This window comes from Pseudomonas sp. efr-133-TYG-5 (assembly GCF_030209175.1).
GTDB lineage: Bacteria > Pseudomonadota > Gammaproteobacteria > Pseudomonadales > Pseudomonadaceae > Aquipseudomonas.
Genome location: NZ_JARVSM010000001.1, coordinates 2621960 through 2679630, shown reverse-complemented (window position 1 = coordinate 2679630; position 57671 = coordinate 2621960). Strand labels below are relative to the sequence as shown.

At 59.5% G+C, this 57671-nt stretch carries 46 protein-coding genes and 3 pseudogenes (2 of these 49 running past the window's edge); 25 read left to right on the top strand and 24 right to left on the bottom strand.

What is annotated here, in order from left to right:
- The 5 genes from recB to yfiB form a co-directional block, all read left to right on the top strand.
- Positions 1–274: the 3' portion of an exodeoxyribonuclease V subunit beta gene (gene recB, locus QRN70_RS12180; RefSeq protein ID WP_285417956.1), read on the top strand. Its footprint begins 3416 nt before the window's first position; the window shows 274 of its 3690 coding nt (coding positions 3417–3690); its start codon lies beyond the left edge, outside the window; its stop codon occupies positions 272–274.
- The gene (recD, locus tag QRN70_RS12175; protein ID WP_285417954.1) at positions 271–2379 is read left to right on the top strand and encodes an exodeoxyribonuclease V subunit alpha; all 2109 of its coding nucleotides are present in this window, start codon (positions 271–273) and stop codon (positions 2377–2379) included. Before recB ends, recD begins: the two co-directional genes overlap by 4 nt.
- Positions 2380–2499: 120 nt before the next feature.
- On the top strand, positions 2500–3075 hold the full coding sequence (gene yfiR / locus QRN70_RS12170; RefSeq protein WP_285417953.1) for a regulatory sequestration protein YfiR: 576 nt from the start codon (positions 2500–2502) through the stop codon (positions 3073–3075).
- Positions 3072–4340 carry a diguanylate cyclase DgcN/YfiN gene (gene dgcN, locus QRN70_RS12165; protein WP_285417951.1) on the top strand — a complete coding sequence of 423 codons (1269 nt, stop codon included), beginning with the start codon at positions 3072–3074 and terminating at the stop codon, positions 4338–4340. The genes yfiR and dgcN overlap by 4 nt, the downstream gene beginning before the upstream one ends.
- A gap of 5 nt (positions 4341–4345) precedes the next feature.
- A complete protein-coding gene (gene yfiB, locus QRN70_RS12160) occupies positions 4346–4840 on the top strand; it encodes an outer membrane lipoprotein YfiB (RefSeq protein WP_502941564.1) in 495 nt (164 codons plus the stop codon).
- A gap of 281 nt (positions 4841–5121) precedes the next feature.
- On the opposite strand, the gene QRN70_RS12155 is transcribed toward yfiB, so the two are convergent.
- The 4 genes and pseudogenes from QRN70_RS12155 to QRN70_RS12140 form a co-directional block, all read right to left on the bottom strand.
- The gene (locus QRN70_RS12155; RefSeq protein WP_285417949.1) at positions 5122–5532 is read right to left on the bottom strand and encodes a hypothetical protein; all 411 of its coding nucleotides are present in this window, start codon (positions 5530–5532) and stop codon (positions 5122–5124) included.
- Positions 5533–5649: 117 nt separating this feature from the next.
- Positions 5650–5889 carry a pyocin S6 family toxin immunity protein gene (locus QRN70_RS12150; RefSeq protein WP_285417948.1) on the bottom strand — a complete coding sequence of 80 codons (240 nt, stop codon included), beginning with the start codon at positions 5887–5889 and terminating at the stop codon, positions 5650–5652.
- A 12-nt stretch (positions 5890–5901) separates the two neighbouring features.
- Positions 5902–7015, bottom strand: a pseudogene (locus QRN70_RS12145) (colicin E3/pyocin S6 family cytotoxin).
- A gap of 361 nt (positions 7016–7376) precedes the next feature.
- Positions 7377–8324, bottom strand: coding sequence for a LysR family transcriptional regulator (locus QRN70_RS12140; RefSeq protein ID WP_285417946.1), 948 nt, complete (start codon positions 8322–8324; stop codon positions 7377–7379).
- A gap of 149 nt (positions 8325–8473) precedes the next feature.
- Here QRN70_RS12140 and QRN70_RS12135 point away from each other — a divergent pair, with 149 nt between their 5' ends.
- Both QRN70_RS12135 and mmsB read left to right on the top strand, forming a co-directional pair.
- On the top strand, positions 8474–10000 hold the full coding sequence (locus QRN70_RS12135; RefSeq protein WP_285417944.1) for a CoA-acylating methylmalonate-semialdehyde dehydrogenase: 1527 nt from the start codon (positions 8474–8476) through the stop codon (positions 9998–10000).
- 9 nt (positions 10001–10009) lie between these two features.
- On the top strand, positions 10010–10897 hold the full coding sequence (gene mmsB / locus QRN70_RS12130) for a 3-hydroxyisobutyrate dehydrogenase (protein ID WP_285417942.1): 888 nt from the start codon (positions 10010–10012) through the stop codon (positions 10895–10897).
- 91 nt (positions 10898–10988) lie between these two features.
- Here mmsB and QRN70_RS12125 read toward each other — a convergent pair whose 3' ends face one another.
- The 4 genes from QRN70_RS12125 to QRN70_RS12110 all read right to left on the bottom strand — a co-directional run bounded on the left by QRN70_RS12125 (position 10989) and on the right by QRN70_RS12110 (position 13369).
- The gene (locus tag QRN70_RS12125; RefSeq protein WP_003221437.1) at positions 10989–11339 is read right to left on the bottom strand and encodes a cupin domain-containing protein; all 351 of its coding nucleotides are present in this window, start codon (positions 11337–11339) and stop codon (positions 10989–10991) included.
- A 108-nt stretch (positions 11340–11447) separates the two neighbouring features.
- On the bottom strand, positions 11448–11819 hold the full coding sequence (locus QRN70_RS12120) for a MerR family transcriptional regulator (RefSeq protein ID WP_285417940.1): 372 nt from the start codon (positions 11817–11819) through the stop codon (positions 11448–11450).
- Between the two features lie 47 nt (positions 11820–11866).
- Entirely contained in the window at positions 11867–12442 is a 576-nt protein-coding gene (locus QRN70_RS12115; protein ID WP_285417939.1) for an NAD(P)H-dependent oxidoreductase, read from the bottom strand.
- A gap of 45 nt (positions 12443–12487) precedes the next feature.
- The gene (locus QRN70_RS12110) at positions 12488–13369 is read right to left on the bottom strand and encodes a LysR substrate-binding domain-containing protein (protein ID WP_285417938.1); all 882 of its coding nucleotides are present in this window, start codon (positions 13367–13369) and stop codon (positions 12488–12490) included.
- Between the two features lie 141 nt (positions 13370–13510).
- On the opposite strand from QRN70_RS12110, the gene QRN70_RS12105 reads away from it, so the two are divergent.
- Positions 13511–14275, top strand: a complete 765-nt coding sequence (locus tag QRN70_RS12105; protein WP_285417937.1) for a sulfite exporter TauE/SafE family protein — start codon at positions 13511–13513, stop codon at positions 14273–14275.
- Here the strand turns inward: QRN70_RS12105 and QRN70_RS12100 are convergent.
- The gene (locus QRN70_RS12100) at positions 14265–14579 is read right to left on the bottom strand and encodes a putative quinol monooxygenase (protein ID WP_285417936.1); all 315 of its coding nucleotides are present in this window, start codon (positions 14577–14579) and stop codon (positions 14265–14267) included. The two genes, QRN70_RS12105 and QRN70_RS12100, sit on opposite strands and share 11 nt — an antisense overlap.
- 184 nt (positions 14580–14763) lie before the next feature.
- Here QRN70_RS12100 and mdaB point away from each other — a divergent pair, with 184 nt between their 5' ends.
- The 11 genes from mdaB to QRN70_RS12045 all read left to right on the top strand — a co-directional run bounded on the left by mdaB (position 14764) and on the right by QRN70_RS12045 (position 25182).
- Complete coding sequence (gene mdaB / locus QRN70_RS12095; protein WP_285417935.1) at positions 14764–15354, top strand: NADPH:quinone oxidoreductase MdaB; 591 nt, start codon at positions 14764–14766, stop codon at positions 15352–15354.
- Positions 15355–15433: 79 nt separating this feature from the next.
- Complete coding sequence (locus QRN70_RS12090; RefSeq protein WP_285417934.1) at positions 15434–16345, top strand: LysR family transcriptional regulator; 912 nt, start codon at positions 15434–15436, stop codon at positions 16343–16345.
- Positions 16346–16448: 103 nt separating this feature from the next.
- On the top strand, positions 16449–17342 hold the full coding sequence (locus QRN70_RS12085) for an NAD-dependent epimerase/dehydratase family protein (RefSeq protein WP_285417932.1): 894 nt from the start codon (positions 16449–16451) through the stop codon (positions 17340–17342).
- Positions 17343–17811: 469 nt separating this feature from the next.
- Positions 17812–19533: a carbamoyltransferase family protein gene (locus tag QRN70_RS12080; protein WP_285417930.1), complete on the top strand. Its 1722-nt coding sequence runs from the start codon at positions 17812–17814 to the stop codon at positions 19531–19533.
- Between the two features lie 62 nt (positions 19534–19595).
- Positions 19596–20771: an MFS transporter gene (locus tag QRN70_RS12075; RefSeq protein ID WP_285417929.1), complete on the top strand. Its 1176-nt coding sequence runs from the start codon at positions 19596–19598 to the stop codon at positions 20769–20771.
- 1 nt (position 20772) lies between these two features.
- The gene (locus QRN70_RS12070) at positions 20773–21447 is read left to right on the top strand and encodes an HAD family hydrolase (protein ID WP_285417927.1); all 675 of its coding nucleotides are present in this window, start codon (positions 20773–20775) and stop codon (positions 21445–21447) included.
- Positions 21444–22082, top strand: a complete 639-nt coding sequence (locus tag QRN70_RS12065) for a YdcF family protein (protein ID WP_285417925.1) — start codon at positions 21444–21446, stop codon at positions 22080–22082. The genes QRN70_RS12070 and QRN70_RS12065 overlap by 4 nt, the downstream gene beginning before the upstream one ends.
- A gap of 26 nt (positions 22083–22108) precedes the next feature.
- A complete protein-coding gene (locus tag QRN70_RS12060; protein WP_285417923.1) occupies positions 22109–23566 on the top strand; it encodes an N-acyl-D-amino-acid deacylase family protein in 1458 nt (485 codons plus the stop codon).
- Positions 23567–23686: 120 nt separating this feature from the next.
- On the top strand, positions 23687–24055 hold the full coding sequence (locus tag QRN70_RS12055; RefSeq protein WP_285417921.1) for a glyoxalase superfamily protein: 369 nt from the start codon (positions 23687–23689) through the stop codon (positions 24053–24055).
- A 465-nt stretch (positions 24056–24520) separates the two neighbouring features.
- Positions 24521–24766: a FitA-like ribbon-helix-helix domain-containing protein gene (locus QRN70_RS12050; protein ID WP_285417920.1), complete on the top strand. Its 246-nt coding sequence runs from the start codon at positions 24521–24523 to the stop codon at positions 24764–24766.
- Positions 24763–25182: a type II toxin-antitoxin system VapC family toxin gene (locus tag QRN70_RS12045; RefSeq protein ID WP_285417918.1), complete on the top strand. Its 420-nt coding sequence runs from the start codon at positions 24763–24765 to the stop codon at positions 25180–25182. Before QRN70_RS12050 ends, QRN70_RS12045 begins: the two co-directional genes overlap by 4 nt.
- A gap of 307 nt (positions 25183–25489) precedes the next feature.
- Here QRN70_RS12045 and QRN70_RS27775 read toward each other — a convergent pair whose 3' ends face one another.
- Entirely contained in the window at positions 25490–26353 is an 864-nt protein-coding gene (locus tag QRN70_RS27775; RefSeq protein ID WP_420793312.1) for a methyl-accepting chemotaxis protein, read from the bottom strand.
- Positions 26348–27274 (bottom strand): annotated as a pseudogene (locus QRN70_RS27770) (methyl-accepting chemotaxis protein); the annotation flags it as partial. The pseudogene QRN70_RS27770 and the gene QRN70_RS27775, both read right to left, overlap by 6 nt.
- Before the next feature lie 399 nt (positions 27275–27673).
- On the opposite strand from QRN70_RS27770, the gene pmrG reads away from it, so the two are divergent.
- Positions 27674–28345: a lipopolysaccharide core heptose(II)-phosphate phosphatase PmrG gene (pmrG, locus tag QRN70_RS12035; RefSeq protein WP_285417915.1), complete on the top strand. Its 672-nt coding sequence runs from the start codon at positions 27674–27676 to the stop codon at positions 28343–28345.
- A gap of 26 nt (positions 28346–28371) precedes the next feature.
- A complete protein-coding gene (locus QRN70_RS12030; protein ID WP_285417913.1) occupies positions 28372–29196 on the top strand; it encodes a phosphatase PAP2 family protein in 825 nt (274 codons plus the stop codon).
- 64 nt (positions 29197–29260) lie between these two features.
- On the opposite strand, the gene QRN70_RS12025 is transcribed toward QRN70_RS12030, so the two are convergent.
- Complete coding sequence (locus QRN70_RS12025) at positions 29261–30694, bottom strand: ArnT family glycosyltransferase (RefSeq protein WP_285417912.1); 1434 nt, start codon at positions 30692–30694, stop codon at positions 29261–29263.
- Positions 30695–30763: 69 nt separating this feature from the next.
- Positions 30764–31351, bottom strand: a complete 588-nt coding sequence (rimJ, locus tag QRN70_RS12020) for a ribosomal protein S5-alanine N-acetyltransferase (RefSeq protein ID WP_285417910.1) — start codon at positions 31349–31351, stop codon at positions 30764–30766.
- A gap of 344 nt (positions 31352–31695) precedes the next feature.
- On the opposite strand from rimJ, the gene QRN70_RS12015 reads away from it, so the two are divergent.
- Entirely contained in the window at positions 31696–32325 is a 630-nt protein-coding gene (locus QRN70_RS12015) for a hypothetical protein (RefSeq protein ID WP_285417909.1), read from the top strand.
- 86 nt (positions 32326–32411) lie between these two features.
- Here the strand turns inward: QRN70_RS12015 and QRN70_RS12010 are convergent, their stop codons facing one another.
- Entirely contained in the window at positions 32412–32795 is a 384-nt protein-coding gene (locus QRN70_RS12010; RefSeq protein WP_285417907.1) for a DUF6124 family protein, read from the bottom strand.
- 844 nt (positions 32796–33639) lie between these two features.
- Here QRN70_RS12010 and QRN70_RS12005 point away from each other — a divergent pair.
- Both QRN70_RS12005 and QRN70_RS12000 read left to right on the top strand, forming a co-directional pair.
- Positions 33640–36936, top strand: a complete 3297-nt coding sequence (locus QRN70_RS12005; protein ID WP_285417905.1) for an STY4851/ECs_5259 family protein — start codon at positions 33640–33642, stop codon at positions 36934–36936.
- A gap of 9 nt (positions 36937–36945) precedes the next feature.
- Complete coding sequence (locus QRN70_RS12000) at positions 36946–43251, top strand: DEAD/DEAH box helicase (protein ID WP_285417903.1); 6306 nt, start codon at positions 36946–36948, stop codon at positions 43249–43251.
- 460 nt (positions 43252–43711) lie between these two features.
- On the opposite strand, the gene QRN70_RS11995 is transcribed toward QRN70_RS12000, so the two are convergent.
- The 10 genes and pseudogenes from QRN70_RS11995 to QRN70_RS11950 form a co-directional block, all read right to left on the bottom strand.
- Positions 43712–44320: a restriction endonuclease gene (locus tag QRN70_RS11995; protein WP_285417901.1), complete on the bottom strand. Its 609-nt coding sequence runs from the start codon at positions 44318–44320 to the stop codon at positions 43712–43714.
- 128 nt (positions 44321–44448) lie between these two features.
- Positions 44449–44646, bottom strand: coding sequence for a hypothetical protein (locus QRN70_RS11990; protein WP_285417899.1), 198 nt, complete (start codon positions 44644–44646; stop codon positions 44449–44451).
- Between the two features lie 26 nt (positions 44647–44672).
- Entirely contained in the window at positions 44673–45971 is a 1299-nt protein-coding gene (locus QRN70_RS11985) for a restriction endonuclease subunit S (RefSeq protein ID WP_285417897.1), read from the bottom strand.
- Complete coding sequence (locus tag QRN70_RS11980; RefSeq protein WP_285417896.1) at positions 45968–47509, bottom strand: class I SAM-dependent DNA methyltransferase; 1542 nt, start codon at positions 47507–47509, stop codon at positions 45968–45970. Before QRN70_RS11980 ends, QRN70_RS11985 begins: the two co-directional genes overlap by 4 nt.
- Before the next feature lie 75 nt (positions 47510–47584).
- Positions 47585–49087, bottom strand: a complete 1503-nt coding sequence (locus QRN70_RS11975; protein ID WP_285417895.1) for an RNA/DNA-binding domain-containing protein — start codon at positions 49085–49087, stop codon at positions 47585–47587.
- Positions 49088–49182: 95 nt separating this feature from the next.
- Positions 49183–52647: a type I restriction-modification system endonuclease gene (hsdR, locus tag QRN70_RS11970; protein WP_285417893.1), complete on the bottom strand. Its 3465-nt coding sequence runs from the start codon at positions 52645–52647 to the stop codon at positions 49183–49185.
- A gap of 188 nt (positions 52648–52835) precedes the next feature.
- Positions 52836–53068 (bottom strand): annotated as a pseudogene (locus QRN70_RS11965) (IS4 family transposase); the annotation flags it as partial.
- A 148-nt stretch (positions 53069–53216) separates the two neighbouring features.
- Positions 53217–53522, bottom strand: a complete 306-nt coding sequence (locus tag QRN70_RS11960; RefSeq protein WP_055135522.1) for a hypothetical protein — start codon at positions 53520–53522, stop codon at positions 53217–53219.
- A gap of 245 nt (positions 53523–53767) precedes the next feature.
- On the bottom strand, positions 53768–55132 hold the full coding sequence (gene mobH / locus QRN70_RS11955) for a MobH family relaxase (protein ID WP_285417891.1): 1365 nt from the start codon (positions 55130–55132) through the stop codon (positions 53768–53770).
- Positions 55133–55548: 416 nt separating this feature from the next.
- The gene (locus QRN70_RS11950; RefSeq protein WP_285417890.1) at positions 55549–56412 is read right to left on the bottom strand and encodes an integrase domain-containing protein; all 864 of its coding nucleotides are present in this window, start codon (positions 56410–56412) and stop codon (positions 55549–55551) included.
- 1111 nt (positions 56413–57523) lie between these two features.
- On the opposite strand from QRN70_RS11950, the gene QRN70_RS11945 reads away from it, so the two are divergent.
- Positions 57524–57671: the start of an Nmad2 family putative nucleotide modification protein gene (locus tag QRN70_RS11945; protein ID WP_285417889.1), read on the top strand. It continues 578 nt past the right edge of the window; the window shows 148 of its 726 coding nt (coding positions 1–148); it begins with the start codon at positions 57524–57526; the stop codon falls past the right edge of the window.

Below are 57671 nucleotides of genomic sequence, written 5' to 3'. Positions count from 1 at the left end.
GGAGCAGTCGATTCTCGACAACCGCTATGACCTGCAATACGTGCTGTACCTGCTGGCACTGCATCGCCAGCTCAAGGCGCGGCTGGCCGATTACGATTACGACCGGCATATCGGCGGTGCGCTGTATCTGTTTCTGCGTGGAACACGGGCAGCCAGCGGGGGCGTGTATTTCGTGCGTCCGCCGCGCGAGCTGATCGAGCGCCTGGATCGAATGTTCCAGGGCAAACCGGAGCCGAAAGCCGAACCCGCGTGGGAACAGGGAGTATTGCTATGAGCCGCACGTTCGCCGATCTGCTGCCAACGCCATTGGCGGCCGACAGTCTGGCCAACCTGATGCCCCTGACCCACGCCGGTGATCTGCTGCTGTTGCTCGGCCGTTGGGTCGAACGTGGCTGGCTGCGTTCGCTCGACAAGGCGTTCGTGGCTTTTATCCATGACCTTGCGCCTGACGCCGATCCATTGGTTTTGCTGGCCGCCGCGTTGACCAGCCATCAGCTCGGTCATGGGCATGTCTGCCTGGATCTGTTCGAGACCCTGAAGGCACCGGATTTCGCCCTGTCGTTGCCGCCCGAAGGTGACCTGCAAGGTGGCGTGCTGTTGCTGCCGTCGCAGTTGCTCGAGACCCTCGACGGCGCCCACTGGTGCAAAGTGCTGGCAGCCAGTCCGTTGGTGGCTTTGGCGGCGGATGCGAGCGAGGCCGCTGCGCAGCGTCCGCTGGTGTTATCCGGCAAGCGCCTCTATCTACGCCGTTACTGGACGTACGAGCGGCGCATCGACAGCGCCTTGCGCCAACGGCTCGCGCAACAGGAGCCGACCCCGGGCGATCTGCCGCAACGTCTGGACGAATTGTTCGGCCCGGCCAGGAGCGCGGGGCCGATCGACTGGCAGAAACTCGCCTGTGCCCTGGCCACGCGCGGCGCATTCAGCATCGTCACTGGTGGTCCCGGGACCGGCAAAACCACCACGGTCGTGCGTCTGTTGGCTCTGCTCCAGGCGCCTGCGGTCGCGGCGGGTCAGCCGCTGCGTATTCGTCTCGCGGCACCCACGGGGAAGGCGGCGGCACGCTTGACCGAGTCGATCAGCCAGCAGGTGCAATCGCTGAAGGTGCCCGAGTCCGTGCGCGAGAAGATTCCCTGCGACGTGACCACGGTGCACCGCTTGCTCGGCAGCCGCCCGGGTACCCGACATTTTCGACATCACGCCGGTAATCGCTTGCCGCTGGATGTCTTGGTGATCGACGAAGCGTCGATGATCGACCTGGAGATGATGGCCAATCTGCTCGATGCCTTGCCGGCCCATGCGCGTCTGGTGTTGCTCGGTGACAAGGATCAGCTGGCTTCGGTGGAGGCCGGGGCAGTGCTGGGCGATTTGTGCCGGGATGCCGAGGCCGGCTGGTACAGCCCGCAGACTCGCCAGTGGCTGGAGTCGGTGAGTGGTGAGTCAATGTCGGACAGCGGTTTGCGCGAGGGCACCGACGGTTCGCATCCACTGGCTCAGCAAGTGGTGATGTTGCGCCATTCGCGACGCTTCGGTGAGGGCAGTGGTATCGGTCAGCTGGCGCGGCGGGTCAATCAGCAACGGCCGGACGAAGCTCGTCAGCTGCTGCTCGCCCGTAGTCATGACGATGTGTTCTCGCTGCCGCTCAAGGGGGAACAGGATCGGGCGCTGGAGCGTCTGCTGCTCGACGGGCACGGCGAGGGGCCGCAGGGCTACCGGCATTACCTGAGCGTGTTGCGCAACCAGCGTCCGGCGCCTGCGGCGTCGTTCGATGATGGTGCCTGGGTTGACTGGGCGCGCGCGGTTCTGCAGGCGTTCGATGACTTCCAGTTGCTCTGCGCAGTACGCAAGGGACCGTGGGGAGTGGAAGGCCTGAACCAGCGCATTACCGCGGCCCTGCTCAAGGCGCGCCTGATCGACAGTGACCAGCAATGGTACGAAGGTCGGCCGGTGTTGATGACCCGCAACGATTACGGCCTGGGCTTGATGAACGGCGATATCGGTATTGCCCTCAAGCTGCCGGAGCGCGATGGGCCGGATGCCGGCAAAGCGGTGTTGCGTGTGGCCTTTCCGCGCAATGACGGCCAGGGCGGGGTGCGCTTCGTGCTGCCGAGTCGGCTCAATGATGTCGAAACCGTTTACGCAATGACTGTGCACAAATCCCAAGGCTCGGAATTTGCCCACACGGCGTTGATCCTGCCGGACGCATTGAACCCGGTGTTGACCAAGGAGCTGATCTACACCGGCATCACCCGGGCCAAGCACTGGTTTACCTTGATCGAGCCGCGAGCCGGGGTCTTCGAGGAAGCGGTGCTGCGCAAGGTCAAGCGCCTGAGTGGCCTGATGCTGGAACTGGAGGAGGGCGCCGCGCCTCAGGGGTGAAAGGCCCATGGCGGTTCAAGCGCGTAACTGACCAAACCGTCAGAAGCACTGTATCGCTGGCGTATCAGCGCTGTGCTATCGTTGCGGCATCATTTCGTTACGATCCAAGAGAATCCCTGCATGAAGGTGGCTGTCTGGGCGACAGAGCGCGTAGTTGGCTGCAAGCGAGTGCTGCTTGTCGGTCTGCTCTGTTTACTGTCGGGTATGGTGTTCGCGCAAACGCAAACGCCGCCGAGCATGGCCGAGCAACGGGCCAGGTCGGTGACCCAGGTGGTGCTTGGCATTCTCAGTTATGCGCGCTGGCCGGTGGAACCGGCGCAACTGCGCCTGTGCATCGTCGGCCCCACCGAATACACCGATGACCTGGTCAAGGGCACGACCCAGGCCACTGGCCGCCCGGTCATCGTACGCCGCCTGCTGGCCGACAACCCGGCCATCGTCAGCGAGTGCGACGCGGTGTACATCGGCAAGCTCACCGCTGAGGAACGCAGTCGACTGTTTGCTTCCCTGATCGGCCATCCGGTGTTGAGCATCAGCGAGGGTGGCGATCAGTGCACGGTCGGCAGTCTGTTCTGTCTGCGGGTCGGCGATGAGCAGGTGTCGTTCGAGGTCAACCTCGACTCCGTCGCCCGCAGCGGCGTGCGCATCCATCCGAGCGTGTTGCAGTTGTCACGCCGCAAACCGGCGGCGCCATGAAACTGTTCAAAACGGATGCCCGCCCGACTCTCGGCTCGGTGATCGGTCGCGGTCATCTGATCGTCGCGCTGGTGGCGGTAGCGATGGCCAGTGTGTCCCTGACCTTGCTCGGTGTGCTGGCCTTACGGGTCTACGCCGACCATAACCTGCAACTGATCGCGCGTTCGATCAGTTACACCGTGGAAGCCGCCGTGGTGTTCAACGACAAGGCCGCCGCCACCGAATCGCTGGCCTTGATCGCCTCGACCGAAGAGGTCGCGGACGTGCAGGTGCTGGACGCCCAAGACCAGCTGATTGCGCATTGGCAGCGCCCGGAAAACGGTTTTATCTCCGAACTGGAAATGCAGATTGCCCGGGCGATTCTGGAAAAACCGGTGAACCTGCCGATCGTCCATCAGGAACGGGAAATCGGCCGGATTCTGCTGACCGGCCATGGCGGCAGTCTGATGCGTTTTCTGCTCAGCGGTCTGGCGGGAATCATTCTGTGTACCGCCATCAGCGCCTGGGTCGCGCTGTATCTGGCCCGCCGACAATTGCACGGGATCATCGGCCCGTTGCACAGCCTTGCCGCCGTGGCGCACGCCGCGCGCAGTGAGCGGGCGCTGGATCGCCGCGTGCCTCGGGCGAGAATTGCCGAACTGGATAATCTCGGCAGCGACTTCAATGCCCTGCTCGACGAGCTCGAATCCTGGCAAACCCACCTGCAGAGTGAAAACGAAACCCTCGCTCACCAGGCCAGCCACGACAGCCTCACTGGCCTGCCCAATCGGGCCTTTTTCGAGGGCCGGTTGATTCGCGCCTTGCGCAGCGCCAACAAGCTCGATGAGCGGGTGGCGGTGCTGTTTCTCGACAGCGACCGCTTCAAGGGTATCAACGACAATTTCGGCCATGCCGCCGGCGACGCGGTGTTGGTCGCCGTGGCCAATCGGGTGCGTGCGCAGTTGCGTGAAGAGGATCTGGTGGCGCGCTTGGGCGGCGACGAATTCGCCGTGTTGCTGACACCGCTGCACAAGATCGAAGACGCCGAGCGCATCGCCGACAAGATTCTCACCAGCATGGACACGCCCATTGCGCTGCCTGGCGACACCAGTGTGGTGACCTCGCTCAGTATCGGCATCGCGGTTTTCCCCGATCATGGCAGCACCCCTGGCGCCTTGCTCAATGCCGCGGATGCGGCGATGTACCAGGCCAAGCGCCTGTCGCGCGGCGCCCAATTCACGGCCGGGTCGGAGCACCCGGTCGCCCATGTTCAAACCAGGAGCTAACGTCCGTGTTGTGTTTTTCTTCCCGACTGTTTTCCACCGTGCTGATGATTGCCGTACTGGCCCTGAGCGGCTGCCAGACCGCGCCGCAGAAAGGCCTGACGCCGGCTCAGATCGCCGTATTGAAACAACAGGGTTTCGAGCTGACCGATGAAGGCTGGGCGTTCGGCCTGTCGGGAAAAGTGCTGTTTGGCAGTGATGTCGAAACCCTCAATTCGCAAAGTACGCAAATCGTCGAGCGTATCGGCAAGGCCTTGTTGAGTGTCGGCATCGAGCGGGTGCGGGTCGATGGCCACACCGACGCCTCGGGCAAGGAAAGCTACAACCAGCAGCTGTCACTGCGCCGGGCGCAAAGCGTGCGCAAGGTGCTGACCTCCGTCGGCATGAAGGATGAAAATATCCAGCTGCAAGGCCTCGGTAGCAGCGAACCGGTGGCCTCGAACGACACGGCGGCTGGCCGCACGGAAAATCGTCGTGTCGCGATTGTGGTCAGCGCCGACTAATCGTCGTTCTCGACAAGGAGCTAACCTTAACAGCCCTGACCGGTTACAGCGCAACGTTACGCTTGCTGGCCCAGCGTCGTCGCATTGAACTGGAGGGATCTGGCTCTAAGCGGGTGTCGATTCAGGATACGGTCATCCATTTGGTTGAGCGCGAATAGGACAATCGCCAATTCGCCTTAAGAGTTGTCAATCGGGGGAAGACCTTAGCTAACCTGGCAAAAGATGGAGCTGCAGCGTCTCTTTCGGACAGCTCACAGATACGAAAAGAAGCATCAGATACGCTAACTTGGACCAGGTTCAGAAACGCTATTGGTCTCCTTTCGCGCGTTCACTACGGCCAGGACGGCCAGCCAGGCGAAAGAAAGCAACCAGACGTAGTAGCCATAGGTATAACCAATAACGGTAAATCTGCCGTCCTCGTCGTACCAACTCACGAACTGTAATTGCACCGACAGTCCCGCCAGCAAGGCGAGTACTGCATAGATGAAGCTTCGCTTGGCGTTTCGAGTCCGGTAAGCGGCTATAAACAAGGGATTCGCTAACCAAGCAGCGTAACCGTAGACCATGGCCAGTAACCCTGTGATGAATGCAAACCATCCCGGTAACATGTCTTCGGTGAGCGTTCCATGCAGCCAGTTATCATCTTTTTGGTGAACCGCTGGTAGGGCAAGGCTGAGCAAGTATAGGGCCATGCCGAGATCGCGAAGTTCGAGACGTCGCTTGGGCCACCTCATTGTCGTGATGCTCTGGCGTCGTTTGCCGTAATTTTTTTGTTAGTCATGACACTGCTTCAGACGAATCGAAAAGTTTCAGCTTCGTACACCGATAAAAAGATCTAATTCAGTGGGCAATTGCTCATTTATTGCTGTGGAAATTTGTTGAACTTGCCCAGACGTCAGTAAAAGCTCGCCATCACATTCAGCAGCAAGACTTTGCCATCCGAGAATATCCATTACCGCTTGTTCAAACTCAGGCGGAACGGTTAGAGAGTACTTCAACGAGTCGTCTTCGTTATCTTCGTCCAAAAATCCGCTAATCCATAGATGCATGGCTTTTTCTCTCTATTTAGGGGTGGTTCTTCCTGGTTTTGCTGCCTTGGTTTGCTCGCCTGTTTCCGCGTCGAACTCCCCCAAGTGCCTGCCCTGCTTGTCGTACATTTCAACTGCTCCGTGCTGACTGTCCCATTCGTAGATACGGCCCTTACTATCCTTCCAGCGCGCGCGTTTTTTACCACCGCCTTGAACAGCGCTTTTGCTTCTCGTGCTTACTGCATCAGGAAATGCCGTCAGTCCTTTAGGCGCCGGGTAATAACTATGGTCACCTGATACGCTGAGCGAAATGTAAATCGGCTGAATATCGGTGTTAGGAAATGTGATGATTGCATCTTGGTAGTCTGGCGGATACACCGGATTGACCAGTATCTTATTGGCCGGTTCGGTGGGCGGATACACCCACACAGACGGTAGTTTCGGGGCGCCTTCCAATGCAGGAATTCCCAGTACCCCATCAGGGTTTGCCGCTGGTGTCCAGGTGAGGCCAATCCCGTTGCCGATGTCAGCAACAAATTTATCGCCGTCTTTCTTACCTTCGATGACCGGGACATTCTCCCAATCCGATTTACCGCCCGTGTAGAAGCCGTAGGCGTTAACGGAGCCATCCGGCAGAGTCTTCACGTTGACGCGTACACGGGTGCGGCCAGATTCAAGCGTTGCGTATTGATCGTTCTTGTAGAAGGCGCTGTCCGGTGAAATGCTGGTGTTCCAGCATCCCAACCGTACCTGTTACAAAGCCAGCGGCAACAACGCCTGATCCTTTCAGCAGACCCAGTGATAGCGACCCGCCAAGACGTTTAGCAATTGCACTGGCAGTAGCAGACCCGCCCACCAGTTGGAGTGGGGTGCCTTGGGCTGTAATCGCTGTCCCGGTTCCAAGCACAGCCCACAGTCCGTAGTCGGCCAGTTTCTCAACAGGCACAAATCCGGACGGGTTCTTGTGGTCGATCACACCGTCAGGGAGGTTGCAGCTCTTGGCAAACACACAGCCCATTGTGTAGGGCTTGCCTTCTGGTTTTGGTGCTAGGTCTTTGTATTCTGCCCAGCGCTGAGCATGGGTATCGACAGGTTCTACGCCGCTGTTGCGGTAGCCCTTCGGTGGATTGGGTACATAGCCAGACATGCAGCTTCCTTTCGTCCTTGAAGAATTCCAGCCTGTAGCTGGGGCAGCATCGACCTGACCGGGAAGCTCAAGCAATGGCTGTAGGACGCCCCCCCAAAAAGCCTTGCTGAGTGTTCCCTGTCTTCCGTGTCATTTGCTGGGCGCGAAGGATAGCGTGTTGGGAAGCGCTCTTGAATGATGGCAGCTTGCCGTAGCAGTCTTCGACAATGTAGCCGCCATGACAGCGTTAAATTCAAAATAAAAGTAAGGACTTCGATGCGCTCTCAAAGGTTACGAGTCGCGTACCAAACCCTGTTACAAAACGCTTGAAAAAGGCCTGCTGACCTCGTTACGAAGCGGCCACATAGTTCCTTGAAACTTGTCAGTCGGCAAACCGCATCTCCCGACTCTGCCCCATCAACAGCCCCTGATTGCGCTCGGTCACCTCCCTGATGTAATCCCACAACAGAGTGATCCGCTTCAACTTGCGCAGATCCTCCCGGCAGTACATCCAGAACTGCCGGGTGATGTCGATTTCTTCGGGCAGCACCGGCAGCAGGCGTGGGTCCTGGGCGGCGAGGAAGCATGGCAGGATCGCCAGGGAACGTCCTTGCTGCGCCGCGACGAACTGGGCGATCACGCTGGTACTGCGCAGGTGGGCGCTGGCGCCGGGCAGCACGTTCGCCAGGTAGAGCAGCTCCGAGCTGAACGCCAGGTCATCCACGTAACTGATGAATCGATGTTTGCCGAGGTCGGCGGGGCGGCGGATCGGTGGGTGTTTGTCGAGGTAGTCCTGGGTCGCGTACAGCTGCAAGCGGTAGTCACACAGTTTGCAGCAGACGTACGGCCCGTGCTCCGGGCGCTCGAGGGCGATGACGATATCGGCCTCGCGTTTGGACAGGCTGATGAAGTGCGGCAGCGGCAGGATGTCCACCGAGATCGCCGGGTAGGCGTCGACGAAATGGCTCAGCTGCGGGGTGATGAAGAAGCTGCCGAAACCTTCGGTGCAACCCATGCGCACATGCCCGGACAGCGCCACACCGGATCCCGATACCTGCTCGCAGGCCATGTGCAGCGTACTCTCGATCGACTCGGCATAGCCCAGCAGACGCTGGCCCTCGGCGGTCAGGACGAAGCCGCTGGTGCGCGACTTCTCGAACAGCAAGGTGCCCAGTGCCGCCTCCAGCGAACTGATCCGCCGCGACACGGTGGTGTAGTCCACCGCCAGGCGTTTGGCGGCGGTGCTGGCCTTGCGGGTGCGGGCGACTTCGAGGAAGAACTTGAGGTCGTCCCAGTTCAGCGAACCTAAAGAGGTGATGTTTTTTTGCATGATGGACTGGCTTATATGTGCGTTCTTATTAGAAGTTTGCACATCTATACTCCAAAAACAGTCCGACAACCAATTCGCGACACACGCCTCATCTCAAGGCGAACCTTTCGCCTTGGCTCCTACGATAAAAACAAGTTTTGGAGACCAGCATGAACGCATCGCTTACGCCCAACGAAACCACGATCCACAAGGTCAAGCTGCTGATCGACGGTGAATGGGTCGAGTCGCAATCCAGCGAATGGCACGACATCGTCAACCCGGCAACCCAAGAGGTGCTGGCCAAGGTGCCGTTCGCCACTGCCGCGGAAGTCGATGCTGCCGTCAGCGCCGCCCAGCGCGCGTTCCAGACCTGGAAACTGACCCCGATCGGCGCCCGCATGCGCATCATGCTCAAGCTGCAAGCGTTGATTCGCGAGCACTCCAAGCGCATCGCCGTGGTCCTCAGCGCCGAGCAGGGCAAAACCATTGCCGACGCCGAGGGTGATATTTTCCGTGGCCTGGAAGTGGTCGAACACGCCTGTTCCATCGGCACCCTGCAAATGGGCGAGTTTGCCGAGAACGTCGCCGGTGGCGTCGATACCTATACCCTGCGCCAGCCGATCGGCGTCTGCGCCGGCATCACTCCGTTCAATTTCCCGGCGATGATTCCGTTGTGGATGTTCCCGATGGCCATCGCCTGCGGTAACACCTTCGTGCTGAAACCTTCGGAGCAGGATCCGCTGTCCACCATGCTGCTGGTGGAGCTGGCCATCGAGGCTGGCGTTCCGGCCGGCGTGCTCAACGTCGTGCATGGCGGCAAGGATGTGGTCGATGGCCTGTGCACCCACAAGGACATCAAAGCGGTGTCGTTCGTCGGGTCGACGGCGGTCGGTACGCACGTCTATGACCTGGCCGGCAAACACGGCAAGCGCGTGCAATCGATGATGGGCGCGAAGAACCACGCCGTGGTGCTGCCGGATGCCAATCGCGAGCAAGCGCTGAATGCCTTGGTCGGCGCCGGTTTCGGTGCGGCCGGGCAACGTTGCATGGCCACTTCGGTGGTGGTGCTGGTCGGTGCGGCGAAGCAGTGGTTGCCGGATCTGAAAGCGCTGGCGCAGAAACTCAAGGTCAACGCCGGCAGCGAGCCGGGCACCGATGTCGGCCCGGTGATTTCGAAGAAAGCCAAGGCGCGGATTCTCGAGCTGATCGAGAGCGGCATCAAGGAAGGCGCGAAACTCGAGCTGGACGGCCGCAACATCAGCGTGCCGGGCTATGAAAAAGGCAACTTCGTCGGCCCGACCCTGTTCTCCGGGGTGACCACCGACATGCAGATCTACACCCAGGAAATCTTCGGCCCGGTGCTGGTGGTGCTGGAAGTCGACACCCTCGACCAGGCCATCGCGCTGGTCAACGCCAACCCGTTCGGCAACGGCACTGGCCTGTTCACCCAGAGCGGTGCGGCGGCGCGCAAATTCCAGACGGAAATCGATGTGGGCCAGGTCGGCATCAACATTCCGATTCCGGTGCCGGTACCATTCTTCAGCTTCACCGGTTCGCGGGGCTCGAAACTCGGCGACCTCGGCCCGTACGGCAAGCAAGTGGTGCAGTTCTACACCCAGACCAAAACGGTCACGGCGCGCTGGTTCGATGACGACAGCGTCAATGACGGCGTGAACACCACCATCAACCTGCGCTGAGGATCGGCCATGAAAATCGCATTTATCGGACTCGGCAACATGGGCGCACCGATGGCGCGCAACCTGATCAAGGCCGGTCATTCGCTTAACCTGGTGGACCTGAACAAAACCGTGCTGGCGGAACTCGAGCAACTGGGCGGCACCATTCGCGCTTCGGCCCGGGAAGCGGCCGAGGATGCCGAGCTGGTGATCACCATGCTCCCGGCGGCCGTGCATGTACGCAGCGTCTGGCTCGGTGAGGACGGCGTGCTGGCCGGCATTCGTCAAGGCGTGCCGGCGGTGGATTGCAGCACCATCGATCCGCAGACCGCCCGCGATGTGGCCGCCGCAGCGGCCAAACAAGGCGTGGCCATGGCCGATGCGCCGGTCTCCGGCGGTACGGGCGGCGCAACGGCCGGGACGCTGACCTTCATGGTCGGCGCCACGCCTGAGCTGTTCGCCACCCTGCAACCGGTGCTGGCGCAGATGGGCCGCAACATCGTCCATTGCGGTGAAGTCGGCACCGGACAGATCGCCAAGATCTGCAACAACCTGCTGCTGGCCATCTCGATGGTCGGCGTCAGCGAAGCCATGGCCCTCGGCGATGCGCTGGGCATCGACACCACGGTGCTGGCCGGGATCATCAACAGCTCGACCGGGCGTTGCTGGAGTTCGGAGATGTACAACCCGTGGCCGGGCATCGTCGAAACGGCCCCGGCCTCGCGCGGCTACACCGGCGGTTTTGGTGCCGAGCTGATGCTCAAGGACCTGGGCCTGGCCACTGAGGCGGCTCGTCAGGCGCACCAGCCGGTGATGCTCGGCGCGGTGGCGCAGCAGTTGTATCAGGCCATGAGCCAGCGCGGAGACGGCGGCAAGGACTTTTCGGCGATCATCAACAGCTATCGCAAACCGCAGTAAGACCGCTTCACCGGCACCCCAGTGGGGCGCCAGACAGCCTGCAGCAGTATTGCCGGGAAATCACGTCGGGTGGTTTCCCGGCTTTTTTGTATCAGGCGAAGACGAAATATTTGCGCACGGTCTCGACCACTTCCCAGGTGCCTTTCATCCCCGGCTCGACCACGAAGATGTCGCCGGCGCGCAGGTGGATCGGCGCCATGCCATCCGGGGTGATGATGCAGTAGCCTTCCTGGAAGTGGCAGTACTCCCACTTCACGTAGTCGACGCGCCACTTGCCCGGCGTGCAGATCCAGGTGCCCATGATCTTGCTGCCGTCTTCGCTGGTGTAGGCGTTGAGGTTGACGGTGTGCGGGTCGCCTTCGAGTTTTTCCCATTTGCAGGCATCGAGTACCGGCAGCGGGTGGGTATCGCGCAGAACAGTGATAGGGGCGGTCGCGGTCATGAGGACTCCGGGCAGTGAAGGTTGGGAATGAAGTCGCACCCTATAGCGCCCGTTGGCCCTCCGGTTGTCTGTGCTCGACATCGAGCTGTCCAGAAACGCGCCTGACTCCTACAACCGTTGCAGCGGACATTCACTGCGGGCCTGCGCCAGGCTGGCTTCGAAGACTTGCAGCTGCTGATATTGCTGCTCGAGTTCGGCCCTCTGCGCGCGGTTCTCGCGTTTTTTTCGGTCGATGGCCTGTTGCGCCTGGGCCCAGGGCATCGTCTCGCCGTGATGCTCGGCGAAGATCGCCTGCAATTCCTTGAGGCGGAAACCCAGGGCCTTGGCGCACTTGATGAAGATCAGCAGTTCGACACTCTGCTCATCGTAGAGCCGATAATTGCCCTGGCGCCGGGGCTGCGGCAACAGGCCGATCGACTCGTAGTGGCGGATGCTTTTGATAGTGGTGCCGGAGCGTTGCGCGGCCTGGCCGATGTACATAAAAGTCCTTTTTCAAGTTGAAACTGCGCGGCGCATTATCGGAGGACTCAGCGCCTGGCGATAGCCTGGGCCTGGTGCAACCACGCTTGCCGCTGCCGGGCGCTGGAGCCCAGTACCGGGCCGAATGTCAGCGTGCGCCGCGGAGTGATTCCACAGAATTGCAGGGTGGTCTTGCGCACTTCATGCAGCCCGGGCATGTGATGGAACCAGCGGTAATACCAGACCGGGGTGTCCAGGGTGACCAGCAGATGTGCGGTGCGGCCCTTGAGCAATTTGTCGGGGAAGGCCTTGCCGGGTCGATACTTGAAGGCGAAACCCGGCAGAAACACCCGGTCGAAGAAACCCTTGAGCAGCGCCGGAATGCCACCCCACCAGATCGGATAGACCAGCGTCAGGTGTTCGGCCCAGAGAATGTCGGCCTGCGCGTCACTCAAGTCGGCTTCCAGCGCCTGCTCCTGCTGGTAACCCTGGCGCAGCACCGGGTCGAACGCCATTTCGCCGAGGCGCAGCTGGCGCACTTCGTGGCCGGCAGCCAGCGCCGCTTGCGTGTAATCGGCGGCGAGCGCGGCACAGAAGCTGGTCGGCGAAGGATGGCCGAGAATCAGCAGAATGCGTTTGCCCATGGTCACGTTCCCTGTCGCTAAAAAGCCAAGGATGAAGTCTGCCCCTTAGGGGAGAGTCAAGGCGTGCAGCAGCGCCTGGGCATAGTTCGGCAGGTGCGTGAAGTCCCTGGCGCACAACCGCAATGTGCGGCGCGCCCAGGGTTCATTGAGGGGCACGCTGATGAAGGCGCCTGATGTCGTGCGCTCGACGGCGGCCAGCGGCACGATGGCCAGGCCGGCACCGCGAGCGACCATGCGCATCACCCCGTCGAAACCATCGGCGCGGATGCGCACCTGCATGCGCGAGCCGCTGTGCAGAGCCTGTTCCTCGAGATAGATGGCCAGCGCGCTGGCCGCCCCCAGCGCGACGAAATCATGCTGCAGGGCGTCGCTGAAACCGAGCTCGGCGGCGTCGGCCAAGGGGTGGTCGAGCGGCAGAATCAGCACCAGGGGGTCGTCGCGAAACGCTCGGGTCTGCAGGCCGCTGGTGTCGACCGCATCGGAGACGATGCCGAGATCCGCGGCGCCCTGGCGCAAAGCGTGGGTGATGCGCGCGCTGGGCAGCTCCTGCAGGTCGATATCGAGGTTGGGATGGTGGCGCAGAAAATCGGCGAGCACTTCCGGCAGGTATTCGCTGATCGCCGTGGTGTTGCATAGCAGCCGCACCTGACCTTTGACGCCATGGGCGTAATCCGCCAGATCCTGCTGCATGCGCTCGGCCTGCTGCAGAAGAATGCGCGCGTGTTGCGCCAGGGCCTTGCCCGCCGGTGTCGGCGTAACACCACGGCGGCCGCGGTGCAGAAATTCGGTGCCCAGCGAGGTTTCCATGGCGCGGATGCGCGCGCTCGCGGCGGCCAGCGAGAGGTGGCTGCGCGCGGCGCCGGCGGTGATGTTGCCGCTGTCGAGCACGTGCAGGTAGAGGCGCAGGTCGGTGAGGTCGAAATGCATGATTGGCGCGAGCTCCGCAGGAGGGCAGGGCTGGCGCTGGCGCCAGTTGCCTCGATGATTGATCCAGCCTCTTGTGTTGGCAGAGGCTGCCTCAATATATGGCAGCTTTTCAAGCTGCCAGCCACGGCCCACAGTGGCGCCATGAACATATTCGTCGACTTTTATCAGAACCTCGGCCTAGCCTTGACCATACTGGTCATCGCGACTTTCGCCATCGCTGGCACCGTCAAGGGCGTCATCGGCCTTGGCCTGCCGACAGTCGCCATGGGCCTGCTCGGTCTGGCTATGGCCCCGGCACAGGCTGCGGCGTTGCTGATTATCCCGGCGACGCTGACCAACCTCTGGCAACTGGCGTTCGGCGGCCATCTGCGGGCGCTGGTCAAACGGCTGTGGCCGATGCTGCTGGCGATTTTTCTGGGCAGCGGGATCGGCACGTCATGGATCGGCATGGCTGGCGGGCACTGGGTGGTGCGCGGACTCGGCGCGGCGCTGTTGCTCTATGCGCTGAGCGGACTGTGGCTGCCGCCGCTGCGAGTCAGCCACCGCCACGAAGCATGGCTGGGGCCGCTGTGCGGGGCGATCACGGGCATCATCACCGCGGCCACCGGCGTGTTCGTGATTCCGGCAGTGCCTTACCTGCAGGCGCTGGGCTTGCGACGCGATGAACTGGTGCAGGCGTTGGGCCTGGCGTTCACGGTGTCGACCCTGGCGCTGGCGGCCGGGCTGCTGTGGCGCGGGGCGTTGGGCGGCGGTGAATTGAGCGCGTCGCTGCTGGCGCTGATCCCGGCGCTGCTCGGCATGTGGCTCGGGCAATGGCTGCGGCTGCGGATCAGCGCCGTGCTGTTCAAGCGTGTGTTCTTCATCGGCCTGGGCGCGCTCGGTGCCCATCTGTTGATCAGCGGTTAGCCGATGAGGCACTGAGCATTTCAATCGGGCGGATCTCGAAATCGCGCTCCAGATAATCCATGCGCCGGGCGAAGAACTCGCGCATGTGCGGCAGGTTGGAATGCACGTCGAGATGCGCCTGGGACTGCCAGATCTCGTAGAAGATGAACAAGGTCGGATCAGCCTTGTCGCGCAGCATGTGGTACTCGATGCAACCCGGCTCGGCACGGCTCGGTTCGACGTAGGCACGGAACAACGCTTCGAAGGCCTCGGCGGTTTCCGGGCGGGTCTTGGCGTGCAGGATGAAACCGTGGCGTTCACTCATCGAAAACAACTCCTCAAGTTCGAATGGCCGCCAATCCTAAGGCAACAATCCAGCGCTGATTCGTGCGTTTTGCTCAAATGTATTTTGCGCAAGCACGGCTTATTCCGCGCGAACTCCATCGCTAATCTGCCGCCATTCCTTTTCCCTACTCCATCCAGCCACATGGCTGTGCCGAGGCGTTTTCATGAAAAAAGTCCTGTTGCTCAATGGCGGTAAACAATTCGCTCACTCCGACGGTCGCTACAACACCACCTTGCACGAAGCTGCCCTCAGCGTGCTCGATCGCGGCGGCATCGACGTCAAGACCACCTTCATCGACGCGGGCTACGACGTCGCCGAAGAGGTGGCAAAATTCCTCTGGGCCGACGTGATCATCTATCAGATGCCCGGCTGGTGGATGGGCGCGCCGTGGACGGTGAAAAAGTACCTCGACGAAGTCTTCACCGCCGGCCACGGCAGCCTTTACGCCAGCGATGGCCGGACCCGTTCCGATGCCTCGCAGAAGTACGGCAGCGGCGGTCTGATCCAGGGCAAGCAGTACATGCTGTCGTTGACCTGGAACGCGCCGCAGCAGGCTTTTGACGATCCGAGCGATTTCTTCGAGGCCAAGGGCGTGGACGCGGTGTACTTCCCGTTTCACAAGGCCAACGAATTCCTCGGCATGACTGCACTGCCAACGTTTCTCTGTGTCGACGTGATGAAGCGGCCGAACATCGACAACGACGTGGTGCGCTATGAGCAGCACCTCAAAGAGGTGTTCGGCCTCAAGGCCTGACGGGTTTCGGGCTACTATCGCTGGCACCAGCCCAGGATCGCCGCCGGCGGCGATCCTGGCGATCTCGACGAGGACACCCGTGAAAGCCAGATCCGATGAGTTGCAGATTTTCGTCTGCGTGATCGAATGCGGTTCGATTTCCGCCGCCGCCGAGCAGGTCGGGCAGACGCCGTCGGCGGTCAGTCGCACGCTGTCGCGACTGGAGGCCAAGCTCGACACCACCCTGATCAACCGCACCACGCGGCGCATGGATCTGACCGAGGAGGGCAAATACTTCTTCGAGCAGGCCAAGCTGATTCTCGATCAGATGGATCAACTGGAAGAACGCCTGTCCTCGCGGCAGCAGAACCCGTCCGGGCGCTTGCGTATCAACGCCGCGTCGCCGTTCATGCTGCACGCCGTGGTGCCGTACATCGACGAATTCCGCCGGCTCTATCCGGACATTCAGCTCGAACTCAACAGCAATGACCTGATCATTGACCTGCTGGAACAAAGCACTGACGTCGCCATCCGCATCGGCACCCTCGCCGACTCGACCCTGCACGCGCGTTCGCTCGGCTGCAGCCCGTTGCTGATCGTCGCCAGCCCGGCCTATCTGCAGCAGCACGGCGAACCGCTGCAGGTCGCCGATCTCAGCGCCCACACCCTGCTGGGTTTCACCCAGAACGAAGGCCTCAACCAGTGGCCGCTGCGCCATGTGCACGGCGATCGCTGGTCGATCACTCCGGCGATCAGCGCTTCCAGCGGCGAGACCGTACGTCATCTGGCACTGGAGGGGCAGGGCATCGCGTGCCTGTCGCACTTCATGACCATCGACGATATCCGCGCCGGCCGGCTCAAGGTGTTGCTGGCGCAGTTCAACAGCGGTTATCGCCAGCCGATCAACGCCGTGTACTACCGCAACTCGCAACTGGCGTTGCGTATCCAGTGCTTCCTCGACTTTATCCAGAGCAAACTGGCGGCGTACGCCAGCGCCGATTTCAAAGGCTGACTCGTGATCCCTGCGCAACAGTGATTTGGCTGCGGGCAGGTTTTTCCGCCGCCAGCGCAGGTCGATACTCGTTGCATCACTTATTCACGCAGGGAGTTTGGCCATGAACGTATTCGTCACCGGCGCCGCCGGTTTTATCGGCGGTTCCATCGCCACCGGTCTGGTGCAGGCCGGGCACGCTGTCACGGGGCTGGTGCGCAGCGCCGCCCAGGCCGAGGAACTGCAAGCCCTGGGCATCACTCCGGTCATCGGCACCCTCGACGACCCGGCATTGCTGGCCGAGCAGGCCCGGGCCGCCGACGCGGTGATCAACGCCGCCAGCAGCGACCATCGCGGCGCCGTCGAAGCCTTGCTCGGGGCCTTGCGTGGCTCGCACAAAGTGTTCCTGCACACCAGCGGTTCGAGCATCGTCGGCGATGCGTCCGGAGGCAAATCCAGCGACGTCATCTACTTCGAAGACAACCTGCCGGAGCCGACCGTCGACAAGGCGGCGCGCGTGGCCATCGACCAGCTGATCCTCGCCGCCGCGCAGGATGGCGTGAACTCGGCGGTGATCTGCAACACGCTGATCTACGGCCACAGCCTCGGTGTGCATCGCGACAGCGTGCAATTGCCGCGACTGTTGCGACAGGCACGTAAAAGCGGCGTGGTGCGCCACGTCGGCAGCGGGCAGAACATCTGGTCCAACGTGCACATCGAAGACGTCGTCGCCCTGTACCTGCTGGCGCTGACCCGCAACGTGCCAGGCACGTTCTACTTCGTTGAAAGCGGCGAGGCGGCGTTCATCGACATGACCACCGCCATGGCCGAGGCCCTGCAACTGGGCGCGCCCCAGGACTGGCCGCTGAAAGACGCCGAAGCCGAATGGGGCTACGAAATGGCCAACTACGGCCTCGGCTCCAACAGTCGCGTGCGCGGCAGGCACGCCCGCCAACTGCTGGGCTGGACACCGAAGCGCACCTCGGTCGTGGAGTGGATCCGTCACGAGATGTTGTGAGTCCCGCGCTCTATACATTGCTGAACCTGCAGACGCTGGCATGCCAGCCTGCAGGTTTTTTTTTGCCCGTGCCGCCCCCGGAACGACGGCGGATGACGGTGGTATTTAATTTTTAGCAAGGACGGCGTGGGGTGCCTGGAAAATTACCGACTAGGCTGTCAACCGGTTAAACGAAGGTGGCGCTGATGACGTACCGATTGGGTATCGCCGTCAACGGTCAGCAGGCATGAGGCCAGCTCGACACGCCACTGCCCCTGGAGTTTCTGGCAAAAGGATTTTGCGATGGCAACACACCCCGATGCCTTCTGGTAAAGGCGTATCCCCGGCGGACACACAGCGTTCCGCTTTCTCCCGATACATGACGCTCGGCCATTGACGGCCGGCCTCTGTCGTTGACTCAAGCTGGCGCACGGCACGCAGTGAGCGTGGGCGCAGCCATCACTTCAATTGGCATGAACAAGGAATAGTTATGATCATTCTGGGTGTTACGAACAATGATTTGGCCGGCGCCTGCCTGGTCCGTGATGGCGAGATCCTCTGCGCAGTCAGCGAGGAACGCTTCACTCGCATAAAGGATCACAAGGTCTGGCCCGCCAGGTCGATCGAGTTTGTTCTGAGCCAGGCTGGCGTTTCACTCGAGGATGTCGACTATGTCGCCTACGGCTGGAACGCCGGCTTCAACGCCGATAAACATCTCGAGCTGTACTTCGACCGCATCGTCGAGGAGGTCAGGGGCAATCCCCAGGGCCTGGCGCAGTTCCGCCAACGCGTCACCGATGAAATCAACAACGACAAAGGCAAGCGCGCCGAGTTTGACCAGTACATTGCGGCCAATGGCCTGACCGGCAAGGCGTATTACATCGATCACCATGAGTGCCATGCGCTGGGTGCGTATGTCTGCTCGCCTTTTGACGAAGCGCTGACCCTGACTTGCGACGGCCGCGGTGATTTCCAGTCCCTCACCGTGACCTGGTACAGCCCGACCGAAACCACCGTGCTGCAACGCGAAACCAGCATCGACAGCCTCGGCTATTTCTACGGGCGGATTACCCACCTGCTCGGTTACAAGCCCAACCGGCATGAGGGCAAGGTCACCGGTCTGGCGGCGTTCGGCGACCCGCAAAAGCTGCTCGGGGTGATGCAGCAGATGATCCGTTTCGAAGACGGCCGGATCAAAGCATCCTGCGGCGACATGTTCCTGCCGTCCTACAACACCTACAGTGAATCGCTGACCAGCCGCTTCGCCCGGGAAACGCCGGAGGACATCGCCGCCGCTGTGCAGCGCCACAGTGAAGACCTGCTGGTGGCGATCGTCAGCCATCACCTGGCGCAGCGCGGCAGCAGCAACCTGTGCCTGGCCGGCGGGGTGTTCGGCAACGTCAAGCTCAACCAGCGTCTGCGCGAGATTCCCGCGGTGAAGAACGTTTATGTGCTGCCCTGCATGGGCGATGGCGGGCTGGCCCTGGCCGCAGCGGTCGGGGCGGCCTATCTGCAGAACGGTAGCCGTTTCCGTAACCCCTCGATGATGCTCGGGCCGCAGGCGCGCAGCGTTTCGCAGAACATCAACCTGATCAACCGTGACTACCCGGAGCTGGGTTATCACACGCCATCGAACATCATTGAGGTGCTCACCGATGCGCTGCTGGCGAATCAGGTGCTGGGCATGTTCAAGGGCAAGATGGAATTCGGCCCGCGTTCGCTGTGCAACCGCAGCATCGTCTATCACGCGCAGGATGCCGAGGTGAATGACTGGCTGAACAAACGCATGCACCGCACCGAGTTCATGCCCTTCGGTCCGGTCACCGCGATCGAGCAGGCAGAGGCCTGTTACGTCGGTTGGGACGCGTCCCAAGTGGCCGCCGACACCATGACCATGACCTACGACTGCCACCCGCAATTTCGCGAAGCCAGTCCCGCCGTGGTGCACATCGACGGCACCGCACGGCCGCAGATCATCCGCCCGCAGCGCGACCCATTCATGCATCGCCTGCTGACGGCCTGGCATCAGCGGACCGGGCAGGCCGCCTTGATCAACACCTCGTTCAACCGCCACGAAGAACCGATCGTGTGCTCGTCCCAGGACGCCCTGGATGCGCTGAAAGAAGGGATGGTCGACCTGGTGATCATGAGTGAAGCGCTGATCGTCTGGCGCAAGGGCAAAAACCCGTTCACCCAGCAACGCTTCGAATAAACGAGGGCCGTCAGGGTTCCTTTGGAGCCCTGACGCTGGAGTATCCGCCGTATGGTTGACGCATGTATCTAATCTTTTTCGGGTTCTTTGCGGCTGAAGGAATCATCTATCCCTTCTGGCCGACCTGGCTGGATTCGCTGGGTTTCAGCGCCAGTCAGATCGGTTTGCTGATTGCTGCGGCGTACTGGCCGCAGGTGTTCAGCGGCGTGCTGATCACTTATGTGGCCGACTGGCGCGTGGACCAGTTGCGGCTTGCCGCCGCTCTGGGCTTCAGCGCGGCGTTGTGTACGTTGCTGTTCTGTTTCATCCCGACGCACCTGTGGCTGTTCGTTGGCCTCAGTGTGTTGTTCGGCGGGCTGTGGATGGTGGTGTTGCCCTTGTCCGAGGCCTACCTGCTCAAGCGCGATAAACAGGCCTTGCAGAACTATGGCTGGGTGCGGGCGGTGGGGTCTTCGGCGTTTATCCTGACCTCGACACTCGGCGGCCTGCTGTTCGCCCGGTACGGTCAGTCCTGGGTGCCGCTGGTCATCGCCGCGAGCATGCTGCTCACCGGCGTGGCGTGTCTGCGCCTCAAGCGTCAGGTGTCGCGGGCGCAGCTGCAGCCGCGCGGCCGAACGGGCAAGCGACCCGACGGCAAAGCGCTGTTTGCCCACAAGAGCCTGCTGCTCGCGATTGCGGCGGCCAGTTGCATTCAACTGAGTCACACCCTGTACTTTTCCACCGCGTCGATTGGTTGGGGCGTGAAAGGTTATTCCGCGTCCGCCATCGGCATGTTCTGGGCAGTGGCGGTGCTGGCGGAAATCACCTGGTTCGCGCTGTCGAACAAAGTCCTGGCGTATGCCGCGCCGCTGTCGATCGTGATGTTTTCCAGCGTCTGCGCAGCCGTACGCTGGGCGCTGTTTTCCAACAGCGACGCGCTGACGCTGATCCTGCTCGGGCAGTGCCTGCACGCCCTGAGTTTCGCCGCCTATCACGCGGCGATCATGCGCTTTATTCGCGACCACGCGCCGCAGGACATTCAGGTCTTTACTCAAGGCGTCTACTACTCCCTGGCGGTGGCCCTGCCGATGGGCCTGGCCACACCCTTTGCCGGTTACCTGTACGAAACGCAGCCACAGTGGTCCTACTACGTGATGGCCCTGTTTGCCTTGAGCGGAACAGGGCTGGCCTTCCTTGCTCATCAGAAGATGCGAAGCTCAACCCATGGCACAAAAAACGTTTACAGCCGTCTGCTTTGATATGGATGGCGTGCTCATCCAGTCGCGCGAGGTGATCGAATCGGCCTGGACCCGCGTGGCGCGCAAGTACGGGATCAGCGTCGATCAGGCGTTCATCGACGAACATATTCACGGCCGTCCGGGCGGCCATACCTTGCAGCTGCTGTTCGCACGGTTCGACCCGCAGCAGCGCGTGGCGATCAAGGGCGAAGTCGACGCCATCGAGCAGGTGGCGGACTGCGCGCTGGTGCCCGGCGTCGCGGAATTGATCACGCGGCTCAAGGAGCGCGCCGTGCCCCTGGCGCTGGTCACCAGCAGCTGGCGAGCGCGGGTCGAGCACGTTCTGCGGCAACACGCGCTGACGGCGGTGTTCGACAGCATCATCTGCCGCGACGATGTGCGCCGCGGCAAACCGGCGCCGGATCCCTATCGGCTGGCCGCGGCACACCTGGGGCGGCAAAGTGATGAATGCCTGGTTTTCGAAGACTCCGTCAGCGGTGTGCAATCGGCGATCGGCAGTGGTGCCCTGTGCATCGGCATCGGTGACGACCCGACGCTGACCGCGCATGGCGCCCTCGGCTGCCATGCTGATTTCACCAGGCTGCCGGTTGCACTGAGCGGGACGGGGGCGCACGGTTACGCCGACGGCGGGCTGTATATCAGCGGGTTCGATCAGCAGAGGTTTGCCCGGCCATGACACTGACCTTGCAGCACGCCAGCGTACTCTGGACGTTCCTCGCAGCGGGACGTCGGCACCAGCCCTGTGAACTGATCGTGGTGTGCGGTTCCTACGACCTGCGGGTCTGCGACTACGCCTGCCAGTTGCTCAAGGCCGGCGTCGCCCCGCACCTGCTGTTCACCGGCAATACCGGCAACTGGACCCGGCATCTGTGGACTCGCAGCGAAGCCGATATTTTTGCCGAGCACGCGATGGCGCAGGGCGTGACGGCGGATCAGTTCAGCCTGGAAACCCGCGCGACCAATTTCGCCGAAAACATCGCGTTGGCCCGGCAGATGTTTCCCGACGTGCGCAGCGCGACCTTCCTGACCAAGCCCAACTCGATCCGGCGCGTGGCGCTGACCTTGCCGGTGCAGTGGCCGGGCCTGGAAGCCTGGGTGGATGCGCCGGCGTTCGATTTTCCCGCCGAGGTCAGCCCTCTGGTCGGCGTGCTCGGCGTGATCGACGAAATGGTGGGGGATGTGCACCGCATCATGGTTTACCCTGCGCTGGGATTTCAGGTCGAGCAGGCCATCCCCGACGAGGTGCAGGTGGCCTGGCGTTACCTGGTGGAACAAGGGTTCGATCACCATTTGATCAAGGGCAGGAGTTGATGCCGGACTCCCGCCGGGAGACTGACATGCTGTACGACACGCTGATTCGCAACGCCCTGGTCATCGACGGCAGCAACGTGCCCGGTTACCCGGCCGACGTGGCGATTCGCAACGGCCGCATCGAGCGCATCGGCGACTTGCACGATGCCACCGCAAGCGAAACCTTCGACGCCGCTGGCCGGGTGCTCGCCCCGGGCTTCATCGACGTGCACACCCACGACGACACGGTGGTCATCCGCCAGCCGCAGATGCTGCCCAAGCTCAGCCAGGGCGTGACCACGGTGATCGTCGGCAACTGCGGGATCAGCGCGTCGCCGGTCACGCTGCAGGGCAATCCACCGGACCCGATGAACCTGCTGGGGAGCGCCGCCGCGTTCGTTTACCCACGCTTCAGCGATTACCGTGAGGCCGTCGAAGCGGTGCGGCCCACGCTGAACGTCGCGGCGCTGGTCGGCCACACGGCGTTGCGCAGCAACCACCTCGACGACTTGTACCGCACGGCGACGCCCAGCGAAATCAGCGCCATGCGCACGCAGCTGCGCGAAAGCCTCGAGGCGGGCGCCCTGGGCTTGTCCACCGGGCTGGCCTACGCCAGCGCGTTCAGCGCCGCGACCGATGAAGTCATGCAGTTGAGCGAAGAACTCACGGCGTTCGGTGCTGTGTACACCACGCACTTGCGCAGCGAATTCGAGCCGGTCCTGGAGGCAATGGCCGAGGCCTTTCACATCGGCCGGCATGCAACGTCGCCGGTGATCATTTCCCACCTCAAATGCGCCGGGGTCGGTAACTGGGGGCGCAGTCCGCAGCTGCTTGCATCGCTCGAAGCAGCGGCGAAAAACCAGGCGGTGGGCTGCGACTGCTATCCCTATGCGGCCAGCTCCTCGACCCTGGATCTGAAACAGGTCACCGACGCCCACCGCATCACCATCACCTGGTCGACGCCACACCCTGACGTCAGCGGGCGCGACCTGATCGACATCGCCGCCGAATGGAACCTGCCCTTGCTCGACGCCGCCAGGCGCCTGCAACCGGCCGGTGCGGTGTATTACGGCATGGATGAAAACGACGTTCGGCGGATTCTCGCCCATCCGCTGACAATGGTCGGCTCCGACGGCTTGCCGGAGGATCCGTTCCCGCACCCGCGCCTGTGGGGCGCGTTCCCGCGGGTGCTCGGGCATTTCAGCCGCGACGTCGGCCTGTTTGCGCTGCACACCGCCGTGCACAAGATGACCGGCCTGTCGGCCGCACGTTTTGGCCTGCACGACCGCGGCGAGATTCGTCCAGGCAACTGGGCCGACCTGGTCCTGTTCGATCCGGCAACCGTGCGTGACGTGGCGGATTTCAGCGACCCGCAACAGCCAGCCCAGGGTATTGAAGGGGTGTGGATCAACGGCGTCCTGAGCTATCGCGATGGCCAGGCGAATGGCCAGAGAGCAGGGCGCTTTCTCGCCCGCCAGGGTGATTTGCGCGACAACTTTCGCTGACGTTTCGCGCAGTGCGTCACAGTAGTGGCACATTGCAATTAAAGAAAGCCGGCGTCGCGCCGAATTGCTGACATCCACCCCATCTGCACGGTGGGGCCCAAATCAGTCAGGGAGCACCCCATGAGCTTCGGCAAAACCACTCCGATCCTGCGGATTTTCGATGAGGCCAAGGCTGTCGAGTTCTACGTCGACTTCCTCGGCTTCACGATCGACTGGCAGCATCGTTTCGAAGCGAACTTCCCGCTGTACCTGCAGGTGTCGCGAGGCGAATGTGTGCTGCACCTGTCGGAGCATCATGGCGATGCGACCCCGGGTTCGGCGTTGCGCATCGAGACCGATGAACTGGAGGCGTTCCAGCAGCAGTTGCTGGCCAAGGATTACCCGTTCTCGCACCCGCAGATCCAGGCCATGCCATGGGGCAGCCAGGACATGACCATCGCCGATCCGTTCGGCAATCGGCTGGTGTTCACCAACGCCATCAGCCTCTAGCTATCGTTCGATGCCCAGTGAGTCTGACGGAACTCGCCGCGCGGCATCTCGCGCCGGTTCTTGAACGTGCGGTGAAATGAGCGTGTGCCGGCCTGATGCAACTGGCGTTGTAGCGTGCGCACCGAGACGGCGAGATGTCGGTGTCGGCGATCTAGCGCGCGTATTGCAGCCAGCAGCCGAACATCTTTTCCACCAGATGCCGGCGAATCGGCGGTGCGCTCAAAGCGGCACCTGCAGATCGCCATTCAGCAACTGATCCAGGCTCGGGTGTGCCGCTTCGCCTGGATAACGAAGAGGCAATGACCGCCGACTTTGCGCAACTGCTGCCGGAGGATTCGCGTTTTCACGCCGTCGGCATTGCGGCCGCGAGGTGCACGGTAAATCGGCCGTCTGGCAGATTTTCAAATTGCAGCAATTCTGTGTGTTAGCCTGCAATCAATGATTTCATTGATTGCAGGAGGCATCATGGCCAGCATCACCATTCGAAACCTTGATGAAAAGCTCAAGGAGCAATTGCGGATTACTGCCGCTCATAACGGACACTCCATGGAAGAGGAGGCTCGTCTGATACTCGGCCGGGCTTTGGCAACAGTCGCTCGCGCCGGAGGTCTTGGAAGCCGGATACGCAACAGGTTCAGTACTGTCGGCGGAGTGAGCCTCGATCTGCCAGAGCGTGCAGAGAAAGCTGCCGGGGTGGATTTTTCTGAATGATAGTGCTCGATACCAACGTTCTTTCAGAGTTGATGCGCGTTGAACCCGATGCCAGGGTGCTTGCCTGGATTGATGCGCAAGCCGCGATGGATTTGGCAGTCAGCGCGATAACAGTGGCAGAAATACTTCACGGAATTGCGCGGCTGCCTTCGGGCAAGCGCAAGCAAAATCTTGAAGCCCAAGCCATGGCAATGTTCGAAGAGGATTTCGCCGGACGCATTTTTCCATTCGATGCTCATGCAGCGGTTGAGTACGCGACGCTGGTTTCAGATTGCGAATCAAAGGGGCGAGCCGCATCGATGGCTGATTCGCAAATTGCAGCCATTTGTCGATCTCATGGAGTGCCGATTGTTACTCGTAACGTGAAGGATTTTGAGTTCAGCGGGGTTGAGGTAATTAACCCTTGGGTGATCTAAGTGAATGACAGTCGCTGAACTCACCTTGGTAAAAAGCCCTCAGCTGCAAATGGTTTATTAATATTGCGACTGAGGGCTTTTCATTCGACGCCTCGTCCTGAGAGATCAAGTCATAACGTAGAACAGATGCGTAGATAAGTGAGTCAGTCGCGTGGTGCATGGCTTGGTGGGTACTCGTCCCCGTTAAATCCGGCCCTTCATTGCGGGTCGAAACGCTTCATCCAATTGCTGAAGATCGCAATTTCAGGACAAAAAAAGGGCAGCGTTCAGCTGCCCTTTTTTATACTTCGGCTTTCGTATGCAGACTTTACACGCGGAAGTGGCTGACCATCTGCTGCAACTGACCACCCAGGCGCGCCAGCTCGACGCTGGACTTGGCGGTTTCATCGCTGGCGGCGGCAGTCTGTTCCGAGACGTCGCGCACGTTGATGATGCTGCGGCTGATCTCTTCGGCCACGGCGCTTTGCTGCTCGGCGGCGGCGGCGATCTGCTGGTTCATCGACTGGATGTTCGACACCGTGCGGGTGATGTTTTCCAGGGACGAGCCGGCCTTGCGCGTGAGGGCGACGCTGCTGTCGGTCAGGGCGCGGCTGTTGTTCATCACGGCCGACACCTGTTGCGTGCCGTTCTGCAGACCGGCCACCAGGCCTTCGATTTCCTCGGTGGATTTCTGCGTGCGCTGGGCCAGGCCACGGACTTCGTCGGCAACCACGGCAAAACCACGGCCGGCTTCACCGGCACGGGCCGCTTCGATGGCGGCGTTGAGCGCCAGCAGGTTGGTCTGTTCGGCCACGGCCTTGATCACGTCCATGACGCTGCCGATCTTGTCGCTTTCCTGTTGCAGCACGCTCATGGCTTCGGTCGAACGCACCACTTCGCTGGCCAGACGCTCGATCTGCGCGATGGCTTCATTCACCACTTTGTCGCCTTCACGGGCCTCGCCATCCGCGGCGGCAGCGGCTTGCGAAGCTTCTTCGGCGTTGCGCGCGACTTCCTGCACGGTGGCCGTCATTTCGTGCATGGCCGTGGCCACCTGATCGGTCTCGACCTTCTGGCTGTTGACGCCGGCGCTGGTCTGCTCGGTGACGGCCGAGAGTTCTTCGGCGGCGCTGGCGATCTGGGTGACGCCGTCGCGGATGCCGCTGATCAGGTCGCGCAGGGTCACGCCCATGCGCACGATGCCTTGTTGCAGCACGCCGAGTTCGTCGCGGCGGGTGACCGTGATGTTCTGCGTCAGGTCGCCGCCGGCGATGCGTTCGACCACGGCCAGGGTGTCCTGCAGCGGCCGGGTGATCTGCCGGGTGATGACCACGGCGGCGATGATGCCCACCAGCAACGCCAGCAGGGTGCTGATCAGTTGCAGGGTGCGGGCCTGGGCGCTTTCGGCGTCACGACGGTCGAGCTGGATCTGGTACAGCTGCTCGCTCAGGGCGACGATGGTGGTGCCCTGGTCGGTCATTTCCTTGCGCGCCTGCACCGCTTCGCTGTTGGCGTTCTTGTACGCCTGCAAGGCACTGCGGTAGTTGCCCAGGGCGGTTTCCAGCTGACGCAGGGCGTCTTGCTGGCTGTCGGCGAAATGCACGTTCAGCTGCTTGAGGCTGTTGATGGCCACGTCGAGCTGGCCGACGGCTTTCTGTTCGGTTTCGGCGTTGGTGGTGGCGGTGTAGCCACGCACTTCGTAGCGCGCCAGAATAAACGCTTCCTTGGCGGCGGTGATGGCCTGGAACTGCTCGAAACGCTGTTCGCTCATGGGCAGTTGCTGGACGCGGTTGCTGATCGCTTCGATCAGGTTGTACGCCGTCTCGGCATTGGCGCCCATGGTGTCGCGCGCGGTGTTGCCAGTGCGGTACGCGTTGCGCATCTTGTTCAGGGACGTCTGGTATTCGGCGATGGTCGCCGCCTGCTCCTTGAGCAGCTTGACGTTTTCCGGGCTCTTGAATTTGCTGATCAGCGCCTGCTGTTGGGCGGCAAAGCCTTCCAGGGTGGTCTGCACGTTCTGTGCGGCGGTTTCGTCGCCGTTGGTCAGCATGTATTGCAGGCGCACCACGCGCAGTTTGGTCAGGCCGGCATTGAGCTGGGTGATGTCGCTCATCCAGTTGCTGCGGTCAATCAGGCCGCCCAGGCTGGTCCAGCCGGTCAGGGCGAGGATGCAGGTCAGTGCCAGGACGAGGCCGAATCCCAGCCCCAGTTTGAGGTTCACGCTGATGTTGCCGAACCAGCTATTCATCACAATTCCTCCAGAAACGTTGTGTCTCTTGATCGTTGGTTAGGCTGGAAGATTGTTGTTTTTTTGAGCCAGCAAGGTGTGTAGCAGGACTGTATCGGCCGCAATCGCGAGAGCTGAAAGGATTTTGTCAGACAGATTCTGCAAGCGGCCTTCATGCACGCAGCCCAAGACTTTTTTCACATGGGTTTCACCGGTTGCCCACGCCGGCCTCTTTACCCTCGCCGCATCTAATCGAGGTGGTGCATGCCGGTGAGGCGGCTTGATGTGGAACTGCGACTGAATCTGTCTGGCGTGAAGCGCTCGCTCAGCCTGAGTGGCCTGGGCCGATATCGAAATACCTGGGTGGTACTGGCGGCGCTGGCGCTGGTGCTGCCGCTGACCCTGTGGTTGCTGGCACCGGCGGCGGTACCGGATCTGGCGCATGGCAACGTGCGCGGGGCGCAGGCGCTGCAGGCCGGCTGGGACCGGGGCGAGATGATCGTTCTGGTGCGCCACGTCGAGCGTTGCGATCACTCCAAAGCGGCGTGCCTGAGCGGCAACGACGGCATTACCGAGCGTTCGCGCAATGTTGCGGCGGGCGTGGGGGCCGGGTTCGAGCACCTGGGCCTGGATCACGCCGACATCTATAACAGCCCGATGATGCGCACCGTGCAGACCGCCGGTTACATGTTCAACAAGGTCGCCACCGGCGAAGACTGGCTGATCAGTTGCAAGGGCCGCATGTTGCAGGATGCGCTGGCGCACAAGGTGCCGGGCCGCAACCTGATTCTGGTGACCCACAGCGAATGCATGGCGGATCTGGAAAAAACCCTCAAGGTGCCGGTCACGACACCCGGTTACGGTGCCGCGCTGTTCGTTGCCGCCGGCGAGCCGGCCACGGCGAAAGTACTCGGACTCATCGAAGCCTCGGACTGGCGTTCGGTAAGCCTGCAATGAATGGCCCTCTCATCCCAGGACTCAGCATGACGCCCAGCCGCTTTCATCTGTACAACTTCGGCATACCTCTGGCCTGCGCGGCACTGGTGTTCCTGATCTTTGACATGACTCACCTCGACATCACGCTGAGCAATCTGCTGTTCGATCCGCTGACCCAGGTCTTTCCGATCGAGCAAAACCGCTTCTTCGAGCAGTTCACCCACAAATGGGCGCGGATCGTGCCGAACTGGACGGCCGAGGCAGCGTTCATTGGCGCGATGCTGTCGCTGGTCTGGCCGTTGCTCGATACCGCGAAGCGGCCACGTCTGGGCGAGCGGCTCGAGCGCAGTCGGATCGCTGCGGTGCTGCGCTTCACCACGGCGCACCGTCGCGACTTCTGGTTCGTGGTGGTCGCGTTTGCCCTGTGTACCGGGGTGATCCACTTCCTCAAGGCGCACACCAGCGTCTACTGCCCGATCGAAACCACCTTGTACGGCGGCAAAATGGCCCGCGTCGACTGGTTTGAAAACTTCCAGTTGTTCCACGAAGCCGGGGATGGCCGTTGCTGGCCGGGTGGCCATGCTTCCGGCGGTTTCACCATGCTCGCGCTGTACTTCGTGGCGCGCCGTTACCAATGGCGGTATTCCAAGGCGCTGTTGTGGGGCTCGCTGCTGCTCGGGCTGGTCTACGGCACCACCCGCGTCCTGCAGGGCTGGCACTACATGTCCCACACCTTCTGGGCCGGCATCTTCGTCTGGTTGACCTGTCTGCTGACGGCGCTGGCGTTTTACGGACGGGCGCGACTGGCACTGCCGGTGCTCGGCAAACATCAGCGCGCGGCCTTCGCCACGGAGTCGCAAGCCTGCGCCTGATCCCCGGGATCAAAGAAAACCCGCCAGTGACGGCGGGTTTTTTATTGCCCGGGGTTTCGCTGATTCAATAACCGACGAAGTAATACGCCTGGCGCCCGACCAGCATGGTCTTCAGCACTTTCAGCGGGGCGGCGGGTTCGCTGTCCCCGGACATCACCGCTACATTTGTCGGCGCAGCGCTGAGGAAGTCGTGCAGTTGCGCCTCGGTGTCCAGGCCCCTGAGCACACGTTGGGTGTAGAACACGCTGGCACCGCCGACCCGTTCATTGGCTTGGAACAGCGCCACTTGATGCCCATCGGCCTGCAACGCCTGGATGTGTGCGGTCAACGGCAGGAATGACAGTTGTTTATCGGCGTTGGGCAGGGCCCACTGGGCGGCGCCCAGGTAGCTGGCGATCACCAGCGCCAGTACGCCAGCGGCCAAGGCCTGGCGGTGACGGGCGATCCAACCGCTCAAACCGTGTTCGCGACCTTTGAGTTTTTCCCACAGCACGCCCGCGTATTCCGCGGCGATCACGGCAGCGGCCGGGGTCATCGACATCAGGTACACCGTGCGTTTGCTCGACGCCAGGGTCAGCATCACGAATTGCGCCACGATCCACAGGCTGAAAAACAGCAGGTAGCGATTGCTCTTCAGGGCGCTGCGAAAGTGCCACAGCCCCAGGTACACGAGAATGTTCCACGGCAAAAACGCTTGCGGCAGCTTCGCCAGGTAGTAATAGAACGGCTCGTAATGCCCGGCCTCGACGAAGGATCCGCTGAAGCGCCCGACACTGTTGGTCAACAGCACTTCGCCGACCGCGTGGGCACCGCCGCGCTGATAGAGCACCACCAGCCAGATCAGCAGCGGAATCAGGCCGACCGCGGTCAGCAGGGCGGGGCGCAGCCAGTCGCCGACTTTCAGGCGCCGATCCAGCAGGTTGTCGACCAGCAGATACGCGAAAATCACCACGCCAGGCATTGCCAGGCCGAGTACCCCTTTGCTCAGGGTGGCGATGGCAATACCGACGATGAACAACAGGCTGTTGCCGGGCGTCGATGCGCGCTGCGCCTGGAAAAATGCCAGCAGCGCCGCCGTGACCCCGAGCGCCAGCAGTGCATCCTCGCCGACCCCGCGCACGTTGCTCCAGTAACTGGCCATGGTCGCCAGCAGGATCCCCGCCGTCCAGGCGATGGCTTTTGGACGTTCGAAGCGGCGCAGCATGCCGTACAGCAGCATCACGCTGAGCAATCCGGCGACGGCCGAGGCCAGGCGCACCGCCCAGGGCGACACGCCGAACACGCGCAGGGCGCCGGCGTCCAGCCACAGGCTCAGGGGTGGTTTTTCCAGAAACGGTTCGCCGAACAGACGCGGGGTCACCCAATCGTCGTCCAGATGCATCTCCATGGCGATCCCGGCAACGCGGGCCTCGGTGGAGCCTTGCAGTTGATGGTTGCCCAGCGCGAAGAAAAACAGCAGGGCGGCAAGCAGAAACAGGGAAGTGGCGGCACGCGGCATAGGTTTCAGGCAACCGGAAGGAGCGGAAGCCGCGAGCATACTGCGCCATTGCTTAACAAATTGTGAAACTCAGCCCAGTCGTCGCGACCAGCGTTGATCCGGTGTCTCGAACTGCGGGTTGACCAGCGCGGTCAGCACATGATCCTGCCAGCGCCCGGCGATATTCAGGTAGGCCTTGGCGTAGCCCTCGCGCTCGAAACCCAGACGCTCGAGCAGGCGCGCGCTGCGCTCGTTGCCGGGAATGTAGTTGGCCATGATCCGGTGCAGGTTCTGGGTATCGAACATGTAGGCGATGCCGGCTTCCAGCGCCTCCTGCATCAGGCCCTGACCCTGCCGGGCCGCGTCGATGTGATAGCCCAGGTAGCACGCCTGGAACGCGCCGCGAATGATCCCGCTGAAGTTGCACGCCCCGATCATCTGCTGGCCATCGGGTGTCAGCAGCGCAAAGTGCACCGCCAGCCCGACCTCGAACGCACTGGCCTGCACTTCAAGGCGTCGGCGAATCTGCTCGGTGGAAAAGTAGTCGCTGGTGCGGATCGGCGACCAGGGCGCGAGGTGACGTTGATTGCGTTGGTAGAACGCGCTTTCCAGCGCGGCCTGCTCCGGGGACAGCACGGCGAGCGTCAGACGTTGGCAGGGCAGGGTCAACAGCGGCATCGGGCGCTCCGGATCGCGGGTTTGACCGACAGAATTGCCCGCCCAAGTGGAAAACACAAACCGCTGGCAAATCGCGGGCAAAAAAAAGCCCGCGGGAGAGCGCGGGCGAACCGTAGTTTCTTGAATGAGCGAACGGACTGTACAGGGTTGGCGGGCGCGCAGCTGTGAAGAAAAATTCATCTCGCGCAGCGTTTGCTGGCCAGATAGCGTCGCAGTCGAATCGGTCGAATGATGTCTATGTGATATCATTTTTCGGTTTACCTATCGCTGTTGAATGCTCCAGGCCGCAACGTCGTGTTGCTTGCTCGGAGTCTGCCGATCCGTTTTTTAATTTGAGCCACTTCATGAAAGCGTTTTTCCGATTGTTCCCGCTTGCGGCCCTGTTCAGTTCATTCAGCGTCGCCGCTGCACCGTCCCCAATTGTGGCGTTTGCCGCCTGTGACGAGCATTCGCTCGCCGTGGTGCAGTCGCCATTGTTCAAGGCGCTGGTGCCGAGTTCGGTGGAAAACGGCCAGATCAAATTGTCCGGTGGCACAAAGTCTGAAATGGGCCAGCGCTGGATGTTTGCCAAACCGGTCGAGGTTGCAGGCCTGGCGCTCACCGGATTCTTCGCTGAAGACATGGAGCTGATGGGCACTCGCATCGTCGCCTGGGGCTTCTATGCACAACAGGCGCCGAACGAGCTTCATGCCCAACTGGAAAACGCTGGCGGCCCACGCCTGGACAAGGTTCATGGACTCTTCGCGCGGGCGGAAATCTGGAACCACGGCAAATCCACCTGGCTGCCGGAAGATCCTGCGGCCACGGCCGGCAAACTGGTGGTCGACAGTGCAGAGCGCGTGTTGATGATCGAGCCGGCTCCGCAAGAGCTGAGCAAGACCAGCCAGGGCATGTACAGCTGCTCGATCCAGGGCAAGGTCAATGAAGCCATGCTCAAGACCAGCCGCCCCGACCTGATCAGCGCGACGCACTGAGTCGGGCATCGAGTCAGCGAAAAGGACGCCATCCTGTCGTCCTTTTTTCGTGGCGCGAGTCTTCCGCCAGCGCCGCCCACACGGCCTCAATGACAGCGAAACGGCTTCGGTTCGGCCGCGCATGCCTGCAGCGGATCCAGCTTGCCCAGGGCACTGTTGACCAGCATCTCCGTCAGACCGGTCAGATGATGAATGGCCACGGCCTTGCTGCGCTGTTCACCCTCCAGACCGATGGCGAAATCGAGCGTCATGGCGTTGAGCGACGCCAGGTTCTGACTGGCATGGGCGAGCAGGGTGGCGAGATCGGCATCAGGACGCACACTGAAAATCTGATTGACCGGAATGATCCGGTTCCCGGACCTGCGCACGCTGTCCGAACGCCTGACGACCGTACGACGCTCGGCAATCGTCACTGATTTCGATTCGGCGATCATCGGATTGTCGAACGGATTCGGTTCTGGTTTTTTCATGACAGTGCTCCATGTTGTGGTTGCTCCCTGCGTAGCGGCAGGTCAATGCCGTTCACCGCAATGCGGCGAAGACTGGAGAGTATCCGCACGAACCAGCGCCCACCAGTTCATGGAAGTCGACAGGTTTTGAGTGAAATGTCCTAGGACGGGGCGTGCCCATGGAGGGGGGGCGAGCGCGATCGCTTAATGGGTATCCCCAGATGCGACAAAGCCCGCGCTTGGCGGGCTTTGTCGGGAAGGATTGGGGCCGGGGTAAGTTGAACGCGCTACTCAATTTAATGATTGTAATAGATTTTTTCAGTTTAGAAATTTCACTGGAACACTCTTTGGAATACCCACCCAGCGCGTTTGCCCAGCAGGGTGATTGGTGAGACCGGGTACAACGCTGAGTCGTCCCAACCATTTTAATCTACCGCCTTCCGCCAGTGTTTAGGTGGGGTACGGTACAGTCATAACGCCACCAACACTTTTCACCGAGCAGCGGGGGTAGGGCAACGGCCACGTGCACTGCAGCTGATCTGCGCGCGCTGTATTTCGCGTTTTATGGATACCGCGCCAATGCTTTGCAGTGCAACTGATCGAGGTTTGTATCAAAAATCTAGACGTATCAACCGCAGTTGCTTAGGGTGTGGCCATTCAATATCGCGCTTTCAGGGAATGAAAATGGAATTGAGCGTCGACGAGGTCGTAGGCGCTTTGGAGCGAGCGGGCTTCCGGCTGATCTTTTGACCGGCAACAATGTATTCCGCTTGACCCATCCAGCACACACTAAGCCCCTCTGTGTTAAGCGAGGTGTTGGCTAAAGCGGCACTGTTTCGGCGCCCAATTCTAAAAGGGATTTTCGATGGCTCAGTTGGCAGTTAACCATCTACCAGCCAAAGCATGGCTGACCGAATTTCTATTCACTCGCGTCTTGTTCACAGGTCCTACTGGTCAGCCGCTCTATAGCTACCATGTCACGGAGGACGAATATGCCGGGCTGGCAGCCATGCTGAAAATGGCGCTTACAGCTAATAGCCCGACGCAGGAGCTGTATGTGGCGGCTTGTTTTTGTCTATTTGTCAGCGAAAATTACCGTCGCCATTACGATGGCAATTGGTCGTGGCAGGGGGCTGAGTCTCGTATAGGCATAACCCTCACACCGGCGCAGCATGCCAGCCTGACCGGAAAGGGCTTAGGTTACTGGAAGCGGAAAGTGCGCATCCGAGACCAAGGTCGGGATTGGCTGGGCACATTGTTTACGGAGGGTGGACTGCCTTGGCCGCTGCTCAGCAGCGAGTCCCACGGATTTGGCCGAGCGGTGCGCCGTGGTATCAAGCACTTTTACCGTACCGAGGGGCACCGGCGCACCACCGCTGATCTGCTGGCCGACTTTGAAGATGGGCTGCCGCTGTCGTTCCGCAATCTGGAAACTCGCACGTTGCTGGCTGGAATCGTCGATCAACTGATGACGCTGGTTGATCGTTACCCTATCAAGGACGAGGTTGATCCCGCGGCCTATCTGGATCGAGTTGATCCCCATTGGCACGAAGCCTTTCCCATACCGTTGGACGAGACCAACGCCCGTCATCTGCTCAACGAGTGGCTACGTGACGCAGGCATTAAAAGGCAGGAACGCAAAGAGGCGTTAGCCAAAGCACGAGCGTTTACCTGCGAACACATTCAGCAGGGACAGTTACCGCACTGGACAATCTTGACAGAGCTTAATCTGCCCCCAGAGACTTTACTGCCGATCAATCCATCCTCACTTCGTAATACCCGCCTCGAGCTGGCTTATTTCGAAGGTGAAACCCTGCTTGAGCGGGGGCCTGCTGTTTATGCCCAGCTGGCGGAGAAAGCAGTAAAGATCCGCTTTGCCAATGTGCAGGTTTCCCTGCGGCGTCGATATCTGAACAAACCCGTGAGTTTGCGGGTTATGGAAAGCGGTAGCACCATCCACACCTTCCTATTCGAAAACAGCGCTCTGGATTATCAGGATGTACCGCTGGTGTTCGAGTGCCGAGCGGATCGTTGGCATCTAGTAGGGACATCCAGCTGCAAGCTCGCCAGCAGCAAGGTTAGGGTACGAGTGCCCGAGAGTTTTACCTTCAGTGATGCACTGGAGTCGACCGTACCGGTGCTAACTGACGTCGAGTCCGGGCAATGGATCGAAACCACTGGCAACCTGATTCTCAGGGATGATGCTGAGCGCTACGAGATATGCCTTTCGCAGCCTGGCGGCGATGTTGCGCCTTTAATGTTGACGGGGGTTTACGCGCTGTTCGAATGCTCGCCATCTACCGTTTATCTGGGCTGGCCCACCTTGGAGTTGGCCGAAGGTAGCACCTGGCGAAGGGATGAATTGATCGAATTCGCCAACGGCCGGCCACTCGATCGACGCAACGCTCTAGTGTTCGGCGCAATCAACTATATCGTTCGCAGCCGTAAAGGAGAAACGCTGCTACGGCGCCGATTTGGTGTGTTGCCCCGCGGCTTCGAGCTGGGGCTATACCCTGCTTACGGCCGCCGTCCGGCCAGGTTACAGGTCAAGAACGCCGATAACCTGTCTTTGCATGTAGCGGGTGAGGGATTGCTGTGCTCGGCCAGTCAGGGCAGCTACCAGATGGAGCTGAGCGGCCAGCATTGTCCGCAGGCGTTTACGTTGCAGATCGGCCCCGCAGCGGGTCTATTGCACCTGCGTTTGCCCTTTCCTTATCAGGGTGCACGCCTGCTTGGTGTCGACGGCCAGCATACTGCAGTGAAGACTTTGAACCTTGCCGAGCTGACTGGGCACCGGTTGCAACTAAGCTCCGGTCTGCCACAAGGACAGATGTTCTATCTGCAATTCGAACTTATGTGCCGAGAGCAGTCTCACCCCAAAAGGGTCTTCGCGGTACGCGTTGGTCAGATGCCGATGGTCCTCAATCTCTTCAGCTATGTCGCTGACCTGCAAACTATGCTAGCTGCAGTTGATGAGCAAGATGCCTATGTACACTTGACGGTAGAAACCGAACAGTTACTGATGCAATTGGACATCAGAAGATACGGTGGTCGAGTGTTGATGGAGGAGGCCAGCGCTTTTTACGTATGCGGAGTCGATGGCACCGATATCCTTGATGACGCGCGTGCCGAAGCCATGCTGCTGTCGGACCCTAAGCAAGCTCCGTTGCAATTGGTTGAAAACACCACGGAAGGGGTCGGAACGGGTCGCTTCGCTATCCCTCAATCGATGCTGATTGATGGCCCTTGGTTGATCTACCCAGGCAAGGATTCACCGATTCAATTCCGCCCCCAGCTATACTTGCCTGCGTCTATGAGCGTGCCCGTCGATTTGCAAGTGCGTTCATTGCACCGTGCCGCACAAGTGTTCCATCCGATCCACCGTCCGGACGTCATCGAAGAGCAGATCCGCGCGATGGCGAATGATTTCGCTCACAGTGGTTGGCAATACCTCGCGGACTTGAAGCGCCAATACGCTCACTTGCCATTGTCTTCATTCGAAGCCTGGAAAGCCTTGGCTAAAAATCCTCAGGCATTAGGGCTGGCGGTATTCCGACTGGAAATGGACGAAGCCTTTTGCGCTCGCATTGCCGATGAGCTGGCGCTGATGTGGGAAACCATACCGTTGCCCATGTGGGCCTCTGCTTACCAGATATTTGCTGAGGGGCTCAAGTTGACAGGCCTGCCGTCTGAGCATGTCGAGCGGCTGGTGAAAGATCGTGCGATTGTATTGCGCTACATCGTTTCCGGCTTTGACTATGTAGGCAATTATCTGGGTACCGGTGATTGTTGTGAACTCAGGCGCTTGTCGGCCGAAGATATCTTGCCAATGTGGTATCAGGACTTGCGCCGTCTTCATGCGGCTAACCTGGACTGGCCGAACGTCCTTGGGGAGGCATTGGCCCATTGGGTGGCCGAGCAACCGTTGCCACTCCGCGTTAAGGCTATGAGCCTGGCCGAGTTTACCGACGCAGTGACCTATCTGCCTATCTTCATGGCTTACGTAACGGCCGGCAAAGCCTCGGTCAACGACCTCTGCATACCGACGGCCTATTTCAAGTTTGCCGCGCGTTGGCTAGCTGATTTTGATCGGCATGGCTGGTTCAACCCTGTTCATGCACTTACCGTTTCCTACCTGCTTGCTGCCCATACAGATCGCTAAGGAATAGCCATGCGTAACTTCTCTGAGCTTGTCGAGCAAACCCTGGATCGTACGCGCGAAGCAACCCTCGGCGTATTGGGAATCAGCGATGGAGGTCTGCGGCGTCATTTGCACCAGAGTCTGTGCAACGAACTAGGGGCCGATGGCTGCATGCTGGCCCCGCCCGTGTTCGAGCATACTTTTGGCTGGCACGAAGCCAACCTGCAGCTGCAGGATCTGCAAGCAGAGAAGCTTCTCAGCGCTGAGCTACTTGAAACTCTGGCGACGGCGCCTGCTTATGTTTTTCCAAAAACAGCGCGGCCCTACGTCCATCAGGTGCAGGCTTGGCGTTCACTCCTCAATGAGAAACCTCGTTCGGCAATCGTTACCACGGGCACTGGTTCTGGTAAAACCGAGTGCTTCATGGTGCCAATCCTGGAGGACTTGATTCGTGAATATCAGCGCAGTCAGCAAGCGTTGGTTGGCGTGCGCGCGCTATTTCTCTACCCGCTCAATGCCCTCATCAATTCACAGCAGGAGCGTCTGGACGCCTGGACCCAGCGCTATGGCGATAACATCCGCTTTTGTTTGTATAACGGCAAAACTGCGGAAAAGGCGTCGTCCAAACGCAATGAGCAAAAGCTCAAGCCGAACCAAATCCTCTCTCGCGAATTGCTTCGCCGCGAGCCTGCGCCAATTCTGATGACTAATGCGACCATGTTGGAGTACATGCTGGTCCGTCAGGTTGACAGCCCCATATTGGAGATCTCGCGCGCGAGCCAATCGTTGCGCTGGATCGTCTTGGACGAGGCACATACCTATGTGGGTTCGCAGGCCGCGGAGCTTTCGATGTTGTTGCGTCGAGTGGTGCACGCTTTCGGCCGAAGCCCGGAGCAGCTGCGCTTTGTTGCCACATCTGCAACCATTGCCGGGGCTGAAGCCACCGACCGGCTGCGCCGTTACCTGGCTCGTCTGGCTGGGATTGCGGAAGAGCAAGTGGATGTCATTGATGGTTCGCGTAAATGGCCCGACTTGCCTGAGGCTGGCAGCCAGCAAACTTTGAGTCTCGCTGGGCTGCAGGCCATGCAGCCTGCAGAGGAGACTTCCAGCGAGCGCTATCAGGCGCTGTGCGCACATCCGATAGCCCGACAACTGCGCCACGCTGTGGTCAGCTCAGGAAAACCGCTCGGGCTCAATGACCTCGTGGCCGAAGTTGCCGATCAGCTCGAGAGCAAGGAGCGCGTTGGGCAGCAGCGTGAAGTGTTGCAGTGGCTGGATGTGCTGACTGGTACACGGCCGGCTGCCAAGCAGCCTCCCTTTCTCAAGTTACGTATCCACATGTACCAGCGCATGCTGCACGGGCTCTGGTCATGTATCGATCCGCAATGCAGCAGCAAGTCCGAGAATCTGCGTGACTGGCCTTTCGGCAACGTATATGTGTCGCAAAAGACAAGATGCGCATGCGAGGCCCCGGTCTACGAGATAGGCTTCTGCGAGGAGTGCAAGGCGCCGCACCTCTTGGCTGAGGACCGGAATGGAGAGCTGTTGCAGCCGCGGGCTTACGCTGGCGACGAGTTTGCGCTGAACGACGATGATGCTGGCGCTGATGATGGCGACGCAGGTGGTACTGGCCCTTCGAAACGAGTACGAACTGCTGCGCAACGCGTTGTAATTGCTGGGGGTAGTACGCTTGCCAAGCCGTTTCACCGCCAGCCGCTGGATCTTGTCAGCCTTAAACTGGGGACGGTCAATGCTCAGCGACCTTTGTCCATCGCGTTTGCGCTGGAAGGGCGTGAGCCAAAGGGCGGCGAGCCGGAACATTTCTCCTGCTGCAGCGTTTGCGAACACGCAAAGTCGGGCACCAGTCGTTTTCTGCGAGGCGCCTATCTAGGCGCCCCGTTCTATGTGGCTAACGCCGTCCCCACCTTACTGGAGTTTTGCCCGGATCCGGAAAAAGCTGACTCGGAGGGGCGCTCCCCTGAAGAGCTGCCGGGCCGTGGTCGTAAGCTGATTACCTTTACCGACAGCCGCCAAGGCACAGCGCGCATGGCGGTACGCATGCAGCAGGAAGCAGAGCGTTCGCGGCTGCGCGGCCTGGTGTTCGAGACCTTGAGAAACGCCCAGGCGAAAGCTGATGCACAGCCGCAGGACGTGCCAACTGCCACCGCGGAAGAGTTGCTGACTAAAGCTATCGAGCTTGAAGGTTTCGGTTTGGCTGCCGCGGCTGCGGACCTTCGGCAAATGGCTGCAAAGATGCAAAGCGGCGTTGCTGCGGCGTCATCTTCCGTTTGCCTAACGTGGTCTCAAATTCTTCATGAGTTGGCTTCCGCCAAGGATATCGACCCTTTCATCATCAAGTACAATCGCCACGCCAACCCGGCATTGTTCGATGGCCATGAGGGCGGCCTGACCATGGCGCGGCTGTTGATGAGCCGTGAGTTCTCCAGAAGGCCGAAGTATCAGAACAGTTCCGAGACCCTGGGCCTTATCAAAGTGGGCTATACGGGCTTGGAAAAGGTCGCCACTACGCCATCACACTGGACGACTACGCAGGCTTACGCTGCCACTGGTCAGACCGAGGCGCCCCGCACTGCCTTGACCCTGCAAGACTGGCGCGACTTTCTGCATGTGGCGCTGGACTTCTTTGTGAGGGAAAACACGTTCATTCCCATGGAAAACAAGCTGCGTCGCTGGATGGGCAGTCGGCTCAGTCCGAAGTCACTCTATGCACCCACCAGTGATGTGCAGGAAAGCAGCAATATCAAGAAATGGCCACAGGTCAAATTGCACAGCGCACACAGGCTAGTCAAATTACTGGAAGCCGCTACGGGACTGGACCGTCGCCACCCTGGCGATGCCGATACGATGAGCGGCTGGTTGGAGGGGGCATGGGCTGCGTTGGTGGGAGCGCAGATTCTTGAAGGCTCCGACACCGGCCACCGGTTGAAATTGGAAACTCTCAACTTTTCACTACCCACCAACGCCTGGCTTTGCCCTGTTACCCATAGGCTGCTGGAAACTACGTTCCGGGGGCTCACCCCTTACTTACCACGAACCATGGGTACGCGTAGTTATCGCTGCACGCGGGTCGACATGCCAAGGTTCGCTATGCTGGGCGCCGGCGCCAGTGCTCAGTCGAAGCAACAGCAAGTTCGCAAGCTAGTCAACGCCGACGCCACCGTTGCTGACTTGCGTGAGCAAGGACTATGGAGCGACATTTGCGATCGCACGCTGGAGGGCGGTTTCTACTACCGCGTTGCCGAGCACTCAGCGCAACAGCCAGCTGAATTATTGGACAAATATGTCGAATGGTTCAAACGTGGCGATATCAATGTGCTGAACTGTTCGACCACCATGGAAATGGGTGTGGACATTGGCGGTATCTCAGCAGTGGTGATGAATAACCTCCCGCCTCATCCCGCCAATTACCTGCAGCGAGCTGGTCGCGCTGGCCGTCGCGATGAAGCGCGAGCCATTGCCTACACCCTGTGCAAAGCCGACCCGCATAACCAGCGTGCATTTGCCAATCCCAAATGGCCTTTCGTGACCGCAATTCCTGCACCGGCAATTACCTTGAGTTCGACCCGCATCGTGCAGCGCCATGTCAACTCACTGCTGCTGGGCATTTTTCTGCGAGCGCACAGCAGCGCCGACGGCGATCGCACCAAACTGACCTTGCATTGGTTTTTCGGCACAGACGACTCGCCCTGCCAAACCATGGTGGGCTGGCTGCGGGCATGCCCGGAGGAGTTCACCCAGGCCGTTCGACATCTCGTGGCGGGTACGAGCCTCGCTGGGCGGGCAATGATCTATGTGGTGGAGAGCACGCTAGGCGCGCTCAAGGCTTTGGAGCATCGCTGGCTGGACGAATACCGCAACCTCAACGAAAAAATTCAAGGCGCCAAGGACGAGGCCTACAAGCGTGCGCTCACTCTCGAGAAGCAGCGCCATGAAGGTGAGTACTTGTTACGTGACCTCGCTTCGCGGGCCTTTCTGCCAGGTTATGGCTTCCCGACCGATGTGGTCACGCTCAAGACCTACAACATCGAGGACTTCGTGCAAAAGCGCAACGAGAAAAAGGAAAGCCGCGAGGACAGTTTGGCCAGCAGTCGGGAAATGCCATCTCGCGGGTTGAACATCGCTATTCGCGAATACGCACCAGGCGCGCAAATCGTAATCGATGGACGAGTGTTCCGCTCGGCCGGAATAAGCCTGCAATGGCATGCTAACGGCGAGATCAACGAGGCACAGAAATTCGATCTGGCCTGGCGCTGCCCGGAGTGCGGGAACAGCGGCATGATCGAAAACGCTTATGCCAACAGTGACAACGTGCGCTGCACCTACTGCAGTACCTTGATATCGGCCGATCTACGTCGCCGCGTGCTGCGTCCCGCGGGTTTCGTAACCGATTTTTATGAAGAAACCACTAATGACGTCAGCTCACAGAAATTCATCCGCGTTGAGGACCCACGTATCCAGCTGAGTGGGGAGAGCAGTGCATTACCCGATCCTCGTTGCGGATTCTTCCACTTCGGTCACGGCGGCACCGTATTCCACCATTCCTCTGGCGAGCACGAGCAAGGGTATGCCGTGTGTCTGAGTTGCGGGCGGGCAGGGTCAATGCTTCCGGGAGCGGAGGTGCCGCCTGGTTTGCGCGCTGATCAAATGCATCGACCGGTCGGCGGTCTGGCGGGCAGTCGCAAGGACAAGGATTGCTCCGGCGCGGCGGTCACTCATCACGTACATCTCGGCTACCAAATTCATACCGACGTACTTGAGCTTTATCTGCGTAATCCATTGACCGGCCACTGGTTGCCCGACTCGGCTGATGGCCGCGTCATCGCCTCGACTCTGGGCGCAGCGCTGCGAGATGTTATCGCAGATCAACTAGGAGTCGTCAGTACGGAAATGGGCTTCAGCCATCGAGTCGATCGCGACCGCGAAAGCCGTCAGGGCAGAGCCGTGATTCAACTGTACGACGAGGTCAGCGGCGGCGCAGGCTTTGTTCTTGAGGGGCTCAACGACATTACCAGCCTGCTGAAAAAAGCCATGCAGCGCCTTCATTGCCCTGCCGATTGCGAAACGGTGTGCTCGCATTGCCTCGCCGGCCAGGACAGCCGAGTCGAACGGGAGGAACTTGACCGGCGTCTTGCCTTACAGTGGCTGCAGGATGCCGCCTTGATCGACCATCTAGGTCTGCCCCCTGTGTTCGATCCAATCCCCGGCGCGCGCTATTGCCCGGTCGGGCCCTTGCGCTATCTTGCCAGTGCACTCAACAGCCATGAGCAGGGCGCCGCCCCCGCTCGGTTGCTGCTGTGTCTGCAGGGAGACCCACAGGAATGGGACTTGGACAACCCGCGTTTCAGGCAGCAGGTACTCACCTGGGCAATTTCCGATGGGCTCAAAGTGACCTTGGGCATAGCTGTGGACTGTGCGCTGCACTCCGACCAGAAAAGCGTGCTGCTGCAACTGGCGCGGATGGGCATAGACCTTACCGTACTGCCCAGAAGCGACGTGCCAACTCGTTCGCTTCTGCTTGCTCAGCTGGAGACTTGCAACCTTTGCCACAGCGTCTACGCGAGCGAACAGTCCGCAGCACTACCGGGGGCCAGTTGGCTGAGCGGCCAAGGCGACATCACCTGGGTTGCTACCAGCGCGGAGTCAGCAATACAAGGGCAGCCCCTCAGCACCAGCAGATGGCAGAGCGACAACCAGGCGGCACGCATCGTTGAAGTCACCGCTGAACTTGATGGGCCGGTCAACACGTTGAGTAAGCGTCTGGCCGTCTTGATTGAAGACAAAATGCCAGAGCTGTCGCAGTTGCTGGCAAGCGATCACGCGATGAGCATCAGCTACTCCGATCGTTACCTTAAATCGCCATGGTCGTTGATGTTGTTTACTGGTTTTCTGAAGTTGTTCGAGGGGCCGGAGCTCAAGACTATCTCTTTGGCCACTCTGGCCGTCGGTAATGGCCCAGCCAGCACATTGATGCATCATGATTGGCAACGAGCCGAGGATCAGAAGGCGCTCATGGTTGATTGGTTGTCAGAGCTGGTCGGTATCGAACCCCAGCTTACCTTGGAGCGTAATAGCCGTGACGTGCTGCACGGCAGAGCCTTGACGGTTACATGGCAATCGGGACGGGTCAGCCAGATTCTATTTGATCAGGGCATGGGCTATTGGCGGCCACGCATGCCTTACCGCGATGAGCTGGAGTTTGATTTCCAGGCGCCTGCGCAGCGGCAGATGGATGATATGAGCGAGAAGTATTCTCGGGCGCAAATGCAGCAAGGTGGGCAGTGGCCGACCTTTATGAGCTGGAAGAATAACGTCTAGTAGGGGGCGTCACCTGAGTCTGGGGTGGCGTTCTAGTTATTGGGGCGATGGGTGGAAAAGATTATCTGTCAGGCGTATTGATCCAGTCGGCTATCGCCCGGCGAAGAGCGTTTTTTGGAATCTCTCAAAATCATGAATAGTAGCTCTGTAAGTGGGAACCATCTATACCTCGCCCTCCGAGCCCAAGGGAAAGTTTTCGTGGACGTGCAGGCCCTTGAGGACTCGATCTTAAATGGCGAGGCGGGGTCATCGCTGTATCAGCTCATGGCGATTTTACCAGGAGCGCGAATAATTGCTGCGTAAACTTGCTTCTCATGGATGATGCTTGTTGAGCTCAGTCTCTATCAGGATTCGAGATCGAAGTGTAGCCGACGGCTTTTGATAACTACTTCCATCCCTGATTTTAAGGTACGTAGGAGCGACACCCGTTGCGCTCAGGTATTTGGGCTGCAACGTCGGCTCAGCCGAGTGATTCGTCAAAGTAATCGCTGTCGAGCCTGGGGACCTTGTAAATCTGCGAGCTAATGCCCACATCGTGGTCGAGCATCAGATTGATTAGGCGTTTGCCATCGACCAATACCAGCCCCTCGACCGATCGTGCGAAGTCAACGGCCTGGGCGGTGAAGCCGGAAGTGGTCATGAATACACCGCGTTTGGCTTTCTGCCCGGCCAGGGCGCCATAAAACGCTTGCAGGTCGGGGCGGCCGACGGTGCTCTGCCAGCGTTTGGCCTGCACGTAGACTTTTTCCAGCCCCAGCGCGTCCAGCGAGATCACGCCGTCAATGCCGCCGTCGCCACTGCCGCCGACTTGTTGCAGCGCCTGACGATTCGCGCCGTAGCCCAGGCTGTGCAGCACATCGAGTACGATGTGCTCGAAGCGCGTCGGGCTCGCTTGCAGCAGGCTGTCCAGCAGGTCGCCCGCGACGCTGGTACGCAACTCGAGGATGGCTTGGTTCAGGCGCTCCTGCGGGCTGCTAGTGGCGAGGTCTGTCTGGGCAATCGGCGTTGACGTGTCGTTGCTTTCATCAAGCGAGGCGGCGTCCGGCGCTGTTTTCAGCTTCACGCTCATGAAGTTCACAGCTAGGTGCTCGACCTGTTCTGCGCTCAACGGGGCAGGGTTGGCCTGAGCGAATGCGCGGCCGGTTTCGGTCAACTGCCAGTAGCCACGCCTTGCGCTGCTGGAATAGCCGGCGCGCTTCAGCCGATCATGCGCCCAGCCTGAGCGGTTTTTATGGTGGCCTGGCCGCTGGCGATGGTCTCCTGCCGCTGCGCTTCGCTCAGGTCAAGCGTCAGGGCGGATGCTTCGTGAGCCTCGCCCGCACTAGCACCCTCCGGATGAGCGGCGAGAAAACGCAGGACGGGCTCGATGAACTGATCGTAGGTCGGGACGGACATGGTTCGTTTTTACCCTAATCTAAGGCTTAGTCCGTCGTGGCGGATTGACGACTACGCTTGGCTTTGGGGGCGGCGGTGCGTTGGGCTTTGATGCGCTCTAGCAGCACGTCCGCAGGTTCGTCGTTCGGGTCTTGCGGCACAAGATCACCTTTGAACGCTTTGGCGAGGATGCTTTGGGCCAGATGATCAATTCGTTTTTTGGCCTCACTGACCTTGGTTTCCAGCTGTTCGGCATAGACGAACAGTTGCTCGACACGGTGGACGATTTCGTTTTGTTCATCGATGGAAGGTGCCGGTAGACCAATTTCCTTTAAAACTGAAGCTTTGATCCCTTTCACTGTTGTTCCGGTTGAGCGGCGAGCCAATTCCTCTTGTACGAGTGACGATTGCAAGGCTATAGCTGCAAAGCTAGACGAGTAGCCTTCGTGAAATTGAAGACAGATTGCTCGCTGTGCTAGCGCAAATTTTTCCGCTATATCGATAACTGCCACGTTACCGAGAGGTGCCTCGGTTGTAATCAGTACATCACCAATTTTTGGGATTCCGCGCGTCATCCAGCTTTCATATGCTTCTGGGCGGATAAACTCCCGAGGAACTCTCGAAATATACCCTGACTTGATATTTTTAGCGGTGATCAGTGGAATTCCAGAATCGACCTTTTCTGGCGTCTTCCCTCGATAGTCGATGAAACGTGCAATTACGCCGAGCCGTCTGACTGGGTACGAGAAACCCTGGCCGTCAGAGTTTTCACGTACAGCACCACGCCACTCATCCGTCAACCGCCCGGAAACGGCGGCGGCGAGAACGGATTGCCGGAAGCGCTTGAGCAGCGAGGGGATGCCGTCGATGCATGCTTTCAGGGTATCGACCTGTGCTAGCAGTTCGTCGAGCTTGGCGGCGATGCGAGTTTGTTCCGCGAGCGGTGGAACCAGATACGCTGCATCTTTCACGATTTTGAAATGTCTTGCGTACCCTCTACTTTCAATCGGAAGGTTGCGAAGAAAGTAATACAAGAAGCGTGTATCCATTTCAGGGTGCGGCTTTAGAACCTGCACGCCATCTGCGCCCGGAATAAATGGAAAATCTATCCATTTAATTTCGCGAGTGTGATCGCCAAAAATTATCAGTGGCTTATTTTCAGATACTACAAGATTGGCATCATCCAAGTAGCCGGAAATGAAGCTTCGTCCTTGATCTACGACGGGGAACCTTCCTTCAGTCAGAACGTCAGCTGACTTTACTTTTTTTCCGGAAGTCGAGACCTGGCTAAATATTTCGTCGAAACCAAGGATTAACCAGCTTGCGGGAATATCATTACTAGTCATGCCTCTTCCTCGCTAGAAAGACCCATGACATCTGCTAATAGCTGCTTCTGCGCCACCACTTCATCCCCCGCCCCCAGCGCCTTCATAAGCTCTTCCAATTCATGCAGCGCCTCGGTCAGTTCAGCCATGGCTTCACCCGCCAGCACTTCCGGAGCGGGTAGGTCAGCGGCATCTAAGCTGCTGTCGTCCTTCAGCCAGCTGATATCCAGTGAATCACCACGTTCATTGCGGATGTAATCGCGGGTAAAGCAGCGGAAGCGGCTGGATTCACCAATACCTTCGACGTTCTCCGCGCGCGGGCTTCCGCCGTTGAGATCATTGCCATAGGCATCCTCAAACGGCTTCAGATGGGTAGGGCCGAAGGGAGTGCGCTTGCCAAAGCTGGGCATGTTGCTGCGTAAGTCATAAATCCACACGCGCTTGGTGCAGCCGTCCTCCTGGCGCGGGTTTTCCAGGGTGCCCTTCTGAAAAAACAGCACATTAGTTTTCACGCCCTGCGCATAGAAAATGCCGGTTGGCAGACGCAGAATGGTGTGCAGGTTGCACTTGTCCATCAGGTCGCGGCGTACATCGGTGCCGACGCCGGCCTCGAACAGCACGTTGTCCGGCAACACTACGGCGGCGCGGCCACCGGGCTTGAGGCCACGGTAAATGTGCTGGAGAAAGGCTAGCTGTTTATTGCTGGTGCGGTAGGTCAGGTCGTCTCGGGTCGGGCCACCGCCACCCTTGGAAGTACCGAACGGCGGATTTGAGAGAATCACGTCCACTTTAGGCAGGCCGGCGCCGACTTGGCCGAGAGCGTTGCCAAGATGCACCACGCCTTCCTCGTCGCCTTCCATGCCATGCAGCAAGGTATTCATTAGCGCGAGCCGGCGAGTGCCGGGCACTAGTTCTACGCCAACAAAGGCGCGATTACGCTGGAACGCCTGGGCTTTGGTGTCGAGATCATAGTAATCGTCGGTTTGGCTTTTGATATAGGCGTCAGCAGCGATCAAAAAGCCCGCAGTACCGGCGGCCGGGTCTTGGATGGTCTCGCCCGGCTGCGGCTTGATGCAGCGGATGATGCTGTCGATCAGCGGGCGCGGGGTGAAGTACTGGCCGGCGCCGGACTTGGTCTCGCTGGCGTTCTTTTCCAGCAGGCCTTCATAAAGATCGCCGAGGCCGTCTTGGCGGGCGTTGAACCAGTCGATGCCGTCGAGGCTCTTGATCAGCTGCTCGAGGTGGCGCGGTTCTTTGAGGCGAGTCTGAGCGTCGGCGTAGATTGCGGCGATCAGCGGGTCCGGGTTTTTACCAAGGTCCAGCAGCATCTGCCGGTAGTGATCGAGCAGGTTAACGCCGGACTTGCCAGCCAGGTCTGGCCAGCGCGCGCCTTCGGGCAGCTTGTGGCCGAAGCTGTCGTCGTTCTGCACCTGTTCGTATTCCATCTTGATGAACAGCAGCAGCACGAGCTCTGTGACGTAGTCGCTGTAGTTGATGCCATCGTCGCGCAAGACGTCGCAGAGGTTCCAGAGTTTCTGGACGATATCGGAGTTGGTCATGAGGTACCTGTGGCGAAGTGTGCAAAGCACCAGATTTCGCTGGCGCATATAATTTTTTGTAAGGGGTCGGTTGTCTCAGTGGCGATCTTCAGCGTTCAGCGCTCGGCCCACCGCCGTCAGGCGATAGCGTTGCTTGCTGCTGTTGGGCTTGTCTGGAACGGTCATCTCGACCACGCCAAGCGCCAGTAGTGGGGCCAAAACCTGCTCGCGGAACTTGCTGCGGTTGCTGCGCCCGACGAAGGTCATCAGCTCAAGCACAGTGTGCTCGCCTGTCATCCTGCTTAGCAGCGCTACCTGCTCTGGCTGCAAAGACAGGCGAGGTTCGACTTGTTCTCCGTCGACAACGGACTCAGTCCCGACTTGGCCCCGACTTGGTCCCGACTTGATCCCGACTTGGTCCCCGCTTGGGCCCGAAAGAGGCCCTTCATCAATGGTCCGCTGAATCACCACCCTGAATTGATTACTCTGCCGGTCGTCGTCAAGAGTGATCATTGGCCAAGCGTCGATTGCGCGCGGGATGCCTGTGCCCAAACCGCGGTAGGGCAGGATGTGCACAGCATGGGAGGTGAGCGTCGGGTTACGACGATTGGACAGGCCGAATCGAATTTTCTCGGTGTCGAGTACATCAGGTAGGTGCCCGGGGCTGATCAATTCGATTCGATCAGCGAAGATCATGATCCGGATCGAGGCGCTGACGAAGTAGTCGCGGTGGATCAGGGCATTGACCAGCAGTTCTTCGAACACTTCCTCCGGCACTTCCAGTTGGCCGAGGGTATTGAAACCCTGCTGGCGTTGCACATGGCGCAGGTTGCGTTTGATGAAGGCCATGCTGCGCCGGTACTGTTCCTGCAGGTTTCCGTCGATGTCTTCGCTGTCGAGGTAGTGGCGGTCATGCAAAACCGTGCCCGGGAACGCCACTGCCTTGATATCGAACGCGGGGCACAGGCGTTGTGGCGTTTGGCAAAAGAGCAGCAGACCAGCCAAGTTGGGTGTACTGCCGCTCGCGAGGCCGAGGTTTTCAAGTATGCGGATGGTTTCAAGCCCCGTCTGTTCAGGGCTTTGTCGAAAGCGCCTTTGGAAGTACTCGCCAAGCGCCTTGGCGTCGATATCCGCCACGCTGCTGCCAGCAACCGGTACCGCATCGGCGCATACCAGCCCGTTCTGTTGGAACATGCGCTGCAGTTCTTCACGGGCCGTGACCCTGCGCTTGTCGGCGCCGTTCTTTACCCAGATACGACCGTGGTTGTCGACATACGGTCTATTCAGCCCTTGTTCGACTGCTACCACCATGACCAGCCCGTGTTCGGTCTGAAGGTTGCTGGACAATGGATTGATCGCCGGGCGGACATTCTGTGAGGCCGCGTTGGAGAGCAGTTGATTGAGTCGCGAAATGTCGGCGCTACTCAACCCGCTCACCGCGCCGGAGTCGTCTACGCCAATCAGCAAGTAGCCACCGGACGTATTGGAGAACGCCACCAACTCGGCTGCCAAGGCATCGATATTGCTGAAATCGCGCTTGAACTGATGGCGGCTGTCTTCACCACGGGCAAGGATCTGATGAAGCTCAGCAGGAGTCATGAGGCATCTCTAAGTAGCGCGGCGATAAGTCGTAGTGCCGGGGCATTATCCCTTATGAACGAGCACGCTGGCCAATCCGGCGTTCCAGATCGGTCTCATCCCGTTTGTGCCCAAAGGTTGTCATTCAGGGCATCCAGCACCACGCCCAGGTTGCCGCCGAGCATTTTGTCCAGCCGCGTGCTGCCGCCATCGTTCTTGAACGCTTCACCAATCTGTTTCTTGTCAATAACGACTTCGTGAACCAGCTGCTTAGCCAGGCGGTCCAGCCACTTACGCTGGACTTGAGTCCAAGGCTGCAAGGTGTAAATCGTCCCCATTGCCTTGGTTACGCGCTGCTCGAATGGCAGCAGCGACTCTCCGAGGGCAGCGCGGCGGATGAAGCCGACGATACTGGCAGCGATTTCCTGGTTCGTCTGGTTGCGCCAGGCGCTTTGCAGGTTCACCTCACTGTAGCCATGCCCGTCGAGCAGCAGGCGTACTTCGCGCAATTGTTCACGGGTCAGGTCTTGCGGGCGGTTGACCACTACGCCGAGGGCCACTGACTGGTTCAACTGATTCTTAATAAAGTCGTTGAAGCTTTCCAGATAGTCCGCGGGCTTTTGGTAATCGCCGTAGTTTTGCTCACGCACCATCAGTTCGTCCATGTGAGTGGAGATCACTGGGTAGTTCAGCGATCCCAGCAGGGCAATAACCGTGGCGAGCTGATCGAGCAGTTGGGCATGCTGTTGGATGAACTTGGCAGCTTGCTGTGGGCCGAGCTGGTGCAGATGCTGATGCAGTTTGTCTGGGGCTACGCCCCAGGTGTTTTCAAGTTCGGCGAGCTTGGCTTTTAGGGTTGGCTTTTGCTCGGCCTTATGGCTGGCCTTGCGCAGAATACGCATGACCCGCTGGCTCAACTGGTCCAGGACGTCGTGGGCATGACTAGTGTCTGGCTGGTTACCAGGAGCATCGAGGCTGGCTGGGTTGGTTAGCTCGCTGACCAGCTGTTCGAGGCTGATGTTTGGGTCCTTCACTAGCGGCTTCATTGTATCTACTGGTTCGAGGGCAGCGTACAGGTCAACGGGGTCGTAGATCTTGAATACTGTCTTGCCGATTTCATCGCAGCGGCGAGTCGCGCGGCCCTTCATCTGTTCGTAGAGGATGCGCGAACGCACCCGGCGCATGAACACCAAGTGGCAAATGCGCGGTACGTCGATACCGGTGGTCAACAGGTCGACTGTGATGGCAATGCTCGGGTAGCGCTCGTTCTTGTACTGGCGGATCAGTTGTTTGACCTTGTCACTTTGCCCGGTGATGATCTGTACAGCTGCCTGGTTGTAATCCTCGCCGTGAACGTCCTTGAAGGCTTCGTCGAGAAGGTTTTTGACCCGCTCGGCATGGGCTTGGTTAACGCAAAAAATCATCGTTTTTTCGTCGCCCGACGGGTCGAGCTCTTGCGCCAGTTGCTCGCAGATGACCTTGTCGAAACCGGGCGTAATCACGCGGCGATTGAAGGACTCGATTTCGAAGTCGAGTTCGTCCTCAAGCTCGGCGACATCCACTTCGCCGGTACTCGTATCGATGACGCTGACGCTCTCGCCCTTGGCAAAGTGGATGCCGTTTTGGCTCAGCAGGGTCTGGTAGCGGATTGGAGGTTCGTGATCGATCAGCCAGTCGTCAGCCACGGCCTCACGGTAGCTGTAGGTGTATATCGGAGCCCCGAAGACTTCGCTGGTGTGCTTGGCTGGCGTAGCGGTGAGCCCGACGCGGCAGGCGTCGAAATAGTCGAGCACACGACGATACTGCGATAGATACTGGTTGAAGTCGCGCACTGCCAGCTCGCCTTCAGTCATTTCCTGATCGAGGGTGTAACCGCGGTGGGCTTCGTCGACGATGATGCAGTCGAAGGCATCGATGGGCGGCGGAGTGTCGGACTGGAAGATACGCTTGACCATGGCCTGCACAGTGGCGACCTGAACCCGTGTTTCAGCTTCGGCAGCCATGTCACCTAGTTCTTTGACGTCGTAGATCTGCGCCAGCGTGTGGTTCTGTTCCAGCGTCGCCTCGTTGAAGGCTTCGATGGCCTGTTCCCCCAAGGCGCTGCGATCGACCAGGAAAAGAATACGGCGAAAGCGCTCGGCCTTCAGCAGGCGGTACATCAAGCCAATGATAGTGCGCGTTTTACCGGTTCCGGTCGCCATGGCCAGCAGACAGTTGCGGCGATTTGCGGCTAGGGCCTGTTCGACGGCGCGGATGGCGTTTTCCTGATAGTCACGCAGCTTGAGATAGGCGAAGCCTTCTTGCTGTAGTTTCGCCTCGGCGTCCTCACGGCTGCGTTTGAGCAGGTCGAGTAGGCCGCCCGGCGTGTGGAAGTCCTGCAGCGGCCGGCGCAGGTTGGCCGGGCTGCGCAAGTCACGAAACCAGATGCCAGAAAGCTCGGCGAGCTGCTTAATGAAGGGCCGGCCATTGCATGCAAAGGCAAACGGGACTTTGAAGTGGCCGCCCTGGCCATCCGCCCAGCCCGTGTTCTGCCCGGCCGGTTGCAGATTATCGGTAACGATCAGTTGGCGTGAATAGCGCTCGGCTTGGGGAATGCGGTCCGCTATGTTGACGCGCTTGCGCTTGGCTTCGACGATGGCGACTGGGATTAGGCCGGCGAACAGCACGTAATCAGCGTTTTCTTTCGGCTTGCTGGTTGGCCATTCGGCGATGGCCTTGTTCTTGCCCTTTTCGGGCCGAGCGCCTTTGCTGTAGGTAAGATCGAGCGAATCGGCTTCCCAGCCGGTATCGTTCAACTGTTGATCGATGAGAATACGGGTGAGGTCTTCATTGAGGTCGAACTGGCTGCTTGCCTGCTGAGTTTTACGCGTGACCTGCTGGGCAGCTTGCGGCTGATCTTCAAGCTGTTGTTGCAGCACTTTCAGCCGCGCCTCGAAATCGACTCGGGCCTTCGATAGTTCTGCCTCGCGTTCAAGGGCAATCTGCTCGTAGACGCGGGCTTCCTCGTTCATCTGCCCAACAAGACTGGCTTGCTCATGCTTTTCTTGCGCCAGTAGCTCGGCTAATTGGTGGTTGTTCTCCAATTGCTGGCGACTGTCGCCCAGCTCTGCGCGAAGTTTTTCGATCTGCCCCTGCAGCTCACGTAGAGGCTCACTCGGATCGGCTGGAACCATGAAAGGCCCAGGCTTGAAGGTGTTGCCGCCCGTGCCAAATGACTGGTGATACCAGATCGCCAAGGCGCGGGCGACCCTCAGCCCGTCCAGTGCCTCACGATGCTGGGTGCGGAATTCATGGGTAGCCTTATTGCCTTCGATGCGCAGCGTATGGAATAGGTTACGGATGTTACCGTCGAGCTGGATTTCACGACTCAGGCGGAACAGCAGATCAGCTTGGGAAGTGGTGGCGTCGAACTCAATGCCTGCTCTTACCGCCAGATCCTGGGCGAGCGCTTCGCCCAACTGGCGCAGTTTGATCAGTGTCGTGTTGGGGTCACTGGAAAATACTCGCTCGGCCGCATTGGCAAGTTGGAAAAAAACCGGATCGTGTTCTTTGAAAAAGGCGAAGTTGCTGTTCTCTGCCATGTTCCATCCCTTGAGTTCGTCACCAGCCATCCCGAGAGTGGTGGCGCTATAAGGGCATAGTGCCAGACGAAGCGTGGTGCGTGTATAACTGTGTTTCGGTCCATCGTGACCAGCTACCGGCCGAGATCAATCAAGGTACCGATTTACAGCATAGCAATGACACTGTTAATAGGCGCCCACAAGATTGCGGGGTAGGCCTCCTGGCTGGCTGACGTATCTGGCAGGGTGACCGTAATGCCATCCACGAGACGTAATGGTCGCCCCAGCCAACGCTGTGATGACGGATCCCGGTTGCTCATTGATGACCCGGTGGACGCAACTAGGTTGAAACCATTTCCGCCGGTAACTACGCTCTGGCTCTGCAGTAGGCCCCGATATGGACGTTGTTGGGTTTCGAATCCTCGCCGGAGCGTTTGGTGGATAATCATTCCTGCCACTTAAGAAAGTGCCATTCGGGGGAACCCGCTGTAAGAATCAATCTCACTGTTCTGATCGTTGCTAAGAGTCGCGAAAAAACCACCTGTCGAATGGCAGGTGGTTTTGATGGTTCCAGTAATCGCTGAGGAAAATTATAAGAAAACTTTCATCGCCCCGATCAAGATGCCAATTGTAACTGCGAGCATGGAAGCCATACGAATGGACAACTTGAGATCAGATTTAGCAATCTCCGCAGTCAGCCGATGAATCTCAGATGTGAGACGATGATCAATATGAGTAATCTCAGCAGTCAGTCGCTGCTCTAGATTGGTGAGATCACTTTTCGTCGCGAGTAATGTGAGCATGTCAGATTCCAATGCTTGAATAACGGCTTCAGCTTTGAGCTCAGGCACGTCGATTGCGCGCAGTGCCTGATACATCGCCAGTTCCATTTTCATTAAGGCCTCCTAAATAAAAAAAGGCCTTCCCCACGACGGGAAAGGCCCGTCGTGGGTGGGAAAGTCATGCTTCCATCGACATTCAAGTCGACTGTCCGCGCTGCCGGAAGCTATGCGGTCATATGATGGATCCTGCGGAGAACCGCAGCGCCGTCTTGAAGATCCTGGCGGCTAGTGCTGAGCGAATCAGCGAGATGCGTAGCAAAAATGCCGCTGGGGGTGTTTGCTGTCAATCCGGAAATCGGTTATCGAGTGTTTCCTAATGTTGTGTGAGGCTTCTCGCCGCCTGGCGTCACCACTTTCAGATTCGGGTTGTTGAGGGACGAGTCGCTTATCAAGCCATAGTGTTTTTTCAAGAGATAGCCGTGTAAGAAACGTGTTTTGCGTGCACCGCTGAGCTCATATGTCCAGATGCAACGACCGTTCGCTTGTATGCGGTGCAGTTTCATTTTTCCAAAGCGCTTTTGAACCCATTCCCAGTCAGGCTGCCCCTTTCTTTTTGAGATGGAGGCGGGATGAGGGAATGCTTGCGCGTAGCGTTGGAATATTCCAGGAGTGACCAAGTAGAGTGTGTCTTCGACGCAGTGCACCAGCGCTCGATCGTCATTAATGATGATCTCGTGAGTGCGTACGCCTTCGATCAGCCACTCCATGAAGTGTTCACCGCTTGGCTTCGCATGCTTTTCTGGCACAGGCGCTTCTTCTGCTGAAGAGACAGAGTCGGTGATAGGTGCGGAGTCGGAATTAGGCCATTTGGGAGGCTCGCCGATTTGATTCGTTAATGAGTCGAGATAGTCGGTTGATGTTTTATCTGACAGTGATGGATCTGATTGTGTAGCGATAATCGCTGGCTTATCGCTCTGAGCTGCCGTGGTGGACTGTGCAGGGGCTTTGGCTACTAAAGCTTGTTCGGCTTGGATAATGATCGCGCCGAGTGCGCCGGTATGTTCGCTATGGCCAGACCAGTGGAATATCAGAGAGGCCCACAGTTCGGGGAAGGCGGAAAGCCAGTCCAGGAGTTCCCTGCTTAATAGCTGCTGGATCATCAGGCTGGATGCGGACCCGCGCAGTCGATACTCGAGGTCTTTTCGGTATCGAAATCGGTAAGGTCGAGTCAGCGGTCCGTGCCATGGGTGCCAGGCGCAGCCATCCAAATATTCGACCTGGAGATCAATCGCAATCTTGCCAAGGTTTGCACCCAGGCTGGCGTATGCCAGTGCTGCATTCCACGCTTCCGTTTGGATGATCTGAACTTCTGGTGGAGCTCCTGGGGGTAGTAATCGTGATCGGCCAATTTTTAGAGCGTACGCAACTACTTCCAGGCCGTGGTCCAGCATCCCACCGGGGTAAGCGTGATGCTGACTTTCGGATGCAGGCAAAAGTTGAACCAGTTCGGCGTATCGTCTAATTGGGTCGAGATAAAGTTCATCGAATTGAGGGCGGGATATGGCGGTGCACTGCCAGATCTGCCTCAGTAACATTTGTCTGCGGGGAGTGGTCAGGAGTGATTCCGCAGATTCGGGAGTGGTCAGGCCGGCGGGTGATGTTGGGTTGGCTGAAGCTGAAGGGGCGGGTGCACGCCGAAGCTTGCGATGGAACAGTGAGAACATAATTGCTCCTATCGAGAGGGAAGGGAGGTATTCGCTTGGCGCCGACATGAAGCAGCACTCATGGACACGGATGAGTGCTTGGCTTCGAAGCGCCGATACAGACCTGTCAGTGGGCAAAGCATGAGGCGGGAGAGCCGGATTAGTTGGCACTCCCTCGGGGCAACGGGCGGCTTCTTGCGACGCCTCAGTTATCCACGCTTGCAGGGTTGTTTCAGGTGACCCGAAGCCGGGAATGCTCGCGAGCAGGCATTCAATGTCTCGTGTCCATAGGACATGCAACCGGCAAGCGTAGAAAGATTAAATGCGTCACTACGCAGATCCGTATTAGCTGGAAATACGCTTGGTCAAGTCGAGGCGCTAACGAGGCGCGGAGCGGGGGCGCACTCTTATGGCTCATTAATGTCGAAAGCCTTGAATTATCGTCCGAGGTAGGTCGCAGTAATTTGTGTTCTCTCATGCCCGAGTTCACGGCTGATAATTTGTCGAGCAATACGGTCTTGAGAGCGCTGCACCGGGGTCAATTCCCTGGACAAGGTTCCTCCTGCCGCCGGTGCCTTCCACCCTGTCAAAGCTAAGTAACGGCTTTGTGCATAATGATGACGTAGGCCGTGCATGTGGCTCAGGCCTGCGGCCTTGCACTGACCATCGTAGGTGTTTCTCTGCTGGATATACGTTTTCTGAGCCGGGATTAATGAGCCGGCTCCGGCTAGCTGATGCGCCGCGTTCAGCACCTCGCGCTGGTGCGAAGTAGTGACCGGTACAGGGCGATCACGCCCCCCCTTCGTCCATGAGCCCTTAAGGAGAATGTGATCTCCTTGATCCGCATACTTAGGTTGAAATTTGATCGCTTCCTCGCGGCGTAGTCCAAACGCCGATTGAAGCCGGAGACTCATGCGCACATGGGCATCGGTGATCTTGCCAACGTCTGTTCCCAGTTCCTGAGCTTTGCTGACGTTAGTGACGAAGCGCCGGTCGGCCACACCCAGTTGCGTGTTGTCCGCGGGGAGAATGCCAGCCTTGCCGATCTTTTCAGCCCACCATCGAAGGTGTGCAAGCCGATTTTTGATGGTGCCGGGTGACAGGCCTTCACTTTGCCAGCGATCTAGCAATTCCAGTACGTGTTTGCCCTTGAGCGAGGGGGCTTTCATCTGCCGGAAACCAGACTCGCGCAGTTGGCGGGCGATCAGCCCCAGTGAGCGGATACGGTCGGCCTGAGTGTTGTGACTGCCATCGCGATTGCGTCGGCAAAGTTGCCGCAGGGTGTAGGTCAGGTCGTCCATATACAGTTCACGCTCACAGGCTTGATTGGTGTCGTTGTCCTGTCCTGAAAATCATTGGTAAGTGTTGGTGCCAACTCGCTAGGCGAGATCCCCGAAGGGCAGGGGCATGGTGTTCAGGAAACACCGGTGTCTCGACTGAGACGTCCGTCTTGCTTCCTGCTGGAAGATCGGACGGAGATGGAGCGGGATGAGCTGGTTTTTAGTGTTGATGAGTACTCCAAGGAAATGGATGGGATTGTTAAGTGGAAGCAGTCGGCATTGTGCAAAGGACCGCTGCCTGGACGGTGCAGTAGTGGCACATGACGGAATAAAACCGGTAGACAAAAGCGGCTCCGCCCATGGGTATGGGTCGGTATGCTTTTGGAACCTTGCATACCTGGCTAACTCCATCCTGCTGGATCAGCGCTTGCAGGAGTTTTGCGCTGTTGGGACGACGACTCTCGAACCTGTCGTTTTAGGTTTTTGCTGGGCCAGTGTATGGGGACATCATCATGTATGCCGCACTCTTTAGGGTTTAGGATTTGCCCGTGATGTTGAGGGCGCGGCAGGGCCGTCACTGCGGTTTGCAGTGACGGCCCTGCTCATATGTTGCGCGTCATCGGGCAGGAGCAGCCGTTACGGCAGGTGCATATTTTTCATTGCCTGTGGTACTGACGCGGCCTTCGGCCTTGTCGGCTCTCTGCGCAGGGGCGGTATGGTTCCCATCCCACGCCTGCGCAGAGAGCTTGTGGGAAGGCGGAGCACGGAGCTGCCTTGCCTATCAACGTCGGGAATCGCGCGAGCAAGTCGACGACGTTGATATCCAGGTTGACCGAGAGCTTTGTGTCGAAGGTCTGAGGCGGATAATAACTAGCCGTCACAACGGGGTAGTTGGGACCCATAGCGGCCCTTCCAGGACGGTGGCTCACGGCCAGAGGCGGCCCCTTCGCAGCAGGCAGAAATCGGCCAATAGCGGTCGTTCGGGACACGCAGCTATCAGCCAAAGCCGCCGGTCGAGCCAGGTAGCTTCCTACCCATTCTGTGATTTAGCACTAGCAGAAATTGGCAAAAGCAAGACAATTGAACGCGTCTAGGAATCAACGTCGACTCAAAACTCAAAAAGAGCCTGCGCATGAAATTACTCAAGTATGTAATAACAGATGACTCAGGTTTGGCCCCCAATCCGTTCTTCGGCGTATGTTCGCTGGCGCTTTGCACGCCTAACCACATGAACGCAAATCTGCTGCCGGGAGATTGGATTGTTGGTCATTCGTCAAAGG

Excerpts from the sequence above, each read along its gene's own strand:
- recD (WP_285417954.1), top strand. The coding sequence starts at position 271 with ATGAGCCGCACGTTCGCCGATCTGCTGCCAACGCCATTGGCGGCCGAC.
- yfiR (WP_285417953.1), top strand. The coding sequence starts at position 2,500 with ATGAAGGTGGCTGTCTGGGCGACAGAGCGCGTAGTTGGCTGCAAGCGA.
- dgcN (WP_285417951.1), top strand. The coding sequence starts at position 3,072 with ATGAAACTGTTCAAAACGGATGCCCGCCCGACTCTCGGCTCGGTGATC.
- QRN70_RS12155 (WP_285417949.1), bottom strand. The coding sequence starts at position 5,532 with ATGGCCCTATACTTGCTCAGCCTTGCCCTACCAGCGGTTCACCAAAAA.
- QRN70_RS12150 (WP_285417948.1), bottom strand. The coding sequence starts at position 5,889 with ATGCATCTATGGATTAGCGGATTTTTGGACGAAGATAACGAAGACGAC.
- QRN70_RS12140 (WP_285417946.1), bottom strand. The coding sequence starts at position 8,324 with ATGCAAAAAAACATCACCTCTTTAGGTTCGCTGAACTGGGACGACCTC.
- QRN70_RS12135 (WP_285417944.1), top strand. The coding sequence starts at position 8,474 with ATGAACGCATCGCTTACGCCCAACGAAACCACGATCCACAAGGTCAAG.
- mmsB (WP_285417942.1), top strand. The coding sequence starts at position 10,010 with ATGAAAATCGCATTTATCGGACTCGGCAACATGGGCGCACCGATGGCG.
- QRN70_RS12125 (WP_003221437.1), bottom strand. The coding sequence starts at position 11,339 with ATGACCGCGACCGCCCCTATCACTGTTCTGCGCGATACCCACCCGCTG.
- QRN70_RS12120 (WP_285417940.1), bottom strand. The coding sequence starts at position 11,819 with ATGTACATCGGCCAGGCCGCGCAACGCTCCGGCACCACTATCAAAAGC.
- QRN70_RS12115 (WP_285417939.1), bottom strand. The coding sequence starts at position 12,442 with ATGGGCAAACGCATTCTGCTGATTCTCGGCCATCCTTCGCCGACCAGC.
- QRN70_RS12110 (WP_285417938.1), bottom strand. The coding sequence starts at position 13,369 with ATGCATTTCGACCTCACCGACCTGCGCCTCTACCTGCACGTGCTCGAC.
- QRN70_RS12105 (WP_285417937.1), top strand. The coding sequence starts at position 13,511 with ATGAACATATTCGTCGACTTTTATCAGAACCTCGGCCTAGCCTTGACC.
- QRN70_RS12100 (WP_285417936.1), bottom strand. The coding sequence starts at position 14,579 with ATGAGTGAACGCCACGGTTTCATCCTGCACGCCAAGACCCGCCCGGAA.
- mdaB (WP_285417935.1), top strand. The coding sequence starts at position 14,764 with ATGAAAAAAGTCCTGTTGCTCAATGGCGGTAAACAATTCGCTCACTCC.
- QRN70_RS12085 (WP_285417932.1), top strand. The coding sequence starts at position 16,449 with ATGAACGTATTCGTCACCGGCGCCGCCGGTTTTATCGGCGGTTCCATC.
- QRN70_RS12080 (WP_285417930.1), top strand. The coding sequence starts at position 17,812 with ATGATCATTCTGGGTGTTACGAACAATGATTTGGCCGGCGCCTGCCTG.
- QRN70_RS12075 (WP_285417929.1), top strand. The coding sequence starts at position 19,596 with ATGTATCTAATCTTTTTCGGGTTCTTTGCGGCTGAAGGAATCATCTAT.
- QRN70_RS12070 (WP_285417927.1), top strand. The coding sequence starts at position 20,773 with ATGGATGGCGTGCTCATCCAGTCGCGCGAGGTGATCGAATCGGCCTGG.
- QRN70_RS12065 (WP_285417925.1), top strand. The coding sequence starts at position 21,444 with ATGACACTGACCTTGCAGCACGCCAGCGTACTCTGGACGTTCCTCGCA.
- QRN70_RS12060 (WP_285417923.1), top strand. The coding sequence starts at position 22,109 with ATGCTGTACGACACGCTGATTCGCAACGCCCTGGTCATCGACGGCAGC.
- QRN70_RS12055 (WP_285417921.1), top strand. The coding sequence starts at position 23,687 with ATGAGCTTCGGCAAAACCACTCCGATCCTGCGGATTTTCGATGAGGCC.
- QRN70_RS12050 (WP_285417920.1), top strand. The coding sequence starts at position 24,521 with ATGGCCAGCATCACCATTCGAAACCTTGATGAAAAGCTCAAGGAGCAA.
- QRN70_RS12045 (WP_285417918.1), top strand. The coding sequence starts at position 24,763 with ATGATAGTGCTCGATACCAACGTTCTTTCAGAGTTGATGCGCGTTGAA.
- QRN70_RS27775 (WP_420793312.1), bottom strand. The coding sequence starts at position 26,353 with ATGGGCGTGACCCTGCGCGACCTGATCAGCGGCATCCGCGACGGCGTC.
- QRN70_RS12030 (WP_285417913.1), top strand. The coding sequence starts at position 28,372 with ATGACGCCCAGCCGCTTTCATCTGTACAACTTCGGCATACCTCTGGCC.
- QRN70_RS12025 (WP_285417912.1), bottom strand. The coding sequence starts at position 30,694 with ATGCCGCGTGCCGCCACTTCCCTGTTTCTGCTTGCCGCCCTGCTGTTT.
- rimJ (WP_285417910.1), bottom strand. The coding sequence starts at position 31,351 with ATGCCGCTGTTGACCCTGCCCTGCCAACGTCTGACGCTCGCCGTGCTG.
- QRN70_RS12015 (WP_285417909.1), top strand. The coding sequence starts at position 31,696 with ATGAAAGCGTTTTTCCGATTGTTCCCGCTTGCGGCCCTGTTCAGTTCA.
- QRN70_RS12010 (WP_285417907.1), bottom strand. The coding sequence starts at position 32,795 with ATGAAAAAACCAGAACCGAATCCGTTCGACAATCCGATGATCGCCGAA.
- QRN70_RS12005 (WP_285417905.1), top strand. The coding sequence starts at position 33,640 with ATGGCTCAGTTGGCAGTTAACCATCTACCAGCCAAAGCATGGCTGACC.
- QRN70_RS12000 (WP_285417903.1), top strand. The coding sequence starts at position 36,946 with ATGCGTAACTTCTCTGAGCTTGTCGAGCAAACCCTGGATCGTACGCGC.
- QRN70_RS11995 (WP_285417901.1), bottom strand. The coding sequence starts at position 44,320 with ATGAGCGTGAAGCTGAAAACAGCGCCGGACGCCGCCTCGCTTGATGAA.
- QRN70_RS11990 (WP_285417899.1), bottom strand. The coding sequence starts at position 44,646 with ATGTCCGTCCCGACCTACGATCAGTTCATCGAGCCCGTCCTGCGTTTT.
- QRN70_RS11985 (WP_285417897.1), bottom strand. The coding sequence starts at position 45,971 with ATGACTAGTAATGATATTCCCGCAAGCTGGTTAATCCTTGGTTTCGAC.
- QRN70_RS11980 (WP_285417896.1), bottom strand. The coding sequence starts at position 47,509 with ATGACCAACTCCGATATCGTCCAGAAACTCTGGAACCTCTGCGACGTC.
- QRN70_RS11975 (WP_285417895.1), bottom strand. The coding sequence starts at position 49,087 with ATGACTCCTGCTGAGCTTCATCAGATCCTTGCCCGTGGTGAAGACAGC.
- hsdR (WP_285417893.1), bottom strand. The coding sequence starts at position 52,647 with ATGGCAGAGAACAGCAACTTCGCCTTTTTCAAAGAACACGATCCGGTT.
- QRN70_RS11960 (WP_055135522.1), bottom strand. The coding sequence starts at position 53,522 with ATGAAAATGGAACTGGCGATGTATCAGGCACTGCGCGCAATCGACGTG.
- mobH (WP_285417891.1), bottom strand. The coding sequence starts at position 55,132 with ATGTTCTCACTGTTCCATCGCAAGCTTCGGCGTGCACCCGCCCCTTCA.
- QRN70_RS11950 (WP_285417890.1), bottom strand. The coding sequence starts at position 56,412 with ATGGACGACCTGACCTACACCCTGCGGCAACTTTGCCGACGCAATCGC.